Here is a 57,671-nt window from a genome sequence, read left to right on the forward strand (position 1 = left end):
ACCCAGAGGTTTAGCCAATGAATAGCCGCACCACTACCTTAGCCCTCAGCATCATGGCCGCGCTGTACCTGTCCGGTAACGCCGCCGCGCAGGAAGCGCCCGCTTCCGCCAACGCGGATTCCAAGAACGTCCAGCAGCTGGATGCCATCACCGTCACCGGCTACCGCGCCTCGCTGGAGAAGAGCCAGTCGGTGAAGCGCTCGGCCAACTCCATCGTCGATGCGATCAGCGCCGAGGACATCGGCAAGTTCCCGGACACCAACGCCGCCGAGTCGCTGGCGCACCTGCCGGGCATCAGCGTGGACCGCCAGTTCGGCGAGGGCGAGAAGGTCAGCATCAACGGCACCGACCCGGCGCTGAACCGCGTGCTGCTCAACGGCCAGACCATCGCCTCGGGCGACTGGGGCGGCAACCCGACCGACACCAGCGGCCGCACCTTCAACTACACCCTGCTGTCGCCGGAAATCATCGGCCTGATGGAGGTCTACAAGACCCCGGAAGCGCGCATCGACGAAGGCTCGATCGGCGGCACCGTGATCGTGCACACCCGCAAGCCGCTGGACCTGCCGAAGAACACCATCCGCGGCTCGGTCGGCTACAACTACAACGACCGTTCGGAAGAAGGCAATCCGCGCGGCTCGGCGCTGTGGAGCTGGAAGAACGACGACGAGACCTTCGGTGCGTTGATCTCGGCCACCCACGACAAGCAGGACCTGTCGCGCGCCGGCATCGAGTTCTTCGGCTACAACACCGGCTCGGGCATCTCGCCGACCGCCAACATCTCCGGCGACGGTGGTAACGTCGCGACCGCCAAGATCCCGGTCGGCATCAACAGCGCCTTCTTCCAGCAGACCCGCGAGCGCAACGGCCTGCAGGGCGCGCTGCAGTGGAAGCCGAACGATCAGAACGAGTTCAACCTGACCGGCATCTACATCAAGGGCAAGTACAACAACTTCAGCGAATCGCGCTACGTCTGCCCGGGCTGCGGCGACCAGGACAAGATCACCAGCGCGACCGTGCAGAACGGCTACATCACCCAGGCCACGGTCACCGATGGCGCCGGCAACGGCAAGCAGCCGTACGCGCAGCTGGATACCAACTACCGCGAAAGCACCGTCACCACCAAGAGCCTGAACCTGCGCCACGACTTCTACGGCGACAAGTGGGTGTTCACCTCGCAGGTCGGCACCACCGAGGCCACCGGCGGCAAGAACCCCGAGTACCTGATGAAGTTCCTGCTGAAGGACGGGGGCTACAACTTCGGTTACGACGGCAGCCACACCGACGTCAACTACGACAACGCCAGCGCCGCCAACTGGGGGCTGGTCGGCTCGCCGGCCGGTCTGCCCGCCGGCTCCACCGCCGCCTCGGCGATGCAGGCCGGCGGCATCTACTACGCCAAGAGCACGGACAAGGAGAAGTACTTCCAGTTCGATGCCGCCCGCGATCTGGATTGGGGCCCGCTGAACAAGCTGCAGCTCGGCTACAAGTACATCAACCACGACAATGGCGTCGATGCCCGCGGCAACCGCATCAACACCACCAATGCGATTTCGCTGACCGACTTCAGCCCCGGCACCACCCCGAGCGGTCTGTACGACGGCCTGGGCGCCAGCGGCGACCTGACCAACTGGCCGACCGCCAACCTCAACTCGGTGATCAACTACCTGCGCGGCCAGCCGCAGGGTCCGTACAACCGGGACTACGGCTCCTCGTTCGACGTCAAGGAAATCACCAGCGACCTCTACGCGCAGCTGAATTTCGAGTCCGGCGCGTGGCGCGGCAACCTGGGCGTGCGCTACGTGGACACCAAGGACAAGTCGCTGTACTGGCAGAGCGCCGATGGCGGTGCCACCTACAACCAGACGCAGGTGAGCAAGCAGTACTACAAGCCGCTGCCGAGCTTCAACCTGGCCTACGATCTGGACACCGACAAGGTGCTGCGCTTCTCCGTGGCCAAGGTGATGGCACGTCCCCGCTACGGCGACCTGGCCGGCTCCTTCACCATCAACAGCAGCAACGGCAACCTGACCGCCAGCGGCGGCAACCCGGACCTGAAGCCCTACGAGTCGACCAACTACGATCTGGCCGCCGAGTGGTACTTCGCCCCGTCCAGCATGCTGTCGGCGGAACTGTTCTACCGCGACATCAGCTCGTACATCGTCACCACCACCTCGCAGCAGCAGCTGACCGATGCGGTGAGCGGGGTGAGCGGCCTGTTCACGGTGACCTCGCCGATCAACGCCTCCGACGCCAAGGTCAAGGGCGCCTCGCTGAACTACCAGCAGGCGTTCGGCTACGGCTTCGGTCTGCAGGCGAACTACACCTACGCCACCGCCGACGCCAGCACCGGCCTGAACCTGCCGTACCTGTCGAAGAACACCTACAACGTGATCCCCTACTGGGAAAACGGCCCGTGGATGGTGCGCCTGAACTACAGCTACCGCTCCAAGTACTTCACCCAGGTCGGCCGCCTGAACTCGCAGGTGTTCACCGACGAGTACAAGCAGCTGGATCTGACCGCCTCGTACGAGATCAACGACTGGATGAGCGTGAGCTTCAGCGCGACCAACCTGCTCGACTCGACGTACTACTGGTACAACGAGGTCAAGTACGCGCCGATCGGCATGTACAAGAACGGCCGCGGCTACCAGGCGCAGCTGAACTTCAAGTTCTGATGTAGCACCGGCGCGCCACCGTTCCTCCACGGTGGCGCGCTTTTTCGTGTCCGGCGCGGCGGCGCCGGCATCGTTCCCTGCAACAAAGGAGTGCCGTTCCATGACGACCGAGACCCGCCCCCGTGCGGACCGATCCCGCCACGCCGGAGCCGCACGCCAGACCCTGGCCAGCGCGCTGGCCCTCATTCTTGCGCTGACGGCCCTGCCCGCCGGCGCCGCAGACGCGCCGTCGCCGACGGCGCCCACCGCCACCACCCTCAGTCCGGAACAGATCGACCAGCAGTGGCTGCAGGCCACCGCCAAGTACGCGCCCGAACGCGCGCGCCTGGTGCGCGAAGCCAACGCTGGCGCGCGCGGCGGACCGTTCCGGCCCGACTGGACCTCGCTCAAGCAGTACCGCTCGCCGTCCTGGTACGACAACGCCAAGTTCGGCATCTTCATCCACTGGGGCGTGTTCTCGGTGCCGGCCTTCGGCAACGAGTGGTACTCGCGCAACATGTACCAGCAGGGCAGCAAGGACTACCTGCACCATCGCGAGACCTACGGTCCGCAGTCGCGCTTCGGCTACAAGGACCTGATCCCGCTGTTCACCGCGCCCAAGTTCGATCCGCAGGCCTGGGCCACGCTGTTCCGCGACGCCGGCGCCCGCTACGTGGTGCCGGTGGCCGAACACCACGACGGCTTCGCGATGTACGACTCGCAGCTGTCGGACTGGACCGCGGTGAAGATGGGCCCCAAGCGCGACGTGATCGGCGAGCTGTCCAAGGCGATCCGCGCGCAGGGCCTGCATTTCGGCCTGTCCTCGCACCGCGCCGAGCACGACTGGTTCTTCGACGGCGGCCGCCAGTTCGACTCCGACGTCAACGACCCGCGCTACGCCGGCCTGTACGGCCCGGCGCAGGTCCGCCTGCCGGGCAAGGACGACGCCGACGTCACCAACGACTGGACCCCGGTGTCGCAGGCCTGGCTGGACGACTGGCTGGCCCGCACCACCGAGCTGATCGATCGCTACGACCCGGATCTGATCTATTTCGACTGGTGGATCGCGCACCCGACCTTCCGCGGCACGCTGCCGACCATGCTGTCGTACTACTACAACCACGGCGCAGCCAAGGGCGGGGTGGTGGTGAACTACAAGCTCGGCGCCTTCCCCGAGGGCGCCGGCACCCTGGACATCGAGCGCGGCCAGCTCACCGGCATCCATCCCACGCACTGGCAGACCGACACCTCGGTCAGCAACGCCTCGTGGGGCTATGTCGAGAACGACACCTACAAGACGCCGACCTTCATCATCCACATGCTGGTGGACGTGGTCAGCAAGAACGGCAACCTGATGCTCAACATCGGCCCGCGCGCCGACGGCTCGATCCCGGACACCGAGCGCGCGATCCTGCTGTCGATCGGCAAGTGGCTGAAGACCAACGGCGAGGCGATCTACGACAGCACGCCGTGGCGCACCTACGGCGAAGGCCCGACCGAGGTGGTCGGCGGCACCTTCCAGGACACCAAGACCAAGCCATACACGCCCGAGGATTTCCGCTTCACCACCGGCCACGGCGCGCTGTACGCGATCGAGCTGGGCTGGCCGGCCGACGGCAAGGCCGTGATCCGCTCGCTGACGCCGGCCGACGGCGTGCGCGGCGTCACCCTGCTCGCCAGCGGCAAGCCGGTGCCGTTCGAGCAGCGCGCCGACGGCCTGCACCTGCGCCTGCCGGCCAAGCCGGTGGGCGAACACGCCTACGTGTTCCGCATCGACCTGACCTCCCCCACCCCGCCAACGGATCCCTCCCGATGATGAAGCGTTTCGCAGGGCTGCTGTTCGCCCTCGCCCTGGTCTGCGCCCCAGCTATGGCCAAGAACCCGACCGCGCTGTTCTATCTGATGAACACGCAGAAATCGACCAATTCGTTCCTGGCGCACCTCGACAAGATCGACGTGGTGGTGCCGACCTGGTACGGCGTGGACCAGAGCGGCCTGGTCAACGGCACCCCGAACATGTACCTGTACGAGATCGCCAAGCAGCACAAGCTGCGGGTGATGCCGATCCTGTCGATGACCGCCGGCCGCGACGGCTTCCACAAGCTGCTGCACGACGAGGACGCCAAGCAGCGCATGATCGCAGCGCTGCTGATCCACGGCCGCAAGCACGGCTACTACGGCTTCCAGTTCGATTTCGAGAGCATCGCCTGGACCGACCGTGACGCCTACTCGCTGATGGTCAAGCAGACCGCCGAGGCGCTGCACAAGGCCGGCTTCAAGCTGTCGGTGGCGGTGGTGCCGAACGCGCCCGGCTATGCCGAAGGCGGCGCGTTCGCCAAGTGGATGTGGGAGTACTGGCGCGGCGCCTACGACCTCAAGGCGCTGAGCGCCTCGGCCGACCTGATCAGCCTGATGACCTACGACCAGCACACCCGCTGGACCACGCCCGGCCCGGTGGACGGCATGGTGTGGATGAAGAAGCACCTGGACTATGCACTGACCCAGGTGCCGAAGGACAAGCTGTCGCTGGGCATCGCCACCTACGGCTATCGCTGGTACACCGGCAACCCGGTCAAGCCCGACGGCACCGAGGCCTCGAACATTACCGCCGACTACATCGACGCCGACGAGTCGTTCCCGCTGGCGGAAGAGCAGCACGCCACCGTGCAATGGGACCCCGTGGAGCAGGAGTCGTGGTTCTATTTCTACCGCGACGACATGCGCGAGTGGGTGTTCCGCCCGGACGCGCGCAGCTTCCGCGCGCGCTACGAGCTGACCAAGCAATACGGCCTGGAAGGCTTCAGCTGCTGGGTGCTGGGCGCCGAAGACCCCAAGGTCTGGGACGAACTGCCGACCGCAACGCGCTGAGCGGGCGCCACGATCGACATGCGGACGGGATGCACGCGGCGCGCAGCGAACGCGCCGCGCTCACCCCAGGCTACCCCACAGCCTCTACGATACGCATCTCGATCGCTTGAGGTAGACCGATGACTGCAGTGGGTGCACACCCCCGATTGCCGCACCGCCCGATGCCCGCCGCCGCGCGCATCGCGGCGGCCTCCCGCAACGCCTGGCTGGGGTTGTCCCTGCTCGCCTGTGGCAGCCTGCTCGGCGGCTGCGACCGCGCTCCGCCGCCGGCACCGACACCTGCGGCCAAGCCCGCCGCGGCGCCGCCGCCGGCCCCGAAACACGATGACGACGACGACAAGATCCCGCTGCCGCTGATCCCGGCGCCGGCCAAGGCCGAGCGCGACGGCGGCACCCTGACCATCGGCACCGGCGCCGTGCTGTCGGTACCTCTCGACGACCCCGGCGCACAGCGCGTGGCCGAGCAACTGTCGCAGTTGCTGGAAAAGACCCGCGGCCTGGCGCTGCAGGTGCGTGCGGAGACCATCCCCGCCGACGGCAGCATCCGCCTGCAGCTCAATCCCAATACCGAGGTCGCGCAGGCCGAGGGCTACACGCTGGACGTGGACCCGCGCACCATGCTGATCCAGGCGCGCGAGGAACGCGGCCTGTTCTACGGCGCGATCAGCGCCTGGCAGCTGATGACGCCCGACGCCGGCAAGGGCGAGGTGGATGTGCCGCAGGTGCACATCCGCGACTGGCCGCGCTTCGGCTGGCGCGGCGTGCTGCTCGACGTGGCGCGGCACTTCCACGGCCCGGATACGGTCAAGCGCCTGCTCGACGCGATGGCCCAGCACAAGCTCAACGTGCTGCACCTGCATCTGACCGACGACCAGGGCTGGCGCATCGAGATCAAGCGCTATCCCAAGCTCACCGAGATCGGCGCCTGGCGCACCCCGCCCGGCGCCGGAACCCACGGCCTGCCCGATCGCTACGGCGGCTTCTACACCCAGGACCAGATCCGCGACCTGGTGGCCTACGCCGCCGAACGCCACATCACCATCGTGCCGGAGCTGGACATGCCCGGCCATGCCCAGTCGGCGGTGGCGTCCTACCCGGAACTGGTCGGGGTGACCCGGCAACGGCCCAAGGTGTCGGTGGACTGGGGCGTCAATCCGTACCTGTTCAACACCAACGACAAGAGCATGACCTTCATCCGGGGCGTGCTCGACGAAGTGCTGCAACTGTTCCCCTCGCCGTACATCCACATCGGCGGCGACGAGGCGGTCAAGGACCAGTGGGAACGCTCGCCGGCGGTGCGCGCGCAGATGCGCAAGCTCGGCATCAAGGATGCGCATGCGCTGCAGGGCTGGTTCAACCAGCAGCTGGCCGACTACCTGACCCAGCACCAGCGGCGCCTGATCGGCTGGGACGAGATCCTGGAAGGCGGACTGCCGGCCAGCGCGTCGGTGATGTCCTGGCGCGGCGTCGACGGCGCGGTCGCCGCCGCCAAGCAGGGCCACGACGTGGTGCTGGCGCCGGCCGGCTGGATGTACCTGGACAACCTGCAGAGCGCGCGCAACGACGAGCCCAACGGCCGCCTGGCGACGCTGCCGCTGCAGAAGGTCTACGGCTTCGACCCGGTGCCGGCGGCGCTCAGCGCCGAAGAGAGCAAGCACGTGCTCGGCGTGCAGGCAGCGCTGTGGAGCGAATACATCCCCTCCGCCTGGCATATCGACCATGCGCTGTTCCCGCGGCTGAGCGCGGTGGCCGAGGCCGGCTGGTCGCCGATGGCCGCGCGCGACTGGAACGGCTTCCTGCAGCGCCTGCCGGCGCAGCTGGATCGCTACCGCAGCCAGGGCATCGCTTACGGCGACGGCGCCTTCGCCGCGGATATCGCCGTACAGGGCGGCGACAATGCCGCGCTGGACAGCGGCAGGGCCACCGTGGTGCTGGGCAACCAGGCCACCTTCGGTAGCTTCCGCTACACCACCGACGGCAGCGAACCCAAGGCCGACTCGCCGCGCTACACGGCGCCGTTCGCGGTGACCCTGCCGGTCACCGTGCGCGCGGCCACCTTCGCCGACGACGGCCGTCTGCTGGCCGCGCCGCGCAGCCGCATCCTCGACCGCGCCAACCTGCTCGGCCGCGACACCCAGGGCCTGGCCTCGTGCGCCGGCGGCGAGCTGGGCCTGCGCGTGCCGCTGCTGCCGGACCTGGCCGACCAGGACACGCCGGTGTTCAACATCGACCTGTTCACCAGTTGCTGGCGCTACGCCGACGCACGCCTGGACGGCATCGACCGCATCCGCATCGACGCCGCCCGCCTGGCGCGCAACTACGGGCTGGCGCACGACCAGGCCAAGGTCAAGCGCTATCCGGCGCACAGCCCGCGCGGCGAGTTCGAAGTGCGGCTGGGCGACTGCAAGGGCAAGCTGCTGGCGCGGCTGCCGCTGCCCGCCGGCAAGACCCTGGGCGACCAGTTCGCGCTGGAAGCACGGCTGCCCAAGCAGACCGGCGTGCACGACCTGTGCCTGCGCTCCACCGCGCCCATCGCCGGCCCGTACTACGCCATCGGCGCCGTCCATCTGATCGACACCGCGGCGCAGGCGCCCCCCGCCGCCGCGCACTGACCCCGGAGACCCTCGCATGATCCAGCCGCCCCGCCGCCCCCGTTCCGCGCCGCGTACGCGCCTTCCTGCCCGCCTCCGGCTGCTGCTGGCGCTGGCCTTGCCGGCGCTGGGCCAGGCGGCGGCGCCGGCGACGCTGTCGCTGCAACAGGGCTGGCAGGTGCGGCTGGCGCCGGGCGATGCCAACGCCAAGGCGCATCCGAAGGCGGCGCAGTGGCTGCCGGCGCAGGTGCCGGGCACGGTGCAGACCGACCTGATCGCCGCCGGGGTGGTGCCCGATCCGTTCTATCGCGACAACGAAGCGCAGATCCAGTGGGCCGGGCTCAGCGACTGGCAGTACCAGACCCATTTCCAGGTCGACGCCGCCCTGCTGGCGCGCCCGCACCTGGAGCTGGTGTTCGACGGGCTGGACACCTTCGCCGAGGTCTACCTCAACGGCAAGAAGCTGCTCGCCGCCGACAACATGTTCCGGCAGTGGCGGGTCGACGCCAAACCGCTGCTCAAGCGTGGCGACAACGTGCTGGAAGTGCGCATCGCTTCGCCGATCAAGAAGATCCAGCCGTGGCTGTCCAAGCAGCCGTACGCGCTGCCCGGCGCCTACGACTCGGCGTTCGGCGACGAGCCGGTGGCGCGGCACAGCTCCACGTACGTGCGCAAGGCACCGTACAACTTCGGCTGGGACTGGGGCCCGCGCATCGTCACCGCCGGCATCTGGCAGGGCGTGCGCCTGGAGGCCTGGGACGACCTGCGCGTGGACGGTCTGCGCATCGCCCAGCAGCGCGTCGACGCCGACGCGGCGCAATTGCTGGCACAGCTGCAGGTGCAGGCCGGCCGCAGTGGCGAGGTGCAACTGGACCTGGAGGTGCTCGGCCCCGACGGCCAGCGCGTCGGCCAGTTCAGCCAGCGCGCCGTCGTCGATCCGGGTGCCAACACCTTGACCGTGCCGGTGCGCATCGCCAAGCCGCAGCGCTGGTTCCCGGCCGGCTACGGCCGCCAGGATCTGTACACGTTCAAGGCGCAGCTGCGCGATGCCGCGGGCGAACGCTTCGAGGCGCAGCGCGTCACCGGCCTGCGCAGCGTCGAGCTGCGCCGCGAGAAGGACCAGTGGGGCAAGAGCTTCGCCCTGGTGGTCAACGGCATCTCGGTGTTCGCCAAGGGCGCCAACCTGATCCCGTTCGACAGCTTCCCCACCCGCGTCGACGCCGCGCGCATGCGCGGCTTCCTGCAGTCCGCGCGCGACGCCAACATGAACATGCTGCGCATGTGGGGCGGCGGCCATTACCAGCCGGACAGCTTCTACGAGGATGCCGACCGCCTGGGCATCATGATCTGGCAGGACTTCATGTTCGGCGGCGCCATCCCGCCCTACGACGTCGCCTTTCGCGAGAACACCCGCGCCGAGGCCGAGGAACAGGTGCGGCGTCTGGGCGACCACCCCAGCATCGTCATCTGGTGCGGCAACAACGAAGTGCAGACCGGCTGGGAGAACTGGGGCGACCGGGTCAAGTTCAAGCAGTCGATCGACCCGGAAGAGCGCGAACGCATCGTGCGCGGCATGACCACGCTGTTCGGCACGGTGCTGCGCGAGGCGGTGCAGAAGTACGACAGCGACACCCCGTACTGGGCGACCTCGCCGGGCACCGATTTCGACGGCGCCGCCGACCAACCCGACGACGGCGACATGCACTACTGGAAGGTCTGGGGTGGCCCGGCGCTGCCGGTCACCGAATACCTCAACGTGACCCCACGCTTCATGTCCGAATACGGCCTGCAGTCGTTCCCCGAGATGCGCACCATCCGCGCCTTCGCCGAACCCGGCGACCTGCAGCCGGAATCGCCGGTGATGCGCGCGCACCAGAAGTTCGACAAGGGCAATGGCAACCAGCGCCTGCTGCTGTACATCCGCCGCGCGTTCGGCGAGCCCAAGGACTTCGCCAGCTTCGTCTACCTGAGCCAGATCATGCAGGCCGAGGGCATCGCCCTGGCCGCCGAACACCTGCGCGCCTCGCGGCCGCAATCGATGGGCTCGCTGTACTGGCAGCTCAACGACGTGTGGCCCGGCGCGTCGTGGTCGAGCCTGGACTACTTCGGCCGCTGGAAGGCGCTGCAGTACCACGCGCGCCGCTTCTACGCGCCGGAAATGATCGCCGCGCTGCGCAACGACAAGGGCCAGACCACCGTGTCGCTGGTCTCCGACCGCACCACGCCGCTGGCCGCGCGCTGGCGCATGCGGGTGATGGACCTGTCCGGCAAGGTGTTGAGCAAGACCGAGAAGCCGGTGACGCTGGCGCCGCTGTCCAGCATGCGCGTGGGCAACTTCAGCGATGCGCAACTGCTGCGCCGCGCCGATCCGCGCCGCAGCGTGGCGGTGTTCGAGCTGCTCGACGGCGAGCGCGTGCTGTCGCGCACCCTGGTGTACTTCGACGCGGCCAAGCGCCTGCAGTGGCCGCAGGCCGACATCCGCAGCGAGCTGCGCGCCGACAGCGACGGCTACGCGCTGACCCTGAGCAGCGCCACGCTCGCCGCGCAGGTCTGGCTGAGCTTCGGCGACCTCGACGTGACCCTGTCCGACAACGCCTTCGACCTGCTGCCGGGCGAGCCGCTGACCGTGCGCGTGCACAGCAGCGCCACGCTGGAGCAGTTGCGCGCCGCGCTGCAGGTGCGCGACCTGGGCGGCACCATGGCCGGCGCCCCGGCCGAGCCGGCGGAGGCGAAGTGATGGGCGGGGAGATGTGCGATTCGAAGGGAACAGTGTGGGAGGGACTTCAGTCCCGACATGGCGTTACCGGTAAAGCGTCGGGACTGAAGGTCCTCCCACAAAGGCGCCTCTCCCTGGCGCTGTGCGCGCTCGGCCTGCTCGCCGCCCCGCTCGCCCACGCCCACGCAGACGAGGCCGAGGACCGCGCCGCCGCGCTGGTGGCGAAGATGACCCGCGCCGAGAAGATCGCGCAGGCGATGAACGCTGCGCCGGCGATCCCGCGCCTGGGCGTACCGGCCTACGAGTGGTGGAGCGAGGGCCTGCACGGCATCGCCCGCAACGGCGAGGCCACGGTGTTCCCGCAGGCGATCGGCCTGGCTGCGACCTGGAACCCCGAGCTGCTGCACGAGGTCGGCACCGTCACCTCGACCGAAGCGCGGGCCAAGTTCAACCTCGCCGGCGGCCCCGGCAAGGACCATCCGCGCTACGCCGGGCTGACCATCTGGTCGCCCAACATCAACATCTTCCGCGACCCGCGCTGGGGCCGCGGCATGGAGACCTACGGCGAGGATCCCTACCTCACCGGGCGGCTGGCGGTCGGCTTCATCCACGGCCTGCAGGGCGACGATCCGGCGCACCCGCGCACCATCGCCACGCCCAAGCACCTGGCCGTGCACAGCGGGCCGGAACCGGGCCGCCACGGCTTCGACGTGGACGTGTCGCCGCACGATTTCGAGGCCACCTACTCGCCGGCGTTCCGCGCCGCCATCGTCGACGGCCAGGCCGGCTCGGTGATGTGCGCGTACAACTCCCTGCACGGGACGCCCGCCTGCGCCGCCGACTGGCTGATCAACGGCCGCGTGCGCGGCGACTGGGGCTTCAAGGGCTTCGTCGTGTCCGATTGCGATGCGATCGACGACATGACCCAGTTCCACTACTACCGCCCCGACAATGCGGGCTCTTCCGCCGCGGCGCTCAAGGCCGGGCATGACCTGAATTGCGGCTACGCCTACCGCGACCTCGGCATCGCCTTCGACCGTGGCGAAGCCGACGAAGCGTTGCTCGACCGCTCGCTGATACGCCTGTTCGCCGCGCGCTACCGGCTCGGCGAACTGCAGCCGCCGCGCAACGATCCGTATGCGCGGCTGGGCGCCAAGGACATCGACAGCGCCGCGCACCGCGCACTAGCGCTGCAGGCCGCACAGCAATCGCTGGTGCTGCTGAAGAACGCCAACGCCACCCTGCCGCTGCGCCCGGGCCTGCGCCTGGCCGTGCTCGGCCCCAACGCCGACGCGCTGGCCGCACTGGAAGCCAACTACCAGGGCACCTCGGTGCAGCCGGTGACGCCGCTGCAAGGGCTGCGCACGCGCTTCGGCGCCACCCAGATCACCTATGCACAGGGCGCGCCGCTGTCCGCCGGCGTGCCCGGCATGATCCCCGAGACCGCCCTGCGCAGCGAAGGCAAGCCCGGACTGCGCGGCGAGTATTTCGACAACCTGGACCTGGCCGGCACCCCGCGCGTGCAGCGCCAGGACCGCGTGGTCGGCTTCAACTGGGACCACGTGGCCCCGGCCAAGGGCGTGGACAAGGACCGCTATTCGGTGCGCTGGAGCGGAGAACTGCTGCCGCCCGGCCCGGGCGACTACACCCTGGCGGTGCGGGTGGCGCGCTGCTTCGATTGCGCCGGCCACGACCCGGTGCGCCTGTACATCGACGACCAGTTGGTGATCGCCGGCAACGCCGAGGACAAGCACCTGCCGGCCGGCATGCACAACGCCGACGGCCGCAACGTCGAGGCAGTGCTGCATTTCGACGACGCGACACCGCGGCGCATCCGCCTGGAGCTGGAACACCGCGGCCAGGACCAGGGCCTGCGCCTGGAGTGGCTGGCGCCGCCGGCGCTGCAACTGGCCGAGGCCGAACGCGCAGTGGCGCAGGCCGACGCGGTGGTGGCCTTCGTCGGCCTGTCGCCGGACGTGGAAGGCGAGGAACTGCGCATCGACGTGCCGGGCTTCGACGGCGGCGACCGCAACGACCTGGCCCTGCCGGCGGCGCAGCAGGCGCTGCTGGAACGGGCCAAGGCCAGCGGCAAACCGCTGGTCGTGGTGCTGATGAGCGGCAGCGCGGTGGCGTTGAACTGGGCCAGGCAACACGCCGACGCGATCATCGCCGCGTGGTATCCGGGCCAGTCCGGCGGCACCGCCATCGCCCAGGCACTGGCCGGCGACATCAACCCGGGGGGCCGCCTGCCGGTGACCTTCTACCGCTCGACCAAGGACCTGCCGCCCTACGTCAGCTACGACATGAAGGGCCGCACCTACCGCTACTTCAAGGGCGAGCCGCTGTTCCCGTTCGGCTACGGCCTCAGCTACACCCAATTCGCCTATGACGCACCGCAGCTGTCGGCCGCGACGCTGCAGGCCGGCCAGCCGCTGCAGGTGAGCACCACGGTGCGCAACACCGGCGCGCGCGCCGGCGACGAGGTGGTGCAGGTGTACCTGCAATACCCGCAGCGCGCGCAGTCGCCGCTGCGCAGCCTGGTCGGCTTCCAGCGCGTGCACCTGCAACCGGGCGAGGCGCGCACGCTGAGCTTCGCGCTGGACGCGCGCCAGCTCAGCGACGTCGATCGCAGCGGCCAGCGCGCGGTCGAGGCCGGCGACTACCGGGTGTTCGTCGGCGGCGGCCAGCCCGGCACCGGCGCGCCCGGCGAGGACGCCGCGTTCTCGATCAGTGGCCGGGTGGCCCTGCCGAAGTGAGCGAGGGGCCGCCGACGGCCCCTGTCTACGAAATGCGCCAGCGCATGCGGCGGTGCAGCGTAAATGTCCGCCGCGCCCCCGCCGCTACGCCCCAGGATGCCGCAGTCCAGCGTCCTGCTAATTTATTTTTCACGACCTATTGACAGTTCTCCGGGACAAAGGTATCGATAACACGTCGGTGCCGCGCACCGACATGCCAGACGCGCCGGACGCCGCAGCACCTGCGGCGTTCTCCAGGGCAGTTCCAGGGGTGATGTGCCATGTCATGCAGTCGTCGCAGCCAGGATCGATGCCTCGCCGGAGTCCCGGCGCCCTGCCTGTCGTCCGCGCACCGCGCGGGCGTGCACGGGAGCCGCTGCGCATGACCCGTCGCTACAAGCTGAGCGCGCTGCGTTCGCGCTCCAAGTGCATCGCCGGCTACTCGCCGCCACGCCACTGATCGCCGTTTAACGGTCCGCCCAGCCGGCAGACGCCTCGCGTCGGTCGCCGTTCGCTTTGTCCTGCCTGCACGCCGCCCGGCGTGCGGTTCGAGCGCGCGCGCCTTCCGTCCACCGTGTCTGCCTTCCAGGAACGCAGCGGCGCGTCGCCTTCGGCGCGTGCCCGCACCGATCACGATCAGCGAGGTGTCACGTGGCAACCCATCCCTATTGCAAGCGCAAGGCGCTGTGCGCCGCCATCCTGGCCATCACCGGCCTCGCCGCCACCGCACCCGCGCTGGCCGGCACCGTACAGGGCGAACTCAAGGAGCGCAGCAGCGGCAAGCCCGCCGCGCACGCCAAGGTCGCCATCGCCGGCACCGCGCTCAGCGCCGTCACCGACGCGCAGGGCCGCTTCGTCATCGCCGACGTGCCGGCCGGGCAGTACGCACTGCAGCTGGACTACCCCGGCTTCAGCGCGCCGGAAACCACCGTGCAGGTCGCCGACAGCGGCGCCGCCACGGTGTCGATCGCGCTGGACGAGGCCAAGCAGTTGCAGACGATCAGCGTGGCGGCCAACCGCTACGACGCCAGCGCACTGAAGATGAACGCCTCGAACACGGTGGACGTGCTGTCGGCCAACGATCTCGAGCACACCGCCGTGCACAACGTCGCCGAGGCGCTGGGCCTGATCGCCGGCATCAACATCACCTACAGCGGCTCGGGCTACTTCGGCGGCGTCGACGGCGCCGCGCGCGGCGAAGGCATGTTCGCTTCGGTGCGCGGCCTGCCCTCCGAATACAACGTCAACCTGATCGACGGCGTCACCGTCGCCCAGGGCATGCCGTACAGCCGCAGCGTGCAGTTGAGCCTGCTGCCGCCCTCGGGCCTGCAGACCATCGTCGCCAACAAGACTTCCACCGCCGACATGGACGGCGATGCGATCGGCGGCACCCTGGATTTCCGCACGCCCACCGCCTACGACTACAAGGACGCCACCAGCGGCAGCGTCACCGTCAGCGGCCGCGTGGAGAGCCGCGCCCGCGACTACGGCGGCGACGGCCTCGGCGGCGGCCTGGCCGGCGAGTTCCAGCACAAGTTCGGCGACGAGCAGCAGTTCGGCTTCTATGCCAGCGCCTATTACGACTACCGCACCTCCACCAACAGCGAGGTGGCCGCGGCCACCAGCGCGCTCAACGACGGCTCCTGGAAATTCCTGCACGCCAACGCCGACGGCAGCAACGCCGCCGGCTACGCGCCGCAGGACAACCTGACCAGCACCGGCATGAACGTGGGCGTGGTCGCCGGCTGGGAGCGCCGCTACGGTGGCAACGCGGCCTTCGACTGGAACGTGGACGAGACCCTGTCGGTGTACGCGCGCGCCACCTACGCCTACGCCAAGACCGACCAGGGCACCACCTTCGTGCAGTTGCTGCCGCAGGACGTCAGCTTCGTGCCGAGCGCCACGCCCGGCGTGTATTCGCCCAACATCAACCGCATCGCCGCGCGCTTCTGGTACGAGACCAACCCGGAAATCGCCGACCTGGCCACGTTCCAGGTGGGCGCGCGCAAGACCGCCGGCAACTGGACGCTGTCGCCGAACCTGTTCTACAGCTTCGGCGACAACGACCGCCCCGACCACATCGAGATCGACGGGCGCGAGGACAAGTTCAGCCAGGCCAACTTCGCCTACTCCGGCAGCAGCCTGATGCAATACGGCAGCGGCGCCTTCCCCTACCCGCAACTGACCCCGGCGCTGCTGGCGCAGGTCAACAACATCCCCTCGCTGTACGCCAGCAGCTACGGCGAGTCGACCAAGATCTACTCCGGGCAGAAGAAGGGCGGCGCCAAGTTCGACGCGCGCTACGACTTCAGCGACGGTGCGCTGACCGCGCTGCAGTTCGGCGTGAAGTACAGCAAGAGCAGCCGCCACTACAGCAACCGCGACTGGTGGACCGGCCCGGTGCCCGATGCCAGCACGCTCGGCGACCTGGGCATCTTCAACGGCGGCTACGCGGCGATCTTCCCCGGCAAGTACCACTGGGCCACGCCGCGGGTCAGCGAAGGCGCGGTGGCGCAGGTCATCGCCAACCACCTCACCGACGACGACCTGGACACCTGCGGCAGCGCGTTCTACGTCAACAACTGGAACTGCAACACCATGCGCGGCACCGAGGCGGTCAGCGCCGCCTACGCGATGGCGACCTTCAACTTCGGCAGTCTGGAAGTGGTGCCCGGCGTGCGCTTCGAGCACACCAGCATCCACAACACCTTCTGGACCACGCCCACCGACAGCAACGGCAACCAGCAGGTCGGCTACTTCGCCGCCAACAGCACGCACTACGACCAGCCACTGCCGAGCGTGTTCCTGACCTGGCGCCCGGACAGCGCCACCACCTACCGCGCGGCGCTGTGGACCAGCTATACGCGGCCGGCGTTCGTGCAGTTGGGCGGCGGCACCCAGATCAACATCTCCAACGGCATCACCACCATCACCCAGGGCAACCCGGACCTGAAGGCGATCACCTCGACCAACCTGGACCTGTCCGGCGAATGGGCGACCGACCATGGCGGGTTCTTCTCGGTGGCCGGCTTCTACAAGCGCCTGCATCACTACATCTACGACGCCGGTTCCGGCCAGGCCAATTCGGGCACCAGCGGCAGCGGCACGGTGTTCTACCAGATGCCGACCAACGGCGGCGATGGCCGCGTGTACGGCGTGGAGGTCAGCGCGCGGCAGCGCTTCCAGGATCTGCCGGCACCGTTCGACGGGCTGGGCGTGAGCGCCAATGCCACGCGCCAGCATGCGCACGCGGATCTGGGCATGGCCGGTTTCGAAGACGAGCAGATGCAGTCGGCGCCGAATGCGATGGCCAATCTGGAGCTGTTCTACGAGCGCTCGAAGTTCTCGGTGAACCTGAGCTACCACTTCAGCAGTTCCTATCTGCTGAACTACGACTTCCTGCACCAGAACGCGCCGTGGGACGACCTGTGGGCGCGGCCGACGCGGCGGGTGGATCTGCATGCGGGCTATCGGTTCGACAACGGCGTGAATGTGGATCTGTCGATCTCCAATCTCACCAAGGAATACAGTTACTGGGGCCATGTGGGCCGGCACAATCTGGCGGTGTCGGACATCGTGGATGCCGGCATGATGACGCTGTTGACCGTCAAGTACGCGTTCTAGGGCGCGGCGTGCGCACTGGGATGCCATCGCGGAGCGTTGCCACGCTTTCTGTGGGAGGGACGTCAGTCCCGACGGGCTTTACCGATGCGGCCTGGATCAGGCTGCATCGGGAGCCCACTCAAGCAGCGCGCGCCTGGGTTGTCGTGGCACACGCCGTCACTCTTGTAGGAGCGGCTTCAGCCGCGACAGGCCTTACCGACTTCGCCTGGATCAGGCCTTTTGTGGGAGGGACTTCAGTCCCGACGCGCTTTACCGACGCTGCTTGGATCATGCGATCTAGGCAGCTCCCACCAGCGGCACACGCTCCTGCTCTTGTAGGAGCGGCTTCAGCCGCGACAGGCCTTCCCGACACGGCCTGGGCCACGATTTTTGTGGGAGGGACTTCAGTCCCGACAGGCTTTACCGACGCTGTTTGGATCATCCGATCTAGGCAGCTCACACCAGCGCCACACGCCGTCACTCTCGTAGGAGCGGCTTCAGCCGCGACAGGCTTTACCGACGCGGCCTGGACCACGCTTTTTGTGGGAGGGACTTCAGTCCCGACAGGCTTTACCGGTAGTGCTTGGGCAGGCAAGCAAGAGCAACAGCTTTCGCCTGGCGGCGAGTCACTTTTCTTTGCTTGTGCAAAGAAAAGTAACCAAAAGAAACCGCTTTACAGCAGCCGAATGGCTGATCAAGCACACCCCGCCACAGCGCCCGCTGCGCGGGTCCGCTCCGCTAGCGGGATTTTCGGACGGGGCTTGTCTACTTCGCAGCCAAGTCCGGGGCAGTCGCCTCACGGCGCCAGCCCGCCCGCCGGGGCGAAGCAGTGCTTCGCCTTTTCCCGGCGAGCCCTGCCCCGGCCGAAAACGGCACACATCCTTGTGCGCCGCCCCCCTCCTGGGGGTTTTGCCCGCCAGCTCCGCCGCTGCGGAGGGGACCCGGGAAGAGCAAAAGCTGAAGAGCAAAAGCCACAGCCACAGCAACGATCCAGCTGGAGCCTTCAATGAAGCGCCGCAGCTTCTGCCAGTTCGGTTTGCTGGCGCCGTTGGGATTAGCGGCGATGCCGGCGCTGCGCGCAGCAGTGCCAACACCAGCACCGGTGCCGGACGGGCGCCCCCACACCTTCGGTTTCGCGCAGGGAAACTTCACCTTGGACGGGCAGCCGTGGCAGATCCGTAGCGGCGAGCTGCATCCGCTGCGGATCGCGAAGGCGGATTGGTTGCATCGGATTCGCATGGCCAAGGCGATGGGGCTGAACACCATCGCGCTGTACCTGATGTGGAATGCGCTGGAAACGGCGCCGGGGCAATTCGATCTGGATAGCGACGAGCGCGACTTCGTCGGGTTCATCCGGCTGTGCCAGCAGGAGGGGCTGTGGGTGTATCTGCGGCCCGGGCCGTATGTCTGCGCGGAGTGGACGCTGGGCGGACTGCCGCCGTATCTGCTGCGCGAGGCGAACATCCGCCTGCGCGATCGCCACGATGCACGCTACATGGCGGCGGTGGAACGCTACATCGGGGCGATCGCGCCGCGCATCGCGCCGTTGATGGCCAGTGCCGGCGGGCCGGTGCTGATGCTGCAGATCGAGAACGAGTATTCGATGCATGGCAGCGACGTCGGCTACCTGCAGGCGCTGGCCGCGCTGTGGCGGGCGCATGGCGTCGAGGGACCGTTCTCGCTGGCCGAAGGGCTCAAGGATCTGCGTCGGCGCCAGGCCATGTTGCCTGGTGCGGCGCTGGGACTGGATGGTCCCGACCTGCACGATCTGCGGGCGGCCACGGCCTTCGCCGGGCAGGCGCCGGTGTGGGTGTCCGAGGGCTACCCCGGCTGGCTCACGCACTGGGGCGAGCCGCAGTTCGCGCGCCGTGACTATGCGCCGCTGCTGCGCCGCATCGCCGCCGCCGGTTATTCGTTCAATCTGTACGTGGTGCACGGCGGCACCAACTTCGGTCTCAGCGCCGGGGCCAATGCCGAGGACGACGGCTCGCAGTTCCAGCCGGCGCTCACCAGCTACGACTACGGCGCGCCGATCGATGAAGCCGGCCGCCCCACGCCGGCGTACTTTGCGTTGCGCAAGATCATCGCCGCACAGGCCGACACGCCCGCGCCGCCGGTACCGGCCGCACCGCGCCGCGCGCATTTCGATGTGGTGCAGGCCACGCCCGTGGCCGCGCTGTGGGACAACCTCGGCCCCGCGCTGCAGACCGACACCCCCATCGACAACCAGCGCTTGCTCGGCCAGGACCAGGGGCTGGTGTTGTATCGGCGGCGGATCGGCGCGGGCCAGGCGCTGCACCTGGGGCAGGTCCACGACTACGCGGTGGTGCATCTGGACGGGCGCGAGCTGGACCACGTGTCGCGGGTGCGGCATCCGCGCCTGCACAGCGCGCTGCAGCTGCGCTTGCCCGATGCAGCAAAGGACACGCGCGACCTGGAGGTGCTGGTCGACAGCTTCGGCCACATCAACTTCGGCCCGGCGCTGGGCGATCGCAAGGGCCTGCTCGGTCCGGTGCGGCTCGATGGACAGGAGCTGCACGGCTGGGACGTGCGCGGGCTGGCGCTGGACGCGGACCCGACACCGTCGCTGCGCCCGCTGCAGGCACCGCCGCAGCGTCCGGGGCTGTTCTTCGCCACCGAATTCACCCTGGACCAGCCGGGCGACGTGCACCTGGACATGCGCGACTGGCGCAAGGGCTATCTGTGGGTCAACGGGCGCCTGCTCGGCCGCTATTGGGACATCGGTCCGCAGCAGTGCCTGTACTGCCCCGGTGCCTGGCTGCACGCCGGCGCCAACCAGGTGCTGATCCTCGATCTGCACCGCCTGCAGCCGGGCCAGGTGCGCTGCGCCGATGGCCTGGTGCCCGCGCAACCAACGCGGGCCGTCGCTCCCCTTCCCTCCCCGCAGGATCGCGCATGCACATGACGTCGCTCGCCGCCCCCGTCGCGTCCTCCGCCGAGGACCAGGGCGCGCCACCACGCACGCTGGGATTCTGGAGCGCGCTGTCGGCCAACCTGCTCAACATGATCGGGATCGGCCCGTTCATCACCATTCCGCTGGCGCTGTCGGCGCTGGCTGGGCCGGCAGTCTTGCTGGGCTGGGTGGTCGGCGCGCTGCTGTGCCTGTGCGACGGCCTAGTGTGGGCCGAACTGGGCTCGGCGATCCCGCGCTCGGGCGGGCCGTACCACTACCTGCGCGAGGCCTATGGCCGCGACCGCGCCGGGCGCCTGTTCGGTTTCCTGTACCTGTGGCAGACGCTGCTGACCGCGCCGCTGTCGGTGGCCGCGGCCGCGGTCGGCTGCGCACAGTACCTGGCCTACCTGATGCCCGGGCTGAGCCACGCCGCGCTCACCGGCATCGCCATGGCGCTGTGCCTGTTCAACACCGCGCTGCTGTACCGGCAGGTGCGCTCGGTGCAGGTGCTGTCGCTGCTGGTCAGCGCCGTGGTGATCGCCGCCTGCGTGTGGATCGTGCTCAGCGGCGCGCTGCATTTCGACATGGCGCTGGCGCGCGAGTTCCTGCAGGCGCGGCCGGCCTCGCCGCACGGCTTCTGGCTGGGCTTCGGCGCGGTCGCGCTGATCGCGGTGTACGACTACGGCGGCTACAACAACGTGTGCATGCTCGGCGGCGAGATCCGCAAGCCGCGCCGCACGATTCCGCGCGCGGTGCTGTGGTCGATCCCGATCGTGGCGGTGCTGTACCTGGGCTTGAACGTGACCCTGCTCGGCGTGCTGCCGTGGCAGCAGGCGGCGCAGTCCAAGGCGGTGGTCGCCGACTTCATGCAGGCCATCTATGGCCCGGTGGGCAGCACCGTGGCGGTGGCGCTGATCGTGCTCGCCAGTTGGGGCTCGGCGCTGGTGGTGCTGCTCGGCTATTCGCGGGTGCCGTATGCGGCGGCGGCATCCGGCCAGTTCTTCGGCGTGTTCGCGCGGCTGCACCCGCGCGGGCGCTTCCCCACCGTGTCGCTGCTGTTCGTCGGCATCACCTCGGCGCTGGCCTGCCCGCTGTCGCTGGACGACCTGATCGCCACGCTGATGATCATCCAGATCCTGTTCCAGTTCCTGGCGCAATGCCTGGCGGTGGTGCTGCTGCGGCGGCAGCCGCGGCGCCGCGCCGGCTTCGCCATGCCGCTGTATCCGTGGCCGCTGTTGATCAGCGTCTGCGGCTGGCTGGCGCTGCTGGCCACCAGCCCGCTGCCGCGGCTGCTGGCGGCGGTGCTGGCGCTGTGCGCGGGCACCGCGCTCTATCTCATCCAGGCCAAACGCGAGGCAGCATGGCCCTTCCAGCAATGAAAACCCATGACGTCGCAGTGGTCGGCGAGGTCTACCTCGACCACATCTTCAGCGGCTTCAGCACCTGGCCCGGGCCGGGCGAGGAAGCGATGGCGCGGCACTACCATCGCGATCTCGGCGGCGGCACCGTCAACACCGCCTGCGGGCTGGCGCGGCTCGGGCGGCAGGTGACGCTGATCGGCGCGATCGGCGCTGGCGACCGCGCCTGGTTCGCGCAGCGCCTGGGCGAGTTCGGTGTCGGCACCGAGGGCCTGGTCGACCACCCCGCCGGCACCGGCGTCACCGCCAGCGTGTCGCTGCACGACGACCGGTCGTTCTTCACCTACCCCGGCGCCAATGCCGAGCTGGAACCGCTGCTGGGCAGCGCCGCCGCGCTGGAGGCGATGTGCGCCGCGCGCCACGTGCACTTCGCCCTGCCGCTGCCGGCGACGCTGGCGCACACGCTACTGCCGGCCTTGCGCGCGGCCGGTTGCAGCACCTCGCTGGACGTGGGCTTCAACCCGGCATGGCTGGCCGACCCGGACAACCACGCCACTTGCCGCGCGGTCGACCACTTCCTGCCCAACCAGAAAGAGGCGGCGGTGGCCGGCTGCACTGGCGACGACGCCGCGTCCTGCTCCACCTGGGCGCAGGCGCTGGGCCTGGCGCAGGTGACGATCAAGCTCGGCGGCGCCGGCGCCTGCGTGGTGGATGCCGCCGGCGCGCGCTTGGTCGCCGCGCCCGTCGTCGCCGTGCAGGACACCACCGGCGCCGGCGACGCCTTCGATGCCGGTTTCATCGACGCGCTGCTCGACCACGCTTCCCTCGATGCCTGCGCGCAGCGCGGCTGCCTGTGCGGCGCCGCCTGCTGCACCGCGCTCGGCGCGCTCGACGGCCTTCCCGATCCCCCACGTCTCAGGAGTCTCCATGAGCAGTTCCTTTCCCAACCGTAAACTCGCCCTGATCGGCGGCGGCGGCGTGCGTGCGCCGCTGGTGGTATACGGCGTCAACGATGCCGCCGAAGCGCTCGGCGCGCGCGAGATCGTGCTCTACGATCCGGACCAGGATCGGCTGGCGCTGATGGTCGCGCTGGGCCGCGCGGTGGTCGCCGAGTTCGGCGGCGAGCTGCAGGTCAACGCGGCCAGTTCGGCGGAAGCGGCGATCGACGGCGCGCACTTCGTGCTCAACAGCATCCGCATCGGCGGCATCCACCAGCGCGCCACCGACGAGCACACCATCATCCGCCACGGCTACGCCGGGCAGGAGACCACCGGCCCCGGCGGCGTCGCCAAGGCGCTGCGCACGGTACCGGTGGCGATCGAGCAGGCGCGGATGGTGGAGCGGCTCAGCCCCGACGCCTGGCTGGTCAGCTTCACCAATCCGGCCGGGCTGATCACCCAGGCCATCAGCCGCCACACCCGCGCGCGCGTGGTCGGCATCTGCGACACGCCAGTGGAGCTGTTCCACAACATCGCCCGCGCGCTCGGCGAGCCGCCCGCGGACGTGGACTGCGAATACGTCGGCCTCAACCACCTGGGCTGGATCCGCGCGGTGCGCGTGCGCGGCGAGGACGTCATGGACCGGATCCTTGCCGACGACGCGATCCTGCGCCAGCTGTACCTGGCGCCGCTGTTCGACTTCGACATGCTGCGCACGCTGCGGCTGATCCCCACCGAATACCTGTACTTCTACTACGAGCGCAGCCGCGCCCTGGAGAACCAGCGCGCCAGCGGCGCCAGCCGCGGCAGCGAGATCGAACGGCTCAACCACACCCTGATCGCCGACCTGCGCAGCCGCCTCAACGCCGGCGACGGCAGCGGCGCGGTGCAGACCTACGCCGCCTACCTGCAGCAGCGCTCCGGCTCGTACATGCGGCTGGAGGCCGAGGCCGGCTCGGCCTTCGCCGACGACCTCGCGCCGCAGCCGGACCCGTTCCGCGCCAGCACCGGCTACCACCGCATCGCCGTGGACGTGATGAGCGCGCTGACCGGCGCGCTGCCGGGGCGGCACGTGGTCAACGTGCGCAACCAGGGCTGCATGCCGGAACTGGCCGACGACGACATCGTCGAGATCTCCTCCTCCATCGAGCGCGACCGCATCACGCCGCTGCCGGCACGGCCGCTACCCGAAGCGATCCAGGGCCTGGTACGCACGGTCAAGGCCTACGAGCACGCCGCCATCGACGCCGCACTCAGCGGCAGCCAACTGGAGGCGTGCAAGGCGATGCTGATCCACCCGGCCATCGGCGAGTGGAGCCCGTCACGGCGGCTGCTGGAGGCCTTGTTCGGCCATGCCGGCAACGACAGCGACGACGGCGAATGCGTGTGCTCGGGACCGATGCACTGGCACGGCGCGCATCACCCGCACTGAGCCGGTCGGTTGTGCACTCGCAGGATGCATCGGACGGCCACACGTTGTAAGGTCGTCGCAAATTGGTCCGTTATAGGTACCATCAACCTGCCCTCCCGGCCGCGGCCGGCGCCTCCCCCGGTGCCGGCCCGCGCCGGGAGCGTTCGTCGATTCCACGGAGCGTTCCAGGCCATGCCCACCCGCCGCGACATCCTCCACTTCCTCGGCGCCAGCGCCGGCGCCGCGCTGCTGAGCGGGGCGCTGCCGGCCGCCGCTGCGGCATCGGCCTCCGCTGCCCTGCCCAGCAAGCGGCCGCCGCCGGGCAAGCGCCGCTTCGCCAGCGCCGCGGTCGAGCGCCAGTTGCGCACGGTCAAGGCCGGCATCGCCGATCCGCGCCTGGCCTGGCTGTTCGAGAACTGCTACCCCAACACCCTCGACACCACGGTCGAGACCGGCACCCGCAACGGCAAGCCGGACACCTTCGTCATCACCGGCGACATCGAGGCGATGTGGCTGCGCGACTCCTCCGCGCAGGTGCATCCCTACGTGCCGCTGGCCAAGCGCGACCCGGCGCTGCGGCGCATGTTCCATGGGCTGATCCAGCGCCAGGCCGCCTGCATCCGCCTGGATCCCTACGCCAACGCGTTCCTGCCCGACGGCACCAGCCAGCGCCTGAAGTGGTCGGTGGCCGACATCACCGAGATGAAGCCCGGTGTCGGCGAGCGCAAATGGGAAGTGGATTCGCTGTGCTACCCGATCCGCCTGGCGCACGAGTACTGGCGCGCCAGCGGCGATGCCGCGCCGTTCGACGACGACTGGCGCGAAGCCATGCACGTGGTGGTGCGCACCTTCCGCGAGCAGCAGCGCCTGCACGGCCGCGGCCCGTACAGTTTCCAACGGCCCTCGCCCTTGGCCACCGAAACCCTGGTGCTGGACGGCTACGGGCAGCCGACCCGGCCCAACGGCATGATCCACTCGATGTTCCGCCCGTCCGACGACGCCTGCCTGTACCCGCTGTTCGTGCCCGCCAACCTGTTCGCGGTGACCTCGCTGCGGCAACTGGCGACGATGAGCGAGGCGCTGCATCACGACGCCGCCTTCGCCGGGGAATGCCGTGCGCTGGCCGACGAGGTCGAGACGGCCACTCACAAATTCGGGCAGATGCGCGACGCCGACGGCCAGCCGTTCTGGGCCTACGAGGTCGACGGCTACGGCAACCAGTTGTTCATCGACGACGCCAACGCGCCCGGCCTGCTGAGCCTGGCCTACCTGGGCTGCTGCGATCGCCGCGACCCGGTGTTCCTGCGCACCCGGCACCTGGCCTGGAGCGAGCGCAACCCGTACTTCTCCCGCGGCCGCGCGGCCGAAGGCGTGGGCAGCCCGCACAGCGGCCTGGGCACGATCTGGCCGATGTCGCTGATGCAGTACGCGCTGGCCAGCGACGACGACGCGCAGATCCGCCAGTGCCTGCAGTGGCTCAAGACCACCGACGCCGGCAGCGGCTTCATGCACGAAGCCTTCGACAAGGACAACCCGAGCACCTTCACCCGCGACTGGTTCGCCTGGGCCAACACCTTGTTCGGCGAACTGATCATCGACCTGCACCAGCGCAAGCCGCACCTGCTGAAGGCATGACGCGATCACTGCATGTGTGGGAGGGACTTCAGTCCCGACGGGCCTTACCGACAAAGCGTCGGGACTGAAGTCCCTCCCACAACAGCAAACACCCCCACCGCACCGCCGCACACCCCGAGGACAGCACCATGGCCACACGACGCGGTTTCCTGCAGGGCGCCATCGCCCTGGCCCTGTTCGGCAGCAGCGGCATCGCGCGGCTGGCGCAGGCACGCGCCGGCAGCTACGCGCTGCCGGCCGATGCACGCGCCAAGGCCGAGCTCACCCGCAACGTCGACGTGTTCATCGGCACCGGCGGCCACGGCCACACCTTCCCCGGCGCCACGCTGCCGTTCGGCATGGTGCAACTGAGCCCGGACACCTACAACGCCGATTGGGACGCCTGCTCCGGCTACCACGCCGACGACAGCTCGATCATGGGCTTCTCGCACACCCACCTGTCCGGCACCGGCGTCGGCGACATGCTCGATTTCCTGGTGGTGCCGGCCACCGGCCCGGTGAAGCTGCAGCCCGGCACGCGCGAGAACCCCGACGCCGGCTACCGTTCGCGCTACGACCACGCCGACGAAGCCGCCTCGCCCGGCTACTACCGCGTGCGCCTGAAGGACAGCGGCGTGCATGCCGAGCTCACCGCCACCGCGCGCGCCGGCCTGCACCGCTACCACTTCCCCAAGGGCAAGCCGGCGCACCTGCTGCTGGACCTGTGCCACGGCATGCAGGACAAGCCCGAGATCCCCACCCGCGTCGAGGACGCCAGCCTGCGCCTGGTCGACGCGCAGACCGTCACCGGCGGCCGCCGCGTCTACCAGTGGGCCAAGGGCCGCTACATCTACTTCGCGATGCGCCTGTCGCGGCCGTTCGCCAGCGCGCAGCTGTATGCCGACGACCAGCCGCTGGCCGCGAGCGCGCGCAGCGCCGACGGCAATCGGCTGAAGCTGGCCCTGCACTACCCCGATGCCGCCGACGCGCCGCTGCTGGTCAAGGTCGGCATCTCCGCGGTCAGCGCCGAGAACGCCCTGGCCAACCTCGACGCGGAACTGCCCGACTTCGACTTCGCCCGCGTGCACGCCGCCGCCGTCGCCGAATGGGAGAAGGAACTGGGGCGGGTACGCATCGACAGCGACGACGAAGCGCAGCGCCGCATCTTCTACACCGCGCTGTACCACAGCCTGATCGCACCGACCCTGTTCAGCGACACCGACGGCCGCTACCGCGGCATGGACCTGCAGGTGCACCAGGCGCCGACCGGCTACCACAACTACAGCACCTACTCGCTGTGGGACACCTACCGCGCCCTGCATCCCTTGCTGACCCTGGTGCAGCCCGAGCGCGTGCCCGACTTGGTGCAGTGCCTGGTGCGCGGCGCCCACGAATCGCCGCAAGGCGTCGCGATCTGGCCGCTGCAGGGCGTGGAGACCGATTGCATGATCGGCTACCACTCCGCCGTGGTGCTGGCCGAAGCGCATGCCAAGGGCTTCACCGGCATCGACTGGAAAGCCGCCTACCCGGCGTGGCGCAAGCGCGCGATGGACGACGACGTGCACGGCCTGGCGCTGTACCGGCAGATGGGCTACATCCCCTGCGACAAGGTCGACGAATCGGTCAGCCGCACCCTGGAATTCGCCTACGACGACTGGGCGGTAGCGCACCTGGCGCAGGCGGTCGGCGCCGACGACGATGCCAAGCACCTGCGCGAACGCTCGCGGCAGTACCGCAACGTGTTCAACCGCGAGAGCAGGTTCGTACAGCCGCGACTGAGCGACGGCCAGTGGGCCACCCCGTTCGATCCCCGCGCGATGGGCCACAGCGCGCAGTGGCGCGACTTCACCGAGTCCAACGCCTGGCAAGCCACCTTCCTCAACCAGCACGACCTGTACGGCTACATGGACCTGTTCGGCGGCCGCGACAACTTCGTCGCCAAGCTCGACGAACTGTTCACCACCAGCTCCGACCTGCCGGCGGACGCGCCGCCGGATATCGACGGCATGGTCGGCCAGTACGCGCACGGCAACGAACCCAGCCACCACGTCGCCTACCTCTACGCCTACGCCGGGCAGCCGTACAAGACCCAGGCGATGGTGCGGCGGCTGCTGCGCGAGCAGTACCACGACGCGCGCAACGGCCTGTCCGGCAACGAGGACTGCGGGCAGATGAGCGCCTGGTTCGTGCTCAGCGCGCTGGGCCTGTACGCGGTGGACCCGGTCAGCACCAACTACGTGCTCGGCAGCCCGCTGTTCAAGCGCGCCGAACTGGACGTGGGCAACGGCCGCACCCTGCGCATCGTCGCCCACGGCAACAGCCCGGCCAACGTCTACATCCAACGCGCACGCTGGAACGGCAAGCCGTACACCCGCAGCTGGCTGCGCCATGCCGACCTCGCGGCCGGCGGCACGCTGGAGCTTGAGATGGGGCCCAAGCCCAATACCGCCTTCGGTGCCGGCAAGGACGATCTGCCGCCGTCCTTTAGCTGATCCTCGCGTCTCGTAGGAGCGGTTTCAGCCGCGACCGGGGCTTCCCCGAAAGCCCCGGTCGCGGCTGAAACCGCTCCTACAGGTAAAGCCCGAACTCGCCACCGGAAGAAACCCCCACATGCTGCGCCGCTCCCTGTCCGCCCTCGCCCTGTCGCTCCTGCTATCGCTCCCGGCAGCCGCGCAGCCGACTCAAACCACCGCCTGGCCCGCCTTCGCCACCCAGGGCGATCACTTCATCCGCGACGGCAAGCCGTACCAGGTCATTTCCGGCGCCATCCACTTCCAGCGCATCCCGCGCGCCTACTGGAAGGACCGCCTGCAGAAAGCGCGCGCGATGGGCCTGAACACGGTGGAGACCTACGTGTTCTGGAACCTGGTGGAACCGCGGCCGGGCCAGTTCGACTTCACCGGCAACAACGACATCGCCGCCTTCGTCGACGAAGCCGCCGCGCAGGGCCTCAACGTGATCCTGCGCCCCGGCCCCTACGTGTGCGCCGAGTGGGAAGCCGGCGGCTATCCCGCGTGGCTGTTCGCCGAACCCGGCATGCGCGTGCGCAGCCAGGACCCGCGCTTCCTCGCCGCCAGCCAGGCCTACCTGGACGCCCTCGCCGCCCAGGTCAAACCGCGGCTCAACGGCAACGGCGGCCCGATCGTCGCCGTGCAGGTGGAGAACGAATACGGCTCCTACGGCGACGACCACGCCTACATGCGCCGCAACCGCGCCATGTTCGTCCAGGCCGGCTTCGACAAGGCGCTGCTGTTCACCGCCGACGGCCCCGACGTGCTCGCCAACGGCACCCTGCCCGACACCCTGGCCGTGGTGAACTTCGCCCCCGGCGACGCCAAGAACGCCTTCGAGACCCTGGCCAAGTTCCGCCCCGGGCAACCGCAGATGGTCGGCGAATACTGGGCCGGCTGGTTCGACCAGTGGGGCGAGAAGCACGCGGCCACCGATGCCGCCAAGCAGGCCAGCGAATTCGAATGGATCTTGCGCCAGGGCCACTCCGCCAACCTCTACATGTTCGTCGGCGGCACCAGTTTCGGCTTCATGAATGGCGCCAACTTCCAGAAGAACCCCAGCGACCACTACGCCCCGCAGACCACCAGCTACGACTACGACGCCGTCCTTGACGAAGCCGGCCGCCCCACCTCCAAGTTCACCCTGTTCCGCGACGCCATCCAGCGCGTCACCGGCATCGCCCCGCCGGCGCTGCCCAAGCCGATCCGCTTCGCCGAGTTGCCGGCCACGCCGCTGCGCGAATCCGCCTCGCTCTGGGACAACCTGCCCGCCCCGGCCGCCACCACCGACACCCCGCAGCCGATGGAGCGCTACGGCCAGGCCTACGGCTACATCCTCTACCGCACCACCGTCACCGGCCCGCGCAAGGGCAGCCTGTACCTGGGCGAGGTGCGCGACTACGCCCGCGTCTACGTCGATCGCACACCGGCCGGCAGCGCCGAGCGCCGCCTGCAGCAAGTGGCGGTGGACGTGGACATCCCCGCCGGCCCCCACACCCTCGACGTGCTGGTGGAGAACACCGGCCGCATCAACTATGGCGCCCACCTCCCCGACGGCCATGCCGGCCTGGTCGACCCCGTGCTGCTCGACGGCAAACCCCTCACCGGCTGGCAGACCTTCCCCCTGCCGATGGACGACCCGAGCAAGCTCACCGGCTGGACCACCGCCAAGGTCGACGGCCCCGCGTTCCACCGCGGCACGGTGAAGATCGGCACGCCTGCCGATACGTTCCTGGACATGCGCGCCTTCGGCAAAGGCTTTGCCTGGGCCAATGGCCATAACCTGGGACGGCACTGGAAGATTGGGCCGCAGCGGGCGTTGTATTTTCCGGCGCCGTGGCAGCGGAAGGGCGGGAATAGCGTGATTGTGTTTGATTTGGATGGTGTGGCGGAGGCGAGTGTGCGTGGGATTAAAGGGCAGGCTTGGCATACGCCGAGTAACTGAGTTAGTCGTGGAACGCGCCGTGGCATTCCCCATGCCGCCATGCTCCGCCGACGCGGTCTCAGATCCTGCGGCCAGCGGCAGCGGCATCCCCAGCCGGCACCCACTCAGGACGCGCGCCCAACGCAGTGCCCTCCCATTCAACACCGCTCGTCCCGGAGCCGGTGCTGCACCACCCGCATCACATCAAAACCGACCGTCACCCCCGCGCAGACGGGGGCCCAGCGCCTTCCCGCAGCAAAGGCGCAGGACACTGCGCCCCCTCCCCCTGGTCATTCCCGCGAAAGCGGGAAGCGCTCCACAGCGGTCCGAAGGACCGATCATCCAAGGACTTTCGAATCGAACGCGGCGGCGCCCGTTCCCGCCTTCGAGAGCACCAATCGGATGTTCCGAAGAAAACTTTGGCCTTGGGCAGGAACATTACGACGAAGAAGCCCCCTGAAACCCGCTGCGAATCAGCGCCGACCATGCAAGGCCAGTCAATCCAATCCAAGGCGAGACCTCCCTGCCCCACCCCACCTCCCTCATGGATCAGTGCAAGCGCTCGCCGCCCACGGCCTGCGACACCCGCCCCACCGCATAGACCGCCCGCTCCTCGCGCACATCGCTTTTCGGCAATGGATGGCGCAGCGGCTGGCTTTCAATCTGCGTCAGCAGCGTACGCACTTCGGCCACCGCATCGAAGATCACGTCGCCCATTTCGGGCGGCGTCTTGCCGGCGCGCTTGGTCGCATCGCCGACCGCCACCACCCGCGCGTGGGCCGAGACAGTCTCGACCAGCAGGTTGAGCCGGTCGATCTGTTCCAGCGTGACCCGGAATCCGCCGCCCGCTGCTTGCCTCACCTCGGCGATGGCATCGGGCCGGGTAACACCCGTCTTGCCGGTACGTTGCGCTGGGTAGGACACCTCGTCCAGCACCAGGTCCACCTGATCGGCGAGCAGCTCCAGGCAGAACGCCAGTTCGCCCATGCACACCTTCGGCTCGGCGGCACGCTCTTCGGCTTGCGTGCGCGGCTGCGCCATGCGGGCCAGGAACCTGACGTGGTCGCTCAGCCTCGTCAGCCGGAACTGGCTTTCCTCCGGCAGGAAATAGCCAGGCATGTCTTCGTCATCCAAACGGTCGTACGACATCGTTGCCTCCTCGTTCCATCGAAGTGACCCGTCCGCCGCGAACGGCGGACGGGAAGTCGGGAGGCTCGAAACCGCAAACAGTCGGCGGGCTTATTCCCCTTGCGGGTGTTGTATTCGCCGCCCTCCCGACGCAGAGCATCGCGTCGGCTGCGCCTGCAAAGCATGCAGGCACAAAAAAACCACCGGTTTGTCGGAGGTGGGGACCGCTGTTTGCGGAGTTTCGAGGCTCCGTGGGTCGAGAATGCTACTGGCAACCAGCCACGTCAAGACTTCCTTACGCCGACGAACGGTTGATTGCCAGGAACTGCTCAAATGGATAAATAACGACAAAAACCATTCCTACGCCTGCCGATGGATGTAGCCAGATCGCGCGGCACGATAATCACCCTGCATCCAGGCCCGATACCCACAACACCCGGCGTGGCCTACTATTCGCATCACAAGATGCCATTGGCCGCCCTGCCCCTCAGTACGGATACGCGAGTGACTGTCGACAGCAACTTTTCCTTCCTGCAGGAACACGATCCGGTCTTCTTCAAACTGGCCTCGATGGCCGAGCAGGTCTTTGCCAGTGATCCCAACACCACGCTGATCAAGCTCCGGCAGTTCGCCGAAGCACTTGCCCAGGATCTCGCTGGACGTGCCGGCATCATCCACGACCAACGGACAACCCAGGCAGATCTGATCTACCAGCTCGCGCGCGAGCTACGCCTGGACCGGCAGATCCAGGAGCTGTTCCACGTGCTGCGGGTCGAGGGCAACAAGGCGACCCACGGCTTCACCACGCAACACCGCGAAGCGATGGATGGCCTGAAGGTCGCCCGCGACCTGGCGGTCTGGTATCACCGAGCCTTCGGCAGGAACGCCGCCGAATTCAAGGCCGGTGCTTTCGTGCCCCCGAAGGATCCAGCCGCGCCGTTGCGCGAAGTGCAGGCCGAAGTCAATCGCCTCAGAGCGGAGCTGGATACCGCCCGCCAGCAACATGACCAGAGCCAGGCGCTCGCCGAACTCAAGGACCGCGAAGCCAAGCTCAACGCCGATCTCGCCGAAGCGATGGATGTCGAAGCGCGTGCGCAGTCGGCGCTGGCAGTCCAACGCGAAAAGGAATTGCAACGGCTTCGCCAGGACTTCGAACAACGCATCGCCAACCTGCAACAACCCGACACCGGCCGCCAGGCCACCACCCAACAGGTCGCCGGCGCCACACAGCAGGCCAGCAACAACTTCGACCTCAGCGAAGACCTCACCCGCATCCTGATCGACCAACAGCTGCGCGAGGCCGGCTGGGAAGCAGACTCGCTCGACCTCACCCACGCCAAGGGCATCCGCCCGGAAAAAGGTCGCAACCTCGCCATCGCCGAATGGCCCACCAAGGTGCCGCGCGCCAACGCCGACTATGTGCTGTTCGCCGGCCTCACCCCGGTCGCCATCGTCGAGGCCAAGCGCAAGCAGATCAACATCGCCGACCGGATTCCCCAGGCCGAGCGCTACGCGCGCGACTTCGTGATACGTGGCGAGCTAGCCCCCGCCTACCCGGCCGCCACCTCGATCGCAGGCTGGGCCGATGGCCAGGGCGGCCAATTCCAGGTGCCGCTGGCATTCGCCTGCAATGGCCGTCCTTTCGTGAAACAGCTGGCCGAGCAATCGGGCATCTGGTTCCGCGACCTGCGCTCACCGGCCAACCTGCGGCGCCCGCTGCAGAAGTTCCACACGCCCGAGGACATCGCCGATCTGCTCACCCGCGATCGCGACCAGGCCGAGCGCGACCTGGCCCAGGAAGGCTTCGCCTACCTCAACCTGCGCGACTACCAGCAGCGCGCGATCCAGGCAGTGGAAGGCGCGCTGGCATCGGGCTCACGTAACTGCCTGCTGGCGATGGCGACCGGCACCGGCAAGACGCGCACAATGATTGGCCTGATCTACCGCCTGCTCAAGGCCGAGCGCTTCCACCGGATTCTGTTCCTGGTCGACCGCTCCGCGCTCGGCACCCAGGCCACCGAGACGATGCAGGACATGCAGCTGGAGCAGAACCAGACGCTGGCGCAGATCTACAACCTCGATGGCCTGGACGATACCCGCACCGCGGATGAGACCCGCGTGCAGGTCGCCACGGTGCAGGCGATGGTCCGGCGCATTTTCCAATCCGATGACCCGCCACCGATCGGCACCTTCGACTGCATCGTCGTCGACGAGGCCCACCGCGGTTACACCCTCGACCAGGAAATGACCGAAGGCGAACTGGCCGTGCGCGACCACGCGCAATACCTGTCGCAATACCGCCGCGTGCTCGACTATTTCGATGCCTGCCGTATCGGCCTGACCGCCACGCCGGCCAAGCACACCACCGAAATCTTCGGCAAGCCGATCTACACCTACAGCTACCGCGAAGCAGTGGCAGATGACTGGCTGATCGACCACGAGCCGCCCATCCGCTACACCACCGCGCTCGGCAAGAACGGCATCCACTTCGATCGCGGCGAGCGTGTCAGCGTCATCAACACGCAGACCGGCGAAGTCGATACCGCAGACCTGGAAGACGAACTCGACTTCAATATCGAGTCGTTCAACCGGCGTGTGATCACCGCGGACTTCGACCGGGTCGTCTGCGAGCAGCTCGCCATAGAACTGGACCCGGACGGCGAGGAAAAGACCCTGATCTTCTGCGTCAGCCAGTCCCACGCCGAACGCGTCAAGAACCAGCTGGACGAGGCCTTCAAACAGGTCCATGGCAATTACTACAACCAGGCCAGCGTCGCGGTGATCACCGGCAAAAGCGACAAGGTCGACCAGCTGATCCGCAACTACAAGAACGAGCGCTACCCCAATATCGCCATCACCATCGACCTGCTGACCACCGGCATCGATGTGCCGCGTATCGCCAACTTGGTGTTCATGCGCCGGGTCCGCTCGCGCATCCTCTACGAACAGATGAAAGGCCGCGCCACCCGCCGCTGCGACGACATCGGCAAGACCGTGTTCCGCATCTTCGATCCGGTCGATCTGTACGCCGCGCTCGAAGACGTCGACACCATGCGTCCGCTGGTCAAGGACCCCAACATCAGCATCGAGCAGCTGGTCCACGAGCTCGGCCAGCAGCGCAGCTTCGATGCCCCCGGCAGCAACGGCGGCAGCCATGCCGACGACGCGCTCGACCAGTTGAGCCAGCGCATCATGCGCGTGCTGCGCAAGGCCCAGCATCGCGCCGAGCAGCGCCCGGATCTGCGCGAAAAGCTCAGCGAGCTGGAAACCTCCTGGGGCGTGGCGCCCGCCGTGCTGCACACCCACCTGCACAAGCTCGGCGCGCGCAATGCCGCCAGCTTCCTCCGCGAACACCCGCGCCTGGTGGAGCAGTTAGCGGAAGTCGGCGTGCTGCTGGGCACGGACCGCTATCCGGTCATTTCGGAACACACTGACACCCTGCTCGAACGCGCACAGAACTACGGCGTCAACGAAGCCCCGGCCGATTACCTGGACAGTTTCAACGCCTTCATCCGCGAGCAGATCAATCAGTCCGCCGCGCTCAGCGTCATCGTCAACCGCCCCCGCGACCTCACCCGCGCCCAGCTGCGTGAGGTACGCCTGCTGCTCGACCAGCACGGCTACAGCGAGGCCCACCTGCGCGGCGCGTGGCGCGACAGCACCCAGCAGGAGGTCGCTGCCAGCATCATCGGCTACATCCGCCGTGCCGCGCTGGGCGAGGCATTGGTGCCGTTCGAGCAGCGCGTCGACAAGGCCATGCAGGGCATCTATGCCCAGCGCAGCTGGACGCTGGTGCAGCGGCGCTGGCTCAAGCGGCTGGCCCAGCAACTGATACACGAGGTGGTGATGGACCGCGACACCGTACAACGCAACTTCAGCGGCGACGGCGGCGCCCTGCAGTTGGACCGCCTGCTCGATGGCCGGCTGGACCAGATCTTGGGCGATCTGGGCGAGCATCTGTGGGATCAGACGGGCTGAGTTGGTAGTTCACACTGGCGTATGAGCCGATTAGCCGGGATAATCGGCTCACCCAAAGAGCCAATTAACCCAGCCAATCGGCTCACCCATGCCCAACCGGATCACCGATCCCCGCCCCCGCTGGATCTGGCAGCAGCCCGACTGGCCTCGCTTCCACTGGCAGGCCGATGCCCTGGCGGCACTGTTGCGCGACTGCCAGCACGCCCACGGCCAGCTGCTCGGCATGGCCGGCGCGGTCGCCGGCGACCAGCAGGCCGCCGAAGCACTGGACACCCTGCTCTCCAACATCGTCACCTCCTCGGCCATCGAGGGCGAGCGGCTGGATGTCGGCTCTGTACGCTCCTCGCTGGCCCGCCATCTGGGCCTGACCGAAGACAGCCCGCGCCGCACCACTGGCCGCAGCGAGGGGCTGGCCGAGCTGATGCTAGACGCCACAGGCCACGCCGACACCCCGCTGGACCTGCCCCGCCTGCTGCAATGGCACCGCTGGCTGTTTGCCGAACAGGACAGCCTGCTGCCCACGCGCATCCGCATCGGCGCGCTACGTGGCGATGAACCGATGCAGGTCGTCTCCGGCCGCCTCGACCGCCCCACCGTCCACTTCGAAGCCCCGCCACGCGACGGCCTGGACGCCCAGCTCGCCGCCTTCCTCGACTGGTTCGCCAGCTCGCGCACCGACCCCACGCTAGACCCACTTCTGCGCGCCGGCATTGCCCACCTGTGGTTCGTCACCCTGCACCCGTTCGACGACGGCAATGGCCGCCTCACCCGCGCACTGACCGATCTCGCGCTCGCCCAGTCGCAACCACAGGCGATCCGCTTCCACGCGCTGTCGGCGAGCATCCTCGCCGACCGCAGCGGCTACTACCGCAGCCTGGAAACTACCCAGAAAGGTCTGCTCGATATCACCCACTGGTTGCACTGGTTCCTCACCACCCTGCACGACAGCCTGGTGCAGGCACTGCACCGCATCGATCGGGTATTGGCTAAAGCACGCTTCTGGCAGTTGCACCACGCCCAGCCGTTGTCCGCCGAACAGGTCAAGGTGCTCAACCGTCTGCTCGATGGCGGCGAGCGCGGCTTCGAACACGGCATCAGCGCCTCGCAATACCAGGCCGTGGCCAAGGTCTCCAAGGCCACCGCCACCCGCCATCTGGCCGACCTGCTGGAAAAAGGCTGCCTGCGCCGCCTGCCCGGCAGTGGCCGCAGCACCCGTTACGCCATCAACACGCCGGCCTCCAGCATCGCGCTGCCGGCCCGCATCACTTCAGAACAGGGCAGCACCCCATGACCCATAACGACATCGTCCAGAAACTCTGGAACCTCTGCGACGTCCTGCGCGACGACGGGATCAACTACAGCGACTACGTCACCGAGCTGGTGCTGTTGCTGTTCGTCAAAATGGAATACGAGCAGGTACAGAACAATCCCAACTTCGAGCACAAGCTGCCTGAAGGCAGCCGCTGGCCGGATCTGAAAAGCAAGTCTGGTCGCAACCTGCTCATTCACTACCGGCAGATGCTGCTGAACCTGGGCCAGAGCAGTGATCCGATGATCGCCGCCATCTACGCCGATGCGCAGACCCGCCTCAAGGAACCGCGCCATCTGGAAACCCTGGTCACCGCGCTGGACGGGTTGGACTGGTTCAGCGCGCGCCAGGATGGCCTGGGCGACCTCTACGAAGGCCTGCTGCAGAAGAACGCCAACGAGACCAAATCCGGCGCCGGCCAGTACTTCACCCCGCGCGCGCTTATCGACGCCATCATCCGCTGCCTGCAGCCGCAGCCCGGCGAAACCCTGCAGGATCCGGCCGCCGGTACCGCCGGCTTTCTGATCGCCGCCGATGCGTACATCAAGGCCAATACCGACGACCTGTACACGCTGGACGACAAGGCCCGCCGCTTCCAGCAGCACAAGGCCTATACCGGCATGGAGCTGGTGCCCGGCACGCGCCGCCTGGCGCTGATGAACTGCCTGCTGCACGGCATGTCCGGCGAAGGCGCCGGCGTGGTCCAACTCGGCAACAGCCTCGGCAATGCCGGCGCCGCCTTGCCCAAGGCGGACATCATCCTGTCCAATCCGCCCTTCGGCACCGCCAAGGGCGGCGGCGGCCCCACCCGTGACGACCTCACCTACAAGACCAGCAACAAGCAGCTCGCCTTCCTGCAGCATATCTACCGTGGCCTGAAGCCCGGTGGCCGCGCCGCCGTGGTACTACCGGACAACGTGCTGTTCGAGGCCGGCGTCGGCACCGACATCCGCCGCGACCTGATGGACAAGTGCAACCTGCACACCCTGCTGCGCCTGCCCACCGGCATCTTCTACGCGCAGGGCGTCAAGACCAATGTGCTGTTCTTCCAGAAAGGCACCGCCGCCAACCCGCGCCAGGACACCGGCTGCACGCAAGCCACGTGGGTCTACGACCTGCGCAGCAACATGCCCAGCTTCGGCAAGCGCACCCCGTTCGGGCCGGCGCATCTGAAACCGTTCGAGGAGGCCTACGGTACCGATCCCAACGGCGCCAGCCCGCGCGCCGATGAAGGCGAGCAAGGCCGCTTCCGTTGCTTCACCCGCGCCCAGATCGCCGAGCGCGGCGACTCGCTGGATATCAGCTGGCTCAAGGACGCCGACAGCGTCGATGCCAATAGCCTGCCCGCACCCGAAGTGCTGGCCGCCGAAGCGATGGCCGAACTCAGCGAAGCCCTACGCGAACTCGACGCCCTGATGCAGGCGCTGGGCGCCGGTGATGAGGCGCTGGAACAGAAGCGGCTGCTGGCCGAGGTGATGGGGCTGGAAGTGACGAGTGGTGAGGTGGACGGTGAGTGAGTTGCCGGTTGGGTGGGCGACATGCTCAGTGGGAGACATCTTTGACGTCGTTGGTGGCGGCACACCGCCAGCAGCCGATGCAGGCAATTTTAGTAATGCCGGGACAGCACATGCCTGGCTGACACCCGCAGACCTGAGCGGCTACAAGAAGAAACTCATCTCGCATGGCGCGCGGGACCTTTCTGCCAAAGGCATGGCAGCAAGCTCAGCCAAGCTCATGCCTGCGGGAAGCGTGCTATTCACCAGTCGCGCACCGATCGGCTATGTCGCTATTGCGGAAGGTGAAATTTCTACAAATCAGGGATTCAAGAGCTTCATCTTGCCTGACGACTTCGATCCGAGCTATGTCTACTACTACCTGAAAAGCATCCGCAACCTGGCCGAGAGTCGAGGCACCGGAACCACCTTCAAAGAACTTTCTGGAGCCGCGACAAAAGAACTTCCTTTTGTCATTGCGCCGCTCGCAGAGCAAAAGCGCATCGCGCAGAAGCTGGATGCGCTGCTGGCCCAGGTCGACATCCTCAAGACCCGTATCGATGCCATCCCCGCCCTCCTCAAGCGATTTCGCCAGTCCGTACTGACTTCCGCAGCGACGTGCGAGCTGACAAGCGAATGGCGCGCGACGCAAGGTTTGGATGATCCCGTCCCAACGAAGCTGGGCGAGCTCATCCGAAAGGGGCCGCAGAACGGGCTATATAAGCCATCAAGCACATACGGCTCCGGAATAAAGATCGTCAGGATTGATGGCTTCTATTCCGGCGAGCTAAGGGATTGGCACTCTTTCCGGTCTCTCCAACTCGACACACGCGAAGAACAGGTGTGGGCGCTCAACGTAGGTGACATCCTCATCAATCGCGTCAACAGCATCGAATATCTCGGCAAGTGCGCGCTTGTGCGCTCGCTCCCAGGACCGACGGTTTTTGAAAGCAATATCATGCGAATAGTCGTCGATGAGCGGGTGATCGAACCCGAATTCTTGATGCGTGCATTGAGCGCCGAGATTGGACGTGCAAGGCTAATCGGCAACGCGAAGCATGCAGTCAATCAGGCAAGCATCAATCAGGGGGACGTCAGAGCCTGCCCGATTCTGGTCCCCACTTTGTCCGAACAAACCGAAATCGTCAGCCGCGTCGAACAGCTCTTTGCCTACGCTGACCAGCTGGAAGCCAAGGTCGCCGCTGCCCAGCAGCGCATCGACGCGCTGACCCAGAGCCTGCTCGCCAAAGCCTTCCGCGGCGAACTGGTGCCACAGGACCCCACCGACGAACCGGCCAGCGTGCTGCTGGAACGCATCCGCGCCCAGCGCGCCGCCACGCACAAACCCAAGCGCGGCCGCAAGCCGGCCGCACACTGACTTTCTTTATTCATCACATCCATCACAAGGAAGCGAAGCACATGACCACATTCGACAGCACCAAACTGCCATTGAAGGACCTACTCAAGGACGTCGTCCAAGGCAAGATCCAGCTACCGGATTTCCAGCGCGGCTGGGTCTGGGATGACGAGCATGTGCGCAGCCTGCTGGTCAGCCTGGGGCGCTCGTTCCCGGTGGGTGCAGTGATGCTGCTGGAAACCGGCGGCGAGGTGCGCTTCCAGGTCCGCCCGGTGGAGAACGTGCCGCTGGAAGGACTGGCCGCGCCGGAGAAGCTGATCCTCGATGGCCAGCAGCGTCTGACTACGCTGACCCAGGTGCTCAAGCTGTCCGGCCCGGTCAAGACCACCACCGACAAAGGCAAGCCGGTCGACCGCCACTACTACATCCACATCCCCACCGCGCTGGCCGGCCCGGACCGGCTGGACGAGGCCATCATCGCCACCGACGGCAGCCGCCAGCAGCGCAGCGATTTCGGCCGCAGGCTGGATCTTGATCTGTCCACGCGCGAGCTGGAGTGCACACAGCTGTATTTCCCGTGCTCGGAGATCCTGGAGGCGATGGGCTGGCTGCAGGATCTCTACGAACACAACGCCGAAGCGGTGGCGCAGTTCTTCGAATTCAAGAAGCAGGTACTCGACGCCTACAACGAGTACCAGATTCCGCTGATCGTGCTGAAGAAAGAAACCAGCAAGGAAGCGGTGTGCCTGGTGTTCGAGAAGGTCAACACCGGTGGCGTCCCGCTATCGGTGTTCGAGCTGGTGACCGCCAGCTACGCTGCCGATGGCTACAACCTGCGCGACGACTGGTATGGCAGCGAGCTGCGTAAGGTGTCCTCGCGCTACAAGCGGCTGGCCAAGGAACCCATCCTGCGCGGGGTGGAGAACACCGACTTTCTGCAGGCGGTGACCATGCTGCACACGCTGGAAAAGCGCCGTGCCGATATCGAGGCCGGCAAGACCGGCAAGCAGGTGGCCCCGGTCAGCGCCAAGCGCGCATCGGTGCTGGAACTACCGCTGGATGCCTACAAGCGCTGGGCTGACCCCGTTGAACAAGGCTTCCTGCGTGCGGCCAAGTTCCTGCGCCAGGAATGCTTCACTGCGCCACGCGACCTGCCTTACCGCACCCAGCTGGCGCCGTTGGCGGCGGTGCTGGCATTGATCGGCGCCGACGAGCACTGGCGCGAGCCGCGCATCCACCAGAAGCTGGCGCAATGGTTCTGGTGCGGCGTGCTGGGCGAACTCTACGGCGGTGCGGTGGAGACGCGTATCGCCAACGATGTCGACGAGCTGCTGGACTGGATCGAGCACGACGGCCAACCGCCGCGCACGATTGCCGACGCCACCTTCCAAATCGACCGCCTCGCCTCGCTGACCTCGCGCCTGAGCGCCGCCTACAAAGGCATCAACGTGCTGGTGCTGCGCGAAGGCGCACAGGACCTGTTCTGGAAATCGCGCATCCGCGACCTGGAAGCCGACGAGGTGGCGCTGGACATCCACCATATCTTCCCGCGCGACTGGTGCGAGAAGCAGAACATCGCGCGTCGGCGCTACGACTCAATCATCAACAAGACGCCGATCTCCTATAAAGCCAACCGCATGATCGGCGGGTCCGCCCCGTCCAGCTATCTGACCGCCCTGCAGGCCCACAAGCAGGTCCAGTTGGACAACGCCGGCATGGACGCGCTGCTGGCCAGTCACCGCATCCCGGTTGACGCCCTGCGTGCCGACGATTTCGACAGCTTCTGCGATCAGCGCCAGCAAAATCTGCTGGCGCTGATCGAAGCGGCAATGCGAAAGCGTGCGGCGTCCGCGGATATGGAGACCGACTGAAAGGCCGGCGCTCTGACACCCAGGGCGGTTATCGAGCTCCGCCGGCTTATCAACTGCGACTCAGCAAATAGAAGCGGGGCGACCAGCGCCCCGCTTTTTATGTCGTCAGTCTGATGCCCTCCTGCACGACGCCTCAGGCAAACGGATCCTGCAACACCATCGTGTGATCCCGATCCGGGCCGGTGGAGACGATGCTGATCGGGCAGCCGGCCAGTTCCTCCAGCGCGCGCAGGTAGGCGCGGGCGGCGGGCGGCAGTTCGTCCCACACGGTGATGCCGTGGGTGTTCTCGCTCCAGCCCGGGAACTCCAGGTACACCGGGGTGCACTCTTCCCAGCCCTGCGCGTCCAGCGGCGCGTACTCGGTGCGCTTGCCGCGGTATTCGTAGGCGATGCACACCTTCAGCTTCTCCATGCCGTCGAGTACGTCGAGCTTGGTGATGCACAGGCCGGAGATGCCGTTGATGGCCACCGCCCGCTTCAGCGCGATGATGTCCATCCAGCCGCAGCGGCGCGGACGGCCGGTGGAAGCGCCGTACTCGGCACCGCGGTCGCGGATGCCCTGGCCGATTTCGTCGTCCAGTTCGGTCGGGAACGGGCCGCCGCCGACGCGGGTGGCATAGGCCTTGGCGATGCCCAGCACGTAGTCGATGTCCTGTGCACCGACGCCGGTCCCGGCCAGCGCGCCGCCGACGGTGGTGTTGGAGCTGGTGACGTAGGGATAGGTGCCGTGGTCGATGTCCAGCAGCGCACCCTGCGCGCCTTCGAACAGCACGCGCTTGCCCTGCTTGCGCAGGTCGTGAAGGATGCCGGCCACGTCGGACTTCATCGGCTGCACGTACTCGCCGAAGGCCAGCGCTTCGTCGAAGGTCTTCTGTAAGTCGACCGCTTCCACGCCCAGGTACTTGGTCAGCACGAAGTTGTGGTAGTCCAGCGCGGTGCGCAGCAGCTCTTCCAGCTGCGGCGGGTAATGCAGGTCGGCGACGCGGATGCCGCGGCGCGCCACCTTGTCTTCGTAGGCCGGGCCGATGCCGCGACCGGTGGTGCCGATGGCCTTGCCGCCGGCAGCCCTCTCGCGGGCCTGATCCAGGGCGATGTGGGTGGTACGGCATGATCAGCGGCGCGGCCGGCGAGATCTTCAGGCGCGAACGCACTTCCACGCCGGAGGTCTCCAGCTCCTCGATCTCCTTGCGCAGCGCGGCCGGGGAGATCACCACGCCGTTGCCGATCAGGCACAGCGCGTCGGCGCGCAGGATGCCGGACGGGATCAGGTGCAGGATGGTCTTCTTGCCGTTGATGACGAGGGTGTGGCCGGCATTGTGGCCGCCCTGGAAACGCACGACGGCGCCGATTTCCTCGGTGAGCAGATCGACGATCTTGCCCTTGCCTTCATCGCCCCACTGGGCACCGAGTGAAAACAGGGGTCAGAGGAGTGAAAACAGTGAAAACAGGGGTCAGGAAAACAGGGGTCAGAGTGCACTTTTCTCTCCTAACAGTCTGAGCTTCGGTGGCCGCCCCATCCTTACCGCAGGACCGGCACGACGGCCAAGCTGACGTTCAATCGCCTCACGGAAGCGGTCATTCCCCAACACATGTTGACGCTGCAAATTGAGACGGATGGCTGCTGTCTCGTCCGGGCCGATGGCCTCCAGGACAAAGCGGCGATAGTGGTCTGCGCGTTGGTCAGCTGCGGCCATGGCTAGATAACTCCCATGCGGTTGCACCAATGCATTGGCTTGGCCGAGGCCGTTGCAGCAATGGCTCGACCAGCGATAGTCCGCCGGATCGGACACAATGCCAGCCCGCACGGGATTGAGTTCGATGTAGCGGTAACAGCGGAGCAGATAGGTCTCATCTTGCACCAGGCATGACTTGTAGCGACCTTCCCACAGGGTGCCGGTGCGAAGGTATTGCGTATTGATGTAGCGCACGTAGCGGCGACCCAGTGACTGCATCAGTGTTGACACCGTACCGGCCTGCTTGCTGGTGAGCAGCAAATGCACGTGATTGGTCATCAGCACATAGGCATGCACGGCGATGTCGAGCTTGAGCGACAACTCGCGCAGATCCTGCAGATAGCGTATCCGATCGATATCGATGAAAAAGCAGGGCTGACGGTCATTGCCTCGCTGCACGATATGCTGGGCGAAGCCAGGGAGATCCAGTCGGGGACGGCGTGGCATGCGCGCTCCTTCGCGGTAGGTAAGCTAAGCGTCGCGCATCCAAACCGGCCACCCCATCGGGCGATGCCTGGAGCTTGCGTAGGAGAAGTGCACTCTGACCCCGGTTTGACGGCAGCTGACTGTGGGGCGACAAGTCTGCGGCCGTACTCACTGAAACAACAAGCTGCGCTGTCTGGATACCGCCCTGACCTCAACCAAGCAGCCGTGCCGAACTTCCAAATCTCCGAATTTCCGCAGCTTCGCCAAGCACACCAATTGGATGGGGCGGTCATCTCCACCCAAGCAGAGAATCTATGCGCGCTATGTTTCTATCCAACCGCTCACCGTGCCCCTTGGGCAACAGATCATTGCGAACCAACTGCTCGTAGTTCGAGGCACAGGCACCATTCAAGCAAGACCCTTCAATGACCGCCGATCCAGCACCACACTCCGCACCCATCCGACACGCGACGATTCCCCAGGCATATGCGGATGTCTCATCCCCAGCAACGGCCTCAAACGGCCCCAGTTCTGCATCGGACGACTGAGTCGACAGCAGATCCGCAAGTTCGAACATCGCTTCGGAATCCCGCCTCTCGACCGCCGCCTGCACCAGATCGGCAACACTCTCCCTTGTCTCGCCCGCATATCTCACATGAAATCTTATTTTTGCAGCCAGATTTCCTGAAGCCGCAGATGCCTTCAACCATTCCTTTTGCGCATCCAGCGGAATGGGAGAACCACCTTCAACCAACGCGCAGTCGTCTGCAATGCGCCTGGCAGTTGCCTTCATGGCGGCGGCAGCTTTGCCCACCTGAAGTGCCATGGCATCCACACCGGAGAGATACTGCTGCCGAGACATGCTGACGGGAAAGCAGCGATCGTACATCCGGGACAGCTCCAATTGAGCCGCTGCATCCCCACGCAACGCCTTATCCTTTACCGCTTCAAACCTGGACAGATATTCCGCCGATCGCGATCTGGCGACACCAGATTCGACATGGACACTGTCACCTGGCGTTCCCCTGGGTTCGACCGCAGAGGAAATTGACACCTCATCGCCGCTGAGATCGCCAACCCGTTTCTCGCCTCCGACAACACCACGCACCATCAGCCCTGCGATGAGGGCGATAATGACCAGAGAAACGGGCAGGTACTTTTTAACGCTACCCCCAGATATAGCGCGTAAAGGCAGGACATTGAGGATGCCGCTAAGCGCTGCCGTCACCAGACATCCGTGACGCCTGAGCCCCGTTGCGCGTGAAGCCTACCACCACGAGCAGCGTTCCATGCTGCTCGTCGGCCAAGAGACCGCCATCGAAGATCGCCAGGGCCGTGCAACGGCGTTGGCAACCTCCTGCCTCGGCCCTGTCTTCCTTCGCCCGCCCGATTCAAATCGACAAGCACAACTTCCCAAAATGCTTCCCCGCCGCCTGGTGCGCAAATGCATCGGCAATATCTTCCAGCGCGAAGGTCTGGTCGACCACCGGCTTGAGGCCGGTGGCGTCGAGGGCGCGGACCATGTCGCGCTGGTGGCTGCGGCTGCCGACGATCAGCCCTTGCAGGGTCTGGTGGCGTTGCATCAGCGCCACGGTCGGCACCTGGCCGGCAATGCCGGTCAGTACGCCGATCAAGGCGATATGGCCGCCGATGCGGCAGGCCTGGATGGATTGCCCCAGCGTGTCGGGGCCGCCCACTTCGATCACCACATCGACGCCGCGGCCGTTGGTGTAGTCGAGCACCTTGGCCGCCCAGTCGGTGTCGCGGCGGTAATTGATGGTGAAATCGGCGCCCAGTGCGTGCGCACGTGCCAGCTTCTCGTCGGAGGACGAGGTGGCGATCACGCTGGCGCCCATGTGCTTGGCGAACTGCAGCGCGAAGATCGACACGCCGCCGGTGCCGAGCACCAGCACGGTGTCGCCGGCCTTTAGCCGCGCGTCCACCACCAGCGCGCGCCATGCGGTGAGCCCGGCGGTGGTCAGCGTCGCCGCTTCGGCGTGGCTGTAGCCGCGCGGTGCATGCGTGAACCAGTGCGCGGGGCGCACCACGGTGTCGCGGGCGTAGCCGTCGACGCCGTCGCCGGGCACGGTCGCGAAATCGGCGATGGTCGGTCCGCCATCCAGCCAGGTCGGGAAGAAGGTCGAGACGACCGCGTCGCCCACGGCGAACTCCTCCACGCCTTCGCCCACCGCCTCGACCACGCCGGCGCCGTCGGACATCGGGATGCGGCCGTCGGCGCTGGGCATGCGTCCGGTCACCACGCCCAGGTCGTGGAAGTTGAGCGAGCTGGCATGCACGCGCACGCGGAGTTCGCCGGCGCCCGGCTGGCCGGGATCGGGCAGATCGACGAGGCGGAGGTTCTCGAGGCCAGCGGGCTGGCGCAGGGTGATGGCTTTCATGAGCGCGATGTCCTTGGGGAGAGGTGGCGAGCGGACCACGCTGCGGGAACTTGCAGCGCGACCGTGTTGCAGGCATTGTCAGGATGCACTTCCTGCATCGCAAGAACGTACAATTTTCGCAGGTACTATCAATTTTGTAGGTACAAAGACCATGCGTCTGAAACGTCTGGATGGCAAGAGCGGCTGCGCGGTCGAAGTCACGCTTTCGGTGATCGGCGGGGTCTGGAAGCCGGTGATCCTGTTCCACCTGCTCTCCGGCAAGAAGCGCTTCATGGAACTGACGCGCCTGGTCCCCAATGCCACGCAGCGCATGCTGACCCTGCAATTGCGCGAGCTTGAGGAGGACGGCGTGATCGCGCGGCACGTCTATCCGCAGGTGCCGCCCAAGGTCGAATATGCGTTGACGCCGCTTGGCCACTCCCTCGCGCCGGTGCTGATCAGCCTGCGCGAATGGGGCGAGTCGTATCGCACCAAGGAGATGTCGCGCGCGGCGCGCGATGCCCCCGATTGCGTGCGTGGCGAAACAATGGCGACCTGATGGTCGCGCAAGCGCTCCCCCAAGAAAGGGTCGAGCACTCGTGTCTATGCCTTTTGCATTTCGTGACCGAAAGGCACTGAGGTCGGGTACTTCATACGCGCCTTGCGACTTGCGGCTATCCAGACACTACCTGCGCGGGTCAGGACAGCGTTGCGATCCCAGCGGTCGCGTGCGGCAGACGATCGGCAGGCGCAAGCACGCGACACTCTGTGCTCACGCACCTCATTCGGTGCGACGATCCGTCCAAGAGGGGCAGGCAGCACGCGCCGGCGTGCCCTCGCCTGCCGACGCCGACATCGACGCAGCTCCCTGCAGATTGGCCTTGGCATACAGCGCGCCGAGGTCATGGACGCGCAACAGGTGGCGGCGACGGCTGACCAGGCCACTGCGCACCCAGCGCTGCAGTTGCACATTGAGTTTGGAGCGGCTGGCGTTGAGCATCGCCGCCAGGATGCTCTGGTTCGGCGGGAGCGCGACCGTATCGCCGCCGCCCGCGTGCGGCGCCTGCAGTTCGAGTTGGTGCAGCACGTAGCGCGCCAGGCGCACCTCTAATCGATGCAGACAGATGCTTTCCAGGCTGTCCAGGGTCTGCCGCAAACGCAGACGCAACAGCGCATCGATGCGCTGCTGGAACAGCGGCACCGCCATCAGCGCAGCGAAATGGCGGCGCGTGAGTTTCAGCACGCAACTTGGGCCGAAGGCGATCGCGGTGAAGCTGCGCCCATGCGGCTCCAGCAATGCCTGTTCGTCGACCAGCCCGCCCGGCTCGATGGTGCCGACGATCAACTCCTGCCCATCGGGACCGTACAGCACCTTGTACAGGCGCCCCTGCACCACCACCCCGACGAAGCTGCTGGGATCGTGCTTGAAGAACAGCACGCCTCCGGCGTCCAAGGCGCATTCGCTGGCGTGCGCGAGCAGGTAATCGAGCGCCGCCGCCGGCATGTCCTGGAACACGGCCGAGCGCTCCAGCAACGGGCGATGGCTGGCGCCGGCCGCGCACGCGAGCGGGGCGTCGCTGGCGCCGGCCGACGGGATGCGGTCGGCGCGCTCCAAATCGGCGATTGCTGGAAGGTCCATAGTTCCCCTTCCCTGGACGCGGGGGCGTGGCGCCAGGGCCTCGAACGCACCCTGTCGCGGCAGGCAACCAAGGCGCGTGCCGTTCGAGTGCAGTGGGTCATCAAAGGGCGGCAATGGCCGCTTGGTGATGGCATCGCTCCGGCCCGTGTCGGGACCGGAGCGATGCGTCCAACCGGACGGCGCCACGCAGCCGTGTGCCGTCGTGCCCGGCGGGATCAGCCCTTGCTGTAGGGCGAACCCTGGAACGCCTGCAGCACGGTCAGCAGGCTGGTCAGGTTGTCCGACACGCCGGTCTGGGCGATCTTCTCCGACGCGCCCGCCGCCGCGGTGGTATCCAGGCTGTACACCTGCATGACGCCCTGGTTGTTGGCCGCCTGCGCCAGCGTGTTCTGCTGTTGCTGCGCGGCGACAGCGTTCTCGTACAGGATGCCGCTGGAGTGCGCCAGGCTCTGGTAGATCGAGCCCATCGCGAAGGCCGGCGCTTCGCCGATGACCTTGACGTTGGACTGGGTGACGGCGTCGGTGATCTGGTTGTTGACTGCGGTGGGATAGGCCATGGAACGGTCCTCGTTAGGAAGGGAATTGCATGGCTAGCGCCGCCTTGCAGCGGCGTTAGCGCGCGTGGCTTACGACTGCTTGAACGCGTTGAGCACGGTCAGCAGGCTGGTGAGGTTGTCGGACACGCCGGTCTGCGCGACCTTCTCGGTGGCGCCGGCGGCGGCGGTGGAGTCCAGGCTGTAGATCTGCATGACGCCCTGGTTGGCCGCGGCCTGCGCCAGGGTGTTCTGCTGCTGCTGCGCGGAGACGGCGTTCTCGAACAGGATGCCGGTCGAGTGCGCCATGCTCTGGTAGATCGACGCCATCGCGAAGGCCGGCGCCTCGCCGATGACCTTCACGTTGGACTGGGTGACCGCATCGGTGATCTGGTCGTTGACCGCGGTGGGAAATGCCATGTGTTCGCTCCTGGGTTGGGGTACGGCCCACGCCGTACGATCTCTGAAAACGGGACAGTGCAGAACCTGTGAAACCGTGTGCGGCGTTTGTCTCGCCAGCCTCGTCGCGATGTGCGCGCGACGAAGCAGCATCGACCTCGCTGCGCCGCGACGTCGGCCGATGCGTGTTGCAACCACGACGGCGCAAGCCGCCTCGCGGCCCCCGTTGCCATGCAGTGCGCTCCGCCAGCACCGCACGCGAACACGGGCGATCGCTTGCGACTTGGCACCGGGATGGATCGGTGATGGCGCGCAGCCACTTTCGCTGGATGGACATGGCGCAAGGACTTGGCGCACACCGCAAGGCACACCGACGCATGCGAAGCGCGCCACGCACGCAAGCGGACGCGGCGACTGCGGCGCCATGCCACGCACAAGCGCGTGCACCAGACACGCACACACGGCTGCGCGCCTCCGCGTGGACACGCGCAGGCGCCGCCGTGCAGCGGAACGGCTCAGGCAGCGGGAGGCGACGCTAGCGCTTGCGGCTCCGCGGCCGACGCAGCCGGTGGGGCCCCGATAAGTCCCTGCGCGCGCGCCGCCTCGACCACCGCCTGCATCTGTTGGGCCAGGCTGCCGAACTCGCGCTCGAAGCACGCGCGCACTTCGGCCTGCACGAGGTTGGCCAGGCGATCGGCGATCTGCGACATCACCATGTGGTTGCTGCCGCCCTCGCCGTTCTGCGGCGGACGCAACTGGCCCGGCCGCAGCTGATCGAGCGACTTGGCGGACTCGACCGCCTTGAGCACCGCCGCTTCGCTGGCAGCGGTGGCGCCGTTCAGGTCGCCGCGGGTGTTCTGCATCTTCTGCATCATCTGCTGGATCAGGCCCTGCACCCGCTGGCGCTCGGCATCGATCAGCGACGGCGAGGCCGCGGCCACGTCGGCGGCCGGGGCTGCCGGCGGTGTGGCCGTTTCGGAGGCGAAGCGCTGCAGTTGCTCTTCCTCAGCGCCGACCAGTGGACGGCCCAGCCACTTCTCGGCGAACTGGCGCAGCGTGGCGAAATCGGTTGATTGCGTGTCTTGCATGGTGCTCCCCTGTGAGCGTGGTGAAATCGGTGGTGCGAACGGCCTACGTGGACGCGGACTTGCGGCCGCGCATCAGGTCCGCGTACTTGGCGATGCTCTGGTCGATCTTGTCGATGGCGAAGCCGGCGGATTCGGCCTCCAACGCACCGGCGGCGGCCGCGACCGCCGCGGCGGCGCCGACCAGCACGTCGGTGGCCAGCACGCCCAGCGCATCCTCGGCGGCCTGCTCCAGCTTGTTCTCGGCCAGGTTTTCGGTCATCTGCTTGAGCAGCACACCCTGGCTGGCCAGCGCCATCTTGCTGACGCCGTCGAAGTACACCGCCGCCGATTGCGCGATCAGGCCCGAGGCCTGGCTGATCAGCATGTTCGAGCCGACCACGATCTGCGACGGCGCATAGGCCATGGTCTCGGCATTGCTGAGCTGCACGGCCTGCACGATCTTGCTGTTGAGCGCGTCGCTGGCCGGCCGCGCCGCCGAGGCCTGCGCGAGCATGTGCGTGTTGAGCGTCTTCAGCATGGACGGCGGTGGTGGAGGCGGCGGCGGCGAGACCGGAGCGGCCGATGCTGCCGCAGGGGGCGATGTACCATCGCCACCTGCCGCTGGTGCGGCGTCGGCGGCGGGCTCGGCCGCGGCGGGCGCCGCAGTGCCTGAAGCCGCGGCAGGTTCGCTGCTCGCTGGCGCCGCAGCGGCAGCGCTATCCGCTGCAGTCGGTACCACGGCGGGGGTGTCGTCTGTCGCTGCCGATGGAGGTGCTTCCGTCATCACGGGTGCCGTCGCCGGCGCCGACGCAGAGGCGCCCGGGGTCTGCGCCGCACCTGCGGTCGATGCCGGCACCGCTGCCGCGCCCGCCGGCGCCGCGGCCGTCGGGGATGCGGGGGTCTTCTTGCTTGCGAAAGGCCACATGCCACTCTCCTGATGGATGGATCGGTACCCGCCTCCGCCGCCGCGGCGCGGGCACGGCGCTGCATCACTTCTCGCCGATCGCCATGATCAGCGCCACCGCCTTGGACACCACGGCGTTGGAGACCTGGTTCAGCGCCTGCTGGCTGTGCACCGCGTTCTGCAACGCCAGCCCGGTGGAATGGCTGGAGACCTGGTACAGCGAGGCGATGGCCTGGGCGGGCGCCTCGGCCACCACCTTGACGTTGGTCTGGGTGACCGCATCGGTGATCTGCGAATTGACGAGCGTGTTGTCTGCCATGAGCCTGATTCCTTGGTGAGTCGCCTGCCGGGGAGGCGCCGCGACGGGGATGGCCTGTGCCGCGCCCCGCTGCGGCGCCTGCGATGCCGCGGCCTACACGGCCCGGCGTGGAGGGAAAACGCCGCCGTGGGCGACGTGTGAAACCGCGCTCACTCGGCCACCAGCGCCAGCCGCAGCCGCTTGCGCAGCAACTCCACGCGCTTGCGTGCCAGTGGCTGGTTGATGCGCAGCAGGTTGGCAATGGCCGGATACGGCAACTCCTCGACGAAGCGATAGGCGAACAGGCGGCGCTGCTCCCGACTCAGCGCCGCGACCGCTGTCACCACGCGCTCCATCTGTTCCTCCAGCTCGGCACGTTGCAGGGCACTCATTGCTTGATCGGCCACGGCGTCCACTTCCTTAGCCTCGGCAGAGCGGTCCAGCGGCTCACCACCGCTGCGGCGCCGCCGCACCAGGTCCAGGAACACGTGGCGCAGCACCACGAACAGGAAGCCCTGCGGATCGGTCATCGCCTCCGGCGAGCGGCGCATGAACAGCAGCGCCTTCACTGCGGTATCCGACAGCAGGTCCTCGGCAGCGTCCGCACGCCCGTTGGCCAGCCGCAGTGCGCGCCGGCGCAGATCCGGCAGCGTCGCGCGCCAGGCGCGGGTAAACATCTCATCGGCCTCCACGAATCGCGCGGCGGTCACGCCTGCCTTTTCCTTTGCCATCTCCATCGCATGCTCCGAAATCCCGTTGTGCGAGGAGTCTCTGTGGCGGTCGGCGGCAATAGCTGTTCCCTGGGTGACAACCGCGGGCGCGATGCACGCGCAGCCGCACGGCATGTGGCGTGCGCGCGCGCTTTGTCTACGCATGCATACGGCCAAAGCGGCTGCGCTGCGGTTGTGTGGGCCAGTCGCGCAAAAAAACGGGCCCGCTTCACGGACAGCGGGCCCGCATCGTGTCAGGCGATCGGCTCAGGGCAACAGTTTGCAGAGCGTCTCGGGCGCGTTCTGATCGCGCAGCGCATGCAGCACCTGCCGGATGTCCGGCGTGCCATTCGCCACCGGCGGTACTGGTGTCTGCGCTGGCACCGGCGGCGCGCTGCGTGCATCCCACGATGGCGCCAGGGCCACCGCAACGCAGGCCAGGGTCACGCAGATGCCTTGGCGCAGACGCGCACAACGCCGCAGCCGCCGGCGCCGTTCGAACGACAGCGAGCGGAACCGGGATACACCTGCGCTGTCGGGCATGGCGTTGCTCCACGATGATGGGACCACCCCGGCGACATGGCCGCAGCGCGACGGCGACACGGTGCGCGTCGCGGATGGAGGGCGACGTCCCTCTAACGTGGCCGTGGCGGCGCCGTGAATGCGGCGGACGCCGCATGCGTTTGCGCACGCCACATGGCGTGTTCGCGCTCATGTCGACCAAGCCTCCTCGGGACCGCCGCACATGCAACTGCGCCAACGATGGCTGGCGATGCCAGCACGCGACGACGTTGCTCGTCTCAGGAAGACAGGGACAGGCGCGTGTCGGCCGGTTGCTTGCGAACTCGACGAGCGCGGCGGGATCTCGGGCGTCGCGCATGACTGCAGGCAGGCGATACCGCGTTCGGGCCTGGCACGACCCTGCTCCGCATAGCTTGCAGCAGGTGGTCGCGGCCGAGAAACAAACGCACGCGAAACGCGACAAAGCATGCGGTGCGTATGCCTGTGCCGTTCGATAGCGGTATTGAGCGCGCATGGCAGCGCAGGAAGATACGCGAAGCACCTCTGCAGGAGCGGCTTCAGCCGCGACCGAGCCAGCGGGATTGCCCGTCGCGGCGCAAGCCGCTCCTACCCCGGGCTCCGTCGCGCCATGGCCGGCGCAGCGCTAGCGGTGTGCGTCGGTCGCGGCGGCCACGACACCGCATGATCGGGCCGATCCCCACGTGCGCTCTCCCCGCACCATGCAGACGTGGCGCGGCGTCACGGCCAGCTCAGGGGGCAACTGCGAGCCGCGATCAGTCGGCACCCGTGGGTTTCGGCGGCGACGTGGGGTCATGCGCAGCGGGAGGCTCAGATGCGGCGGCAACCTCGTCCTTGGCTTGTGCTTGAAGCGCCTGGATCATGGCCTGCAGCTGCTGCGCAAACGTGTCGAAGTGCCGATCGAACCCGTCCTGCCCTTCGCGCCTCACCACTTCGCTCAGGTGGTCGGCGTCCTGGCCTATCGGCGCATTGCGGGATGTGTTGACGCTTGGCAGCACATGCGAGCGCACTGCCTCCTGCTGCGCTGCGGCCGCCATCGCATCGCGTATCGCCTGGTCGCCCTGCTGCATGGTGTCCTCGGCGCTGCGCCTGGCCGCATCGATCCGCTGACGCGTGCGCTCGATCTCGGCGGCGTGCGTCGGCGCTGCCGGATGGGGTGCCGGGTCTGCCGTCTGTTGCGTCCCCTCCGCCGCCGCGGCGAATGCGCGCAATTGCGCACGCTCGGCCTCGGACAAGTCGCGACCCAGCCACTGGCGGGTCATGTCGTACAAAGCCTGCGTCTTCGGATCCGGCGTCTCGGTCATGCGTTGCTCTCCGCGAATGGTGGCGTGATGACTGCCGTCGGGCGGCAACGGGCGGCTGTTTGCGCAGCGTGCGCTCGGCGGCTACGTCGCATCGGCGTGATCGGGCGCGTCGCTGGCGTTGCCCGACTGTTCGGCTCCCGCGCCCGGTGCAGCCATTGCCACGGCAACCACGGCATCGGCCGGCGGGTCGATCCGCTGAAGTTGCGAAGCGTCCTCGGCTGGCGGCGCCTGCATCTGCTTGAGCACGACGGCCTGTGCCGCCAAGGCGGCCTTGCTGTCCTCGCCGTAATACCTGGCCGCTGCCGTCATGACCAAGCCCGATGCCTGTCTGATGCGCGTCTCAGCGCGCGCCCCAACCGGCACCGACGCACTGGCTGGGACTGCGGCGGGCGCGGGCTCGGATGCTGCGCTGGGCGTGGCCTGTAATGCGCGGATCTCTGCGACGTGATCGTCGCGATGGTCGCTCGGCCCGGTAGCTACAGGGGCTTGCGAAGTGGCACGCACGGCCTCGCCCGGCGTGGTCTCGTCGTTTGTAGTCGGCAGCATGGTGTTGTCCTCGCATGGGCTTGGCAGGGCGATGTGGGTCGCCTCGACGCGTGCGTCGCGGCGCAGGCGAGACACGGATGCGAGGTTGAGCGTACCGCGTCGAACGACTGCGCCATTGATCTTCGATCACGAATCGTGTGGAACGCTGCCTTGTGCCCTTCCGTCACCATCACCCAATACCCTCATCCCCGCCCCTCTCTCCCGGGGGAGAGGGGAGTTGCCCGGCGGCACTCGCCTGTCTTCGTGGCAGCCGGCGACGGGACTGCCGCGCCTGCACACCGGCGCCCTCGCTACAAACGCAGCGCACAGCTCCAACAAAAAAGCCGCACCCGACAACGCGCCGGGTACGGCTCCGGTCTTACGCCGCGGCAGGATTCAACGCGTGGCGGCAGCACCCACGTTGAACAGCTGGAACTCGCGGATGTGTGCGGCATCGACGCTGGACAGGATGTTCAGGCGCACGCGCGAGGCGGTAACCGCGGGGAAGTGATCGATCTTCATGTGGCCGATCGCCTGCGCCTGCGCCACCTTGACCCAGGCGCCGTCGCGGAACACTTCCACGGCGTACTTCTGCACCAGTTGGCCATCGTTGAGCCATTCCATCGACATGGCGGTGTCGAAGGTCACCGGCTGCTTGAACTGCAGCTCCAGGGTGGCGTGGTGCGAGCCGTCCGGCGCGCTCCAGAAGGTGTCGCGGTCGCCGTCCACCGCCGCGGCGATGCCGTCGTCGTTCTTGAGCCGGCCGCGCACCAGATTACGATCGGCGCCGTAGCGCGCCTGCAGCGCTTGGCCCATTTCCTCCAGCCGCTTCACGTCGGCCTCGGGCAGCAGCCCGCGCTTGTCCGGGGCGATGCCCAGCACCAGTTGGCCGCCGCGGCCGACGCTGTCTTCCCAGATCTGCACAAGCTCGTCGACGCTTTTCAGCGTCTGGTCGCTGTTCGGGTGCCAGAACCACTGCAGCTTGTGCAGCGGCGTGTCCACCTCGACCGGGCGCCAGCGCAGGTAGCCGTGGCGATCGATGGTGTTCCAGTTCTCGCCTTCGATCACTCCGGCCTCGTTGCCCACCCAGCGCACGTCGCCGTACTCGAACAGCGCGGTGTCGGCGAAGACCATCGCGTTGGGCTGGTAGGTGCGCAACTCTTCCATGTACTTGTCGAAGTTGTACACGTGGCCGGCGCTGCCGGCGCCGTCCAGCCACCACTCGGTGAGTGGGCCGTAGTGCGAGGCCAGATCGACCAACTGTGCAGCGTAGAACTTGTCGTAGGCCTTGGGATCGGCGTACTTGGGTTCGTGGCGGTCCCACGGCGACAGGTAGATGCCGAAGCCCATGCCTTCCTTGCGCACGGCCTCACTGGTCATCTTCACCAGGTCGCCCTTGCCGCCGAGCCACGGGCTGTTCTTCACCGAGTAGGCGCTTTCTTCGGTGGGCCACAGTGCGAAGCCGTCATGGTGCTTGGCGACCAGGATCAGGTACTTGGCGCCAGCCGCCTTGGAGGCGCGCGCCCACTGCGCCGGGTCCACCTGGTCCGGCGCGAACACCTTCGGGCTGGCGGTGCCGTCGCCCCACTCGCGGTCCAGGAAGGTGTTGGTGCCGAAATGCACGATCACCCCGAATTCCAGATCCTGCCAGGCCACTTGCTGCGGCGAGGGTTTGACCTCGGCGAAGTTCTCGGCGAGCAGCGGCGGGGCGGCCAGGGCGGTCAGGCCGAGCGCGGCCAGCCAGCGGAGCGGAGAGAGCGGGCGGTTCGGCATGGCGGATCCTCGCAATCGTCGGTCTGGCAGGCGGCGCTGCCGGTGGTGTCAGCATATGGTATTTAATTGATGATAAATAGGTATCCCCGTTTGCGGGCCAGGACCGTACCACATGATGTCGCCTTCGCTGTTTCCCCTGCTGTCGCTGTTCGCCGTGCGCGCCATCGCCGGTCCGGCCGCCGCCGCCCCGCCGCCGGTGCCGCCCTCGCCCATCGTCTACAGCGAATTCGTCAACGCGCAGGCACCGACCGCCCAGTGCCACGCCTCCACCCTGGTAGAAACCCGCGACGGCCTGCTTGCGGCCTGGTTCGGCGGCCGCCACGAGGGCGCCGACGACGTCGCCATCTGGGTCGCGCGCCGCGACGCGCACGGCTGGCAACCGGCGCAGCGCGTGGCCGACGGCACGCAGCCGCAGGGCAAGCCATTGCCGACCTGGAACCCGGTGCTGTTCCAGCCTGCGCAAGGGCCGCTGCGGCTGTTCTACAAGGTGGGCCCCGACCCGAAGCGCTGGTGGGGCATGCAGACCACCTCCAGCGACGGCGGCCAGCACTGGCCCCCGCCCGAGCGCCTGCCCGACGGCATCCTCGGCCCGATCAAGAACAAGCCGGTGCAACTGCCGAGCGGCCGCATCCTCAGCCCCAGCAGCAGCGAGGACGCCGGCTGGGTCGCGCACATGGAATGGTCCGACGACAACGGCGCGCACTGGACGCGTGGCCCGGCGATGAACGACCCGGCCAGGATCGGTGCGATCCAGCCCAGCGTGCTGCTGCACCAGGACGGCCGCCTGCAGGCGGTGGGCCGCAGCCAGCAGAACCACGTGTTCAGCACCTGGTCGCGCGACCAGGGCCGCACCTGGGAACCGATGACCCTGCTCGACCTGGCCAACCCGAATTCCGGCACCGACGCGGTGGTGCTGGCCGACGGCCGCTCCCTGCTGGTCTACAACCCCACCCAGGCCGGCAAGGACTGGTGGGACGGCCGCGGCGTACTCGCCGTCGCCCTGTCCGACGATGGCCTGCACTGGGCTCGCGTGCTGACCCTGGAAGACAGCCCCAAGGACGAGTTCTCCTATCCCGCCGTGATCCAGACCCGCGACGGCAAGGTGCACATCAGCTACACCTGGAAGCGCACGCGCATCAAACATGTGGTGCTGGATCCGAAGCGGCTGGGTGTGGAGTCAAAGGCGCCTGCCGGCGGCAGGTGAATCTTGCTCGGGACCCGGGGCCCGGGACCGGGGACCCGGAGAAGCAAGAGCAAGAGCGCTGTCCTTGCGGAAGGATCAGGCTGTGAAATGCGCCTTTCCGGGCCCCGGGTCCCGGGTCCCGGGTCCCGGCTCCTCCAGCATTGCCACCATCCGCCTCACCCGCGCCACATCGGTCTGCATGCGGTCGCCGCCCAGACTGCGCACATGCGGATGCGGCGACAACGCCCGCGATGCCAACGGCCCACGCGCCGAGCCATGGAATTCGCGCGCGCCGGTGCGCGCACGCAACTGCGCCAGGTTGGCTTCGGTAACGCCAGACCCGGGCATCACGCTCAACCGCGTACCGGCCTGCTGCACCAATTCGGCGATCAGCGCCGCACCCTCTTCCGCCGTCTCGCGCGCGCCGGAGGTCAGCACGCGCTCGCAACCCAGCGCGATCACATCCTCCAACGCGCGCCGCGGATCGGCACTGACATCGAAGGCGCGATGGAAGGTGACGCCGAGCGAACCGGCCGCGGCGATCAGCTCGCGCATTGTCGCCAGATCCACCTCACCGTCCGCGGTCAGCGCACCGAGCACCACCCCGTCACAACCCAGGCGCACGCACTGCTCCACGTCGCGGCGCATCGCCTCCACTTCCGCAGCGTCGAACACGAAATCGCCGACCCGCGGGCGAATCAGCACGTACAGCGGAATGCGCAACCGATCGCGCACCGCCGCCAGCGTGCCGAACGACGGGGTCAGTCCACCGCCATCCAGGCCTCCGCACAGTTCCACCCGCATCGCCCCGCCGTCCTGCGCGGCCAGCGCAGAGCCGATCGCATCGGCGGCCACTTCCAGACCCATCGGCACCGTCCCGCTCATGCCGCCGGCGCCGCGAAATGGCTCTGCCCAGGCAGCAGCAGATCCTGCCGCTGCGCGTCGCAGACCGCGTAGCTGAAACCGGGCTGTATCGCGAACGCGCCGACCTCGCCGCGCTTGTTCATCGCCAGGAACCCCACCTGCAGGTCGCGGGTGAGCTGCGGCTTGCGCCGCACGATGCGCATCACCACCTCGCGGCAGGCCTCGGCCGGGCTCTTGCCCTGCCGCATCATCTCCACCACCGCGAAACTGCCGACGTTGCGGATCACCTCTTCGCCGACGCCGGTGGAGGTCGCCCCGCCCACCTCGTTGTCCACGTACAGCCCCGCCCCGATGATCGGGCTGTCGCCGACCCGCCCGTGCATCTTCCAGGCCATGCCGCTGGTGGTGCAGGCGCCGGAC

Annotated in this window: 38 protein-coding genes and 1 pseudogene (1 of these 39 cut by a window edge); 21 read left to right on the forward strand and 18 right to left on the reverse strand. The window is 67.6% G+C overall.

Features of this window, described 5'->3' with window-relative positions; translation table 11 throughout:
- Positions 1-17: 17 nt before the first annotated feature.
- The 14 genes from GGR71_RS02500 (at position 18) to GGR71_RS02565 (ending at position 29,860) form a co-directional block, all read left to right on the forward strand.
- Positions 18-2,678, forward strand: coding sequence for a TonB-dependent receptor (locus GGR71_RS02500; protein WP_160959833.1), 2,661 nt, complete (start codon positions 18-20; stop codon positions 2,676-2,678).
- 100 nt (positions 2,679-2,778) lie between these two features.
- Positions 2,779-4,473: an alpha-L-fucosidase gene (locus tag GGR71_RS02505; RefSeq protein ID WP_160959831.1), complete on the forward strand. Its 1,695-nt coding sequence runs from the start codon at positions 2,779-2,781 to the stop codon at positions 4,471-4,473.
- Positions 4,470-5,525 carry a glycosyl hydrolase family 18 protein gene (locus GGR71_RS02510; RefSeq protein WP_160959829.1) on the forward strand — a complete coding sequence of 352 codons (1,056 nt, stop codon included), beginning with the start codon at positions 4,470-4,472 and terminating at the stop codon, positions 5,523-5,525. The genes GGR71_RS02505 and GGR71_RS02510 overlap by 4 nt, the downstream gene beginning before the upstream one ends.
- A gap of 119 nt (positions 5,526-5,644) precedes the next feature.
- Positions 5,645-8,137 carry a family 20 glycosylhydrolase gene (locus tag GGR71_RS02515; protein ID WP_160959828.1) on the forward strand — a complete coding sequence of 831 codons (2,493 nt, stop codon included), beginning with the start codon at positions 5,645-5,647 and terminating at the stop codon, positions 8,135-8,137.
- Between the two features lie 16 nt (positions 8,138-8,153).
- Positions 8,154-10,853, forward strand: a complete 2,700-nt coding sequence (locus GGR71_RS02520; protein WP_160959827.1) for a beta-mannosidase — start codon at positions 8,154-8,156, stop codon at positions 10,851-10,853.
- Positions 10,854-10,864: 11 nt separating this feature from the next.
- Positions 10,865-13,588 (forward strand): glycoside hydrolase family 3 C-terminal domain-containing protein, encoded by a 2,724-nt coding sequence (locus GGR71_RS02525; RefSeq protein ID WP_456362569.1) that lies wholly within the window; start codon positions 10,865-10,867, stop codon positions 13,586-13,588.
- A gap of 630 nt (positions 13,589-14,218) precedes the next feature.
- Positions 14,219-17,191, forward strand: a complete 2,973-nt coding sequence (locus GGR71_RS02530; RefSeq protein WP_160959826.1) for a TonB-dependent receptor — start codon at positions 14,219-14,221, stop codon at positions 17,189-17,191.
- A gap of 985 nt (positions 17,192-18,176) precedes the next feature.
- Entirely contained in the window at positions 18,177-20,096 is a 1,920-nt protein-coding gene (locus tag GGR71_RS02535; protein ID WP_160959825.1) for a beta-galactosidase, read from the forward strand.
- Entirely contained in the window at positions 20,093-21,463 is a 1,371-nt protein-coding gene (locus GGR71_RS02540) for an APC family permease (RefSeq protein ID WP_160960014.1), read from the forward strand. The genes GGR71_RS02535 and GGR71_RS02540 overlap by 4 nt, the downstream gene beginning before the upstream one ends.
- Positions 21,460-22,395 carry a carbohydrate kinase family protein gene (locus tag GGR71_RS02545; RefSeq protein ID WP_160959822.1) on the forward strand — a complete coding sequence of 312 codons (936 nt, stop codon included), beginning with the start codon at positions 21,460-21,462 and terminating at the stop codon, positions 22,393-22,395. Before GGR71_RS02540 ends, GGR71_RS02545 begins: the two co-directional genes overlap by 4 nt.
- Positions 22,370-23,812 carry a family 4 glycosyl hydrolase gene (locus tag GGR71_RS02550; protein ID WP_160959820.1) on the forward strand — a complete coding sequence of 481 codons (1,443 nt, stop codon included), beginning with the start codon at positions 22,370-22,372 and terminating at the stop codon, positions 23,810-23,812. Before GGR71_RS02545 ends, GGR71_RS02550 begins: the two co-directional genes overlap by 26 nt.
- Positions 23,813-23,983: 171 nt before the next feature.
- Positions 23,984-25,426, forward strand: a complete 1,443-nt coding sequence (locus GGR71_RS02555) for a glycoside hydrolase family 125 protein (protein ID WP_160959817.1) — start codon at positions 23,984-23,986, stop codon at positions 25,424-25,426.
- 128 nt (positions 25,427-25,554) lie between these two features.
- Positions 25,555-27,897: a GH92 family glycosyl hydrolase gene (locus GGR71_RS02560; RefSeq protein ID WP_160959814.1), complete on the forward strand. Its 2,343-nt coding sequence runs from the start codon at positions 25,555-25,557 to the stop codon at positions 27,895-27,897.
- A gap of 118 nt (positions 27,898-28,015) precedes the next feature.
- A complete protein-coding gene (locus GGR71_RS02565) occupies positions 28,016-29,860 on the forward strand; it encodes a glycoside hydrolase family 35 protein (RefSeq protein ID WP_160959812.1) in 1,845 nt (614 codons plus the stop codon).
- A gap of 528 nt (positions 29,861-30,388) precedes the next feature.
- Here the strand turns inward: GGR71_RS02565 and GGR71_RS02570 are convergent.
- Entirely contained in the window at positions 30,389-30,988 is a 600-nt protein-coding gene (locus tag GGR71_RS02570) for an XAC0095 family protein (RefSeq protein WP_160959810.1), read from the reverse strand.
- Between the two features lie 483 nt (positions 30,989-31,471).
- On the opposite strand from GGR71_RS02570, the gene hsdR reads away from it, so the two are divergent.
- The 5 genes from hsdR to GGR71_RS02595 all read left to right on the forward strand — a co-directional run bounded on the left by hsdR (position 31,472) and on the right by GGR71_RS02595 (position 40,975).
- Positions 31,472-34,945, forward strand: a complete 3,474-nt coding sequence (gene hsdR / locus GGR71_RS02575) for a type I restriction-modification system endonuclease (RefSeq protein WP_160959807.1) — start codon at positions 31,472-31,474, stop codon at positions 34,943-34,945.
- Positions 34,946-35,033: 88 nt separating this feature from the next.
- Positions 35,034-36,236: a Fic family protein gene (locus GGR71_RS02580; RefSeq protein ID WP_160959804.1), complete on the forward strand. Its 1,203-nt coding sequence runs from the start codon at positions 35,034-35,036 to the stop codon at positions 36,234-36,236.
- Positions 36,233-37,771 carry a class I SAM-dependent DNA methyltransferase gene (locus GGR71_RS02585; protein WP_160959801.1) on the forward strand — a complete coding sequence of 513 codons (1,539 nt, stop codon included), beginning with the start codon at positions 36,233-36,235 and terminating at the stop codon, positions 37,769-37,771. The genes GGR71_RS02580 and GGR71_RS02585 overlap by 4 nt, the downstream gene beginning before the upstream one ends.
- Complete coding sequence (locus tag GGR71_RS02590; protein ID WP_160959798.1) at positions 37,764-39,125, forward strand: restriction endonuclease subunit S; 1,362 nt, start codon at positions 37,764-37,766, stop codon at positions 39,123-39,125. Before GGR71_RS02585 ends, GGR71_RS02590 begins: the two co-directional genes overlap by 8 nt.
- A 41-nt stretch (positions 39,126-39,166) precedes the next feature.
- On the forward strand, positions 39,167-40,975 hold the full coding sequence (locus GGR71_RS02595; RefSeq protein ID WP_160959795.1) for a GmrSD restriction endonuclease domain-containing protein: 1,809 nt from the start codon (positions 39,167-39,169) through the stop codon (positions 40,973-40,975).
- 133 nt (positions 40,976-41,108) lie between these two features.
- On the opposite strand, the pseudogene GGR71_RS02600 reads toward GGR71_RS02595, so the two are convergent.
- The 4 genes and pseudogenes from GGR71_RS02600 to GGR71_RS02615 all read right to left on the reverse strand — a co-directional run bounded on the left by GGR71_RS02600 (position 41,109) and on the right by GGR71_RS02615 (position 45,533).
- Positions 41,109-42,393 (reverse strand): annotated as a pseudogene (locus GGR71_RS02600) (adenylosuccinate synthase).
- Positions 42,394-42,441: 48 nt separating this feature from the next.
- Positions 42,442-43,155 (reverse strand): transposase, encoded by a 714-nt coding sequence (locus tag GGR71_RS02605; protein WP_160963579.1) that lies wholly within the window; start codon positions 43,153-43,155, stop codon positions 42,442-42,444.
- 268 nt (positions 43,156-43,423) lie between these two features.
- Complete coding sequence (locus GGR71_RS02610; protein ID WP_160963581.1) at positions 43,424-44,362, reverse strand: hypothetical protein; 939 nt, start codon at positions 44,360-44,362, stop codon at positions 43,424-43,426.
- 163 nt (positions 44,363-44,525) lie between these two features.
- Positions 44,526-45,533: a zinc-dependent alcohol dehydrogenase family protein gene (locus GGR71_RS02615; protein ID WP_160963583.1), complete on the reverse strand. Its 1,008-nt coding sequence runs from the start codon at positions 45,531-45,533 to the stop codon at positions 44,526-44,528.
- 151 nt (positions 45,534-45,684) lie between these two features.
- Here GGR71_RS02615 and GGR71_RS02620 point away from each other — a divergent pair, with 151 nt between their 5' ends.
- Positions 45,685-46,071: a winged helix-turn-helix transcriptional regulator gene (locus GGR71_RS02620; protein ID WP_160963615.1), complete on the forward strand. Its 387-nt coding sequence runs from the start codon at positions 45,685-45,687 to the stop codon at positions 46,069-46,071.
- A 222-nt stretch (positions 46,072-46,293) separates the two neighbouring features.
- Here the strand turns inward: GGR71_RS02620 and GGR71_RS02625 are convergent, their stop codons facing one another.
- The 11 genes from GGR71_RS02625 to GGR71_RS02675 all read right to left on the reverse strand — a co-directional run bounded on the left by GGR71_RS02625 (position 46,294) and on the right by GGR71_RS02675 (position 55,204).
- Complete coding sequence (locus tag GGR71_RS02625; RefSeq protein ID WP_160963585.1) at positions 46,294-47,337, reverse strand: cyclic nucleotide-binding domain-containing protein; 1,044 nt, start codon at positions 47,335-47,337, stop codon at positions 46,294-46,296.
- A gap of 29 nt (positions 47,338-47,366) precedes the next feature.
- Positions 47,367-47,708 carry a RebB family R body protein gene (locus GGR71_RS02630; RefSeq protein ID WP_010343221.1) on the reverse strand — a complete coding sequence of 114 codons (342 nt, stop codon included), beginning with the start codon at positions 47,706-47,708 and terminating at the stop codon, positions 47,367-47,369.
- A 69-nt stretch (positions 47,709-47,777) separates the two neighbouring features.
- Positions 47,778-48,104 carry a RebB family R body protein gene (locus tag GGR71_RS02635; RefSeq protein WP_010343222.1) on the reverse strand — a complete coding sequence of 109 codons (327 nt, stop codon included), beginning with the start codon at positions 48,102-48,104 and terminating at the stop codon, positions 47,778-47,780.
- A gap of 494 nt (positions 48,105-48,598) precedes the next feature.
- On the reverse strand, positions 48,599-49,171 hold the full coding sequence (locus GGR71_RS02640; protein WP_160963587.1) for a hypothetical protein: 573 nt from the start codon (positions 49,169-49,171) through the stop codon (positions 48,599-48,601).
- A gap of 43 nt (positions 49,172-49,214) precedes the next feature.
- Positions 49,215-49,688 (reverse strand): hypothetical protein, encoded by a 474-nt coding sequence (locus GGR71_RS02645; protein WP_048492052.1) that lies wholly within the window; start codon positions 49,686-49,688, stop codon positions 49,215-49,217.
- Between the two features lie 451 nt (positions 49,689-50,139).
- Entirely contained in the window at positions 50,140-50,373 is a 234-nt protein-coding gene (locus GGR71_RS02650) for a RebB family R body protein (RefSeq protein ID WP_010343225.1), read from the reverse strand.
- A gap of 149 nt (positions 50,374-50,522) precedes the next feature.
- Positions 50,523-51,197: an RNA polymerase sigma factor gene (locus GGR71_RS02655; protein ID WP_202405186.1), complete on the reverse strand. Its 675-nt coding sequence runs from the start codon at positions 51,195-51,197 to the stop codon at positions 50,523-50,525.
- 132 nt (positions 51,198-51,329) lie between these two features.
- Positions 51,330-51,605 (reverse strand): hypothetical protein, encoded by a 276-nt coding sequence (locus GGR71_RS02660; protein ID WP_160963589.1) that lies wholly within the window; start codon positions 51,603-51,605, stop codon positions 51,330-51,332.
- A gap of 752 nt (positions 51,606-52,357) precedes the next feature.
- Positions 52,358-52,906, reverse strand: coding sequence for a hypothetical protein (locus GGR71_RS02665; RefSeq protein WP_160963591.1), 549 nt, complete (start codon positions 52,904-52,906; stop codon positions 52,358-52,360).
- Between the two features lie 81 nt (positions 52,907-52,987).
- Positions 52,988-53,452, reverse strand: coding sequence for a hypothetical protein (locus GGR71_RS02670; protein ID WP_160963593.1), 465 nt, complete (start codon positions 53,450-53,452; stop codon positions 52,988-52,990).
- 375 nt (positions 53,453-53,827) lie between these two features.
- Complete coding sequence (locus tag GGR71_RS02675) at positions 53,828-55,204, reverse strand: alpha-L-fucosidase (protein WP_184451609.1); 1,377 nt, start codon at positions 55,202-55,204, stop codon at positions 53,828-53,830.
- Positions 55,205-55,316: 112 nt separating this feature from the next.
- On the opposite strand from GGR71_RS02675, the gene GGR71_RS02680 reads away from it, so the two are divergent.
- The gene (locus GGR71_RS02680; RefSeq protein WP_160963597.1) at positions 55,317-56,408 is read left to right on the forward strand and encodes a sialidase family protein; all 1,092 of its coding nucleotides are present in this window, start codon (positions 55,317-55,319) and stop codon (positions 56,406-56,408) included.
- Positions 56,409-56,483: 75 nt separating this feature from the next.
- Here GGR71_RS02680 and GGR71_RS02685 read toward each other — a convergent pair whose 3' ends face one another.
- Positions 56,484-57,254 (reverse strand): copper homeostasis protein CutC, encoded by a 771-nt coding sequence (locus GGR71_RS02685; RefSeq protein WP_160963619.1) that lies wholly within the window; start codon positions 57,252-57,254, stop codon positions 56,484-56,486.
- 14 nt (positions 57,255-57,268) lie between these two features.
- Positions 57,269-57,671 carry the 3' portion of a N(4)-(beta-N-acetylglucosaminyl)-L-asparaginase gene (locus GGR71_RS02690; protein WP_160963599.1) on the reverse strand. It continues 659 nt past the right edge of the window, so 403 of the gene's 1,062 nt are visible here — the last part of the coding sequence; its start codon lies beyond the right edge, outside the window; its stop codon occupies positions 57,269-57,271.

Source organism: Xanthomonas sp. F1, from assembly GCF_014199855.1.

Bases quoted from the DNA above. Each gene is read 5' to 3' on its own strand.
- GGR71_RS02500 (WP_160959833.1), top strand. From the start codon at position 18: ATGAATAGCCGCACCACTACCTTAGCCCTCAGCATCATGGCCGCGCTG.
- GGR71_RS02505 (WP_160959831.1), top strand. From the start codon at position 2,779: ATGACGACCGAGACCCGCCCCCGTGCGGACCGATCCCGCCACGCCGGA.
- GGR71_RS02510 (WP_160959829.1), top strand. From the start codon at position 4,470: ATGATGAAGCGTTTCGCAGGGCTGCTGTTCGCCCTCGCCCTGGTCTGC.
- GGR71_RS02515 (WP_160959828.1), top strand. From the start codon at position 5,645: ATGACTGCAGTGGGTGCACACCCCCGATTGCCGCACCGCCCGATGCCC.
- GGR71_RS02520 (WP_160959827.1), top strand. From the start codon at position 8,154: ATGATCCAGCCGCCCCGCCGCCCCCGTTCCGCGCCGCGTACGCGCCTT.
- GGR71_RS02525 (WP_456362569.1), top strand. From the start codon at position 10,865: ATGTGCGATTCGAAGGGAACAGTGTGGGAGGGACTTCAGTCCCGACAT.
- GGR71_RS02535 (WP_160959825.1), top strand. From the start codon at position 18,177: ATGAAGCGCCGCAGCTTCTGCCAGTTCGGTTTGCTGGCGCCGTTGGGA.
- GGR71_RS02540 (WP_160960014.1), top strand. From the start codon at position 20,093: ATGACGTCGCTCGCCGCCCCCGTCGCGTCCTCCGCCGAGGACCAGGGC.
- GGR71_RS02545 (WP_160959822.1), top strand. From the start codon at position 21,460: ATGAAAACCCATGACGTCGCAGTGGTCGGCGAGGTCTACCTCGACCAC.
- GGR71_RS02550 (WP_160959820.1), top strand. From the start codon at position 22,370: ATGAGCAGTTCCTTTCCCAACCGTAAACTCGCCCTGATCGGCGGCGGC.
- GGR71_RS02555 (WP_160959817.1), top strand. From the start codon at position 23,984: ATGCCCACCCGCCGCGACATCCTCCACTTCCTCGGCGCCAGCGCCGGC.
- GGR71_RS02560 (WP_160959814.1), top strand. From the start codon at position 25,555: ATGGCCACACGACGCGGTTTCCTGCAGGGCGCCATCGCCCTGGCCCTG.
- GGR71_RS02565 (WP_160959812.1), top strand. From the start codon at position 28,016: ATGCTGCGCCGCTCCCTGTCCGCCCTCGCCCTGTCGCTCCTGCTATCG.
- GGR71_RS02570 (WP_160959810.1), bottom strand. From the start codon at position 30,988: ATGTCGTACGACCGTTTGGATGACGAAGACATGCCTGGCTATTTCCTG.
- GGR71_RS02580 (WP_160959804.1), top strand. From the start codon at position 35,034: ATGCCCAACCGGATCACCGATCCCCGCCCCCGCTGGATCTGGCAGCAG.
- GGR71_RS02585 (WP_160959801.1), top strand. From the start codon at position 36,233: ATGACCCATAACGACATCGTCCAGAAACTCTGGAACCTCTGCGACGTC.
- GGR71_RS02595 (WP_160959795.1), top strand. From the start codon at position 39,167: ATGACCACATTCGACAGCACCAAACTGCCATTGAAGGACCTACTCAAG.
- GGR71_RS02605 (WP_160963579.1), bottom strand. From the start codon at position 43,155: ATGCCACGCCGTCCCCGACTGGATCTCCCTGGCTTCGCCCAGCATATC.
- GGR71_RS02615 (WP_160963583.1), bottom strand. From the start codon at position 45,533: ATGAAAGCCATCACCCTGCGCCAGCCCGCTGGCCTCGAGAACCTCCGC.
- GGR71_RS02620 (WP_160963615.1), top strand. From the start codon at position 45,685: ATGCGTCTGAAACGTCTGGATGGCAAGAGCGGCTGCGCGGTCGAAGTC.
- GGR71_RS02630 (WP_010343221.1), bottom strand. From the start codon at position 47,708: ATGGCCTATCCCACCGCAGTCAACAACCAGATCACCGACGCCGTCACC.
- GGR71_RS02635 (WP_010343222.1), bottom strand. From the start codon at position 48,104: ATGGCATTTCCCACCGCGGTCAACGACCAGATCACCGATGCGGTCACC.
- GGR71_RS02640 (WP_160963587.1), bottom strand. From the start codon at position 49,171: ATGCAAGACACGCAATCAACCGATTTCGCCACGCTGCGCCAGTTCGCC.
- GGR71_RS02645 (WP_048492052.1), bottom strand. From the start codon at position 49,688: ATGCTGAAGACGCTCAACACGCACATGCTCGCGCAGGCCTCGGCGGCG.
- GGR71_RS02650 (WP_010343225.1), bottom strand. From the start codon at position 50,373: ATGGCAGACAACACGCTCGTCAATTCGCAGATCACCGATGCGGTCACC.
- GGR71_RS02655 (WP_202405186.1), bottom strand. From the start codon at position 51,197: ATGCCGTGCGGCTGCGCGTGCATCGCGCCCGCGGTTGTCACCCAGGGA.
- GGR71_RS02660 (WP_160963589.1), bottom strand. From the start codon at position 51,605: ATGCCCGACAGCGCAGGTGTATCCCGGTTCCGCTCGCTGTCGTTCGAA.
- GGR71_RS02665 (WP_160963591.1), bottom strand. From the start codon at position 52,906: ATGACCGAGACGCCGGATCCGAAGACGCAGGCTTTGTACGACATGACC.
- GGR71_RS02670 (WP_160963593.1), bottom strand. From the start codon at position 53,452: ATGCTGCCGACTACAAACGACGAGACCACGCCGGGCGAGGCCGTGCGT.
- GGR71_RS02675 (WP_184451609.1), bottom strand. From the start codon at position 55,204: ATGCCGAACCGCCCGCTCTCTCCGCTCCGCTGGCTGGCCGCGCTCGGC.
- GGR71_RS02680 (WP_160963597.1), top strand. From the start codon at position 55,317: ATGATGTCGCCTTCGCTGTTTCCCCTGCTGTCGCTGTTCGCCGTGCGC.
- GGR71_RS02685 (WP_160963619.1), bottom strand. From the start codon at position 57,254: ATGGGTCTGGAAGTGGCCGCCGATGCGATCGGCTCTGCGCTGGCCGCG.